Origin of the sequence: Terrabacter aerolatus, from assembly GCF_007991735.1 — a bacterium.
Classification (GTDB): Bacteria; Actinomycetota; Actinomycetes; order Actinomycetales; family Dermatophilaceae; genus Terrabacter; species Terrabacter aerolatus.
Genome location: NZ_BJYX01000002.1, coordinates 1 through 57,671, shown reverse-complemented (window position 1 = coordinate 57,671; position 57,671 = coordinate 1). Strand labels below are relative to the sequence as shown.

50 protein-coding genes and 1 tRNA gene (1 of these 51 running past the window's edge) are annotated in these 57,671 nt (G+C 72.2%); 18 read left to right on the top strand and 33 right to left on the bottom strand.

Translation table 11 applies throughout. The annotated features are described in order from the left end of the window. On the top strand, positions 1-196 hold the end of the coding sequence (locus TAE01_RS02620) for a TetR/AcrR family transcriptional regulator (protein ID WP_147063136.1). It extends 413 nt beyond the left edge of the window; only the last 196 of its 609 coding nucleotides appear in the window; its start codon lies off the left edge, out of view; its stop codon occupies positions 194-196. On the opposite strand, the gene prmC is transcribed toward TAE01_RS02620, so the two are convergent. The 3 genes from prmC to rpmE all read right to left on the bottom strand — a co-directional run bounded on the left by prmC (position 150) and on the right by rpmE (position 2,457). Then, positions 150-1,067, bottom strand: a complete 918-nt coding sequence (prmC, locus tag TAE01_RS02615; protein WP_246111096.1) for a peptide chain release factor N(5)-glutamine methyltransferase — start codon at positions 1,065-1,067, stop codon at positions 150-152. The two genes, TAE01_RS02620 and prmC, sit on opposite strands and share 47 nt — an antisense overlap. Further along, a complete protein-coding gene (prfA, locus tag TAE01_RS02610) occupies positions 1,064-2,152 on the bottom strand; it encodes a peptide chain release factor 1 (RefSeq protein ID WP_147063134.1) in 1,089 nt (362 codons plus the stop codon). Before prfA ends, prmC begins: the two co-directional genes overlap by 4 nt. A gap of 89 nt (positions 2,153-2,241) precedes the next feature. Continuing rightward, a complete protein-coding gene (rpmE, locus tag TAE01_RS02605) occupies positions 2,242-2,457 on the bottom strand; it encodes a 50S ribosomal protein L31 (RefSeq protein ID WP_147063132.1) in 216 nt (71 codons plus the stop codon). 278 nt (positions 2,458-2,735) lie between these two features. On the opposite strand from rpmE, the gene TAE01_RS02600 reads away from it, so the two are divergent. After that, positions 2,736-3,716, top strand: a complete 981-nt coding sequence (locus TAE01_RS02600) for a hypothetical protein (RefSeq protein WP_147063131.1) — start codon at positions 2,736-2,738, stop codon at positions 3,714-3,716. Position 3,717: 1 nt separating this feature from the next. On the opposite strand, the gene TAE01_RS02595 is transcribed toward TAE01_RS02600, so the two are convergent. From TAE01_RS02595 to TAE01_RS02545, 11 genes are all read right to left on the bottom strand, one after another. Beyond that, complete coding sequence (locus tag TAE01_RS02595) at positions 3,718-5,805, bottom strand: sensor histidine kinase (RefSeq protein WP_147063129.1); 2,088 nt, start codon at positions 5,803-5,805, stop codon at positions 3,718-3,720. Then, positions 5,802-7,250 (bottom strand): glycosyltransferase family 2 protein, encoded by a 1,449-nt coding sequence (locus TAE01_RS02590; protein WP_147063127.1) that lies wholly within the window; start codon positions 7,248-7,250, stop codon positions 5,802-5,804. The genes TAE01_RS02595 and TAE01_RS02590 overlap by 4 nt, the downstream gene beginning before the upstream one ends. Next, positions 7,247-8,305, bottom strand: coding sequence for a HEAT repeat domain-containing protein (locus TAE01_RS02585; RefSeq protein WP_147063125.1), 1,059 nt, complete (start codon positions 8,303-8,305; stop codon positions 7,247-7,249). Before TAE01_RS02585 ends, TAE01_RS02590 begins: the two co-directional genes overlap by 4 nt. Before the next feature lie 13 nt (positions 8,306-8,318). Beyond that, positions 8,319-8,720, bottom strand: coding sequence for a response regulator transcription factor (locus TAE01_RS02580; RefSeq protein WP_147063123.1), 402 nt, complete (start codon positions 8,718-8,720; stop codon positions 8,319-8,321). A 120-nt stretch (positions 8,721-8,840) separates the two neighbouring features. Continuing rightward, the gene (rho, locus tag TAE01_RS02575; protein ID WP_222594051.1) at positions 8,841-10,934 is read right to left on the bottom strand and encodes a transcription termination factor Rho; all 2,094 of its coding nucleotides are present in this window, start codon (positions 10,932-10,934) and stop codon (positions 8,841-8,843) included. A 270-nt stretch (positions 10,935-11,204) separates the two neighbouring features. After that, positions 11,205-12,182 carry a homoserine kinase gene (locus TAE01_RS02570; protein WP_147063119.1) on the bottom strand — a complete coding sequence of 326 codons (978 nt, stop codon included), beginning with the start codon at positions 12,180-12,182 and terminating at the stop codon, positions 11,205-11,207. A gap of 4 nt (positions 12,183-12,186) precedes the next feature. Beyond that, positions 12,187-13,281, bottom strand: a complete 1,095-nt coding sequence (gene thrC, locus TAE01_RS02565) for a threonine synthase (RefSeq protein WP_147063117.1) — start codon at positions 13,279-13,281, stop codon at positions 12,187-12,189. After that, positions 13,281-14,597: a homoserine dehydrogenase gene (locus TAE01_RS02560; protein ID WP_147063116.1), complete on the bottom strand. Its 1,317-nt coding sequence runs from the start codon at positions 14,595-14,597 to the stop codon at positions 13,281-13,283. The genes thrC and TAE01_RS02560 overlap by 1 nt, the downstream gene beginning before the upstream one ends. A gap of 84 nt (positions 14,598-14,681) precedes the next feature. Beyond that, the gene (lysA, locus tag TAE01_RS02555) at positions 14,682-16,100 is read right to left on the bottom strand and encodes a diaminopimelate decarboxylase (protein WP_147063114.1); all 1,419 of its coding nucleotides are present in this window, start codon (positions 16,098-16,100) and stop codon (positions 14,682-14,684) included. A 2-nt stretch (positions 16,101-16,102) separates the two neighbouring features. Next, complete coding sequence (locus TAE01_RS02550) at positions 16,103-16,897, bottom strand: DALR anticodon-binding domain-containing protein (RefSeq protein ID WP_147063112.1); 795 nt, start codon at positions 16,895-16,897, stop codon at positions 16,103-16,105. A gap of 137 nt (positions 16,898-17,034) precedes the next feature. Next, a tRNA-Arg gene (locus TAE01_RS02545) sits at positions 17,035-17,106 on the bottom strand. A gap of 108 nt (positions 17,107-17,214) precedes the next feature. Between TAE01_RS02545 and TAE01_RS02540 the strand changes: the two genes are divergently transcribed. Together TAE01_RS02540 and TAE01_RS02535 are read left to right on the top strand one after the other, a co-directional pair. Continuing rightward, positions 17,215-18,072: a class I SAM-dependent methyltransferase gene (locus TAE01_RS02540; protein ID WP_222594044.1), complete on the top strand. Its 858-nt coding sequence runs from the start codon at positions 17,215-17,217 to the stop codon at positions 18,070-18,072. 4 nt (positions 18,073-18,076) lie between these two features. Further along, a complete protein-coding gene (locus tag TAE01_RS02535; RefSeq protein ID WP_147063110.1) occupies positions 18,077-18,694 on the top strand; it encodes an ASCH domain-containing protein in 618 nt (205 codons plus the stop codon). A 33-nt stretch (positions 18,695-18,727) separates the two neighbouring features. Here TAE01_RS02535 and TAE01_RS02530 read toward each other — a convergent pair whose 3' ends face one another. Both TAE01_RS02530 and TAE01_RS02525 read right to left on the bottom strand, forming a co-directional pair. Continuing rightward, positions 18,728-19,765, bottom strand: a complete 1,038-nt coding sequence (locus TAE01_RS02530; RefSeq protein WP_147063108.1) for a hemolysin family protein — start codon at positions 19,763-19,765, stop codon at positions 18,728-18,730. Beyond that, positions 19,762-21,165, bottom strand: a complete 1,404-nt coding sequence (locus TAE01_RS02525) for a hemolysin family protein (RefSeq protein ID WP_147063106.1) — start codon at positions 21,163-21,165, stop codon at positions 19,762-19,764. Before TAE01_RS02525 ends, TAE01_RS02530 begins: the two co-directional genes overlap by 4 nt. A 225-nt stretch (positions 21,166-21,390) precedes the next feature. Here TAE01_RS02525 and TAE01_RS02520 point away from each other — a divergent pair, with 225 nt between their 5' ends. From TAE01_RS02520 to TAE01_RS02500, 5 genes are all read left to right on the top strand, one after another. After that, positions 21,391-22,491: an ABC transporter ATP-binding protein gene (locus TAE01_RS02520; RefSeq protein WP_246111095.1), complete on the top strand. Its 1,101-nt coding sequence runs from the start codon at positions 21,391-21,393 to the stop codon at positions 22,489-22,491. Further along, the gene (locus TAE01_RS02515) at positions 22,488-23,291 is read left to right on the top strand and encodes an ABC transporter permease (protein WP_147063104.1); all 804 of its coding nucleotides are present in this window, start codon (positions 22,488-22,490) and stop codon (positions 23,289-23,291) included. Before TAE01_RS02520 ends, TAE01_RS02515 begins: the two co-directional genes overlap by 4 nt. A 155-nt stretch (positions 23,292-23,446) precedes the next feature. Further along, entirely contained in the window at positions 23,447-27,391 is a 3,945-nt protein-coding gene (locus TAE01_RS02510) for a multifunctional oxoglutarate decarboxylase/oxoglutarate dehydrogenase thiamine pyrophosphate-binding subunit/dihydrolipoyllysine-residue succinyltransferase subunit (RefSeq protein WP_147063102.1), read from the top strand. A 177-nt stretch (positions 27,392-27,568) separates the two neighbouring features. Then, positions 27,569-27,745, top strand: coding sequence for a DUF6104 family protein (locus tag TAE01_RS02505; RefSeq protein ID WP_147063100.1), 177 nt, complete (start codon positions 27,569-27,571; stop codon positions 27,743-27,745). A 4-nt stretch (positions 27,746-27,749) separates the two neighbouring features. Next, the gene (locus TAE01_RS02500) at positions 27,750-28,619 is read left to right on the top strand and encodes a GDSL-type esterase/lipase family protein (RefSeq protein WP_147063098.1); all 870 of its coding nucleotides are present in this window, start codon (positions 27,750-27,752) and stop codon (positions 28,617-28,619) included. Here the strand turns inward: TAE01_RS02500 and TAE01_RS02495 are convergent. Beyond that, positions 28,612-29,073: a hypothetical protein gene (locus tag TAE01_RS02495; protein WP_186815014.1), complete on the bottom strand. Its 462-nt coding sequence runs from the start codon at positions 29,071-29,073 to the stop codon at positions 28,612-28,614. The two genes, TAE01_RS02500 and TAE01_RS02495, sit on opposite strands and share 8 nt — an antisense overlap. A gap of 344 nt (positions 29,074-29,417) precedes the next feature. On the opposite strand from TAE01_RS02495, the gene TAE01_RS02490 reads away from it, so the two are divergent. Next, positions 29,418-29,666 (top strand): WhiB family transcriptional regulator, encoded by a 249-nt coding sequence (locus tag TAE01_RS02490; protein WP_142177174.1) that lies wholly within the window; start codon positions 29,418-29,420, stop codon positions 29,664-29,666. Between the two features lie 134 nt (positions 29,667-29,800). Here the strand turns inward: TAE01_RS02490 and TAE01_RS02485 are convergent, their stop codons facing one another. Beyond that, entirely contained in the window at positions 29,801-31,288 is a 1,488-nt protein-coding gene (locus TAE01_RS02485) for a sensor histidine kinase (RefSeq protein ID WP_147063096.1), read from the bottom strand. Between the two features lie 154 nt (positions 31,289-31,442). After that, positions 31,443-36,554 (bottom strand): NAD-glutamate dehydrogenase, encoded by a 5,112-nt coding sequence (locus TAE01_RS02480; protein WP_147063094.1) that lies wholly within the window; start codon positions 36,552-36,554, stop codon positions 31,443-31,445. A gap of 231 nt (positions 36,555-36,785) precedes the next feature. On the opposite strand from TAE01_RS02480, the gene TAE01_RS02475 reads away from it, so the two are divergent. The 3 genes from TAE01_RS02475 to TAE01_RS02465 all read left to right on the top strand — a co-directional run bounded on the left by TAE01_RS02475 (position 36,786) and on the right by TAE01_RS02465 (position 38,216). Continuing rightward, entirely contained in the window at positions 36,786-37,106 is a 321-nt protein-coding gene (locus TAE01_RS02475; RefSeq protein WP_147063092.1) for a hypothetical protein, read from the top strand. After that, positions 37,103-37,594, top strand: a complete 492-nt coding sequence (locus TAE01_RS02470; protein WP_147063090.1) for a hypothetical protein — start codon at positions 37,103-37,105, stop codon at positions 37,592-37,594. Before TAE01_RS02475 ends, TAE01_RS02470 begins: the two co-directional genes overlap by 4 nt. 124 nt (positions 37,595-37,718) lie before the next feature. After that, complete coding sequence (locus TAE01_RS02465; RefSeq protein ID WP_147063088.1) at positions 37,719-38,216, top strand: DUF2505 domain-containing protein; 498 nt, start codon at positions 37,719-37,721, stop codon at positions 38,214-38,216. 133 nt (positions 38,217-38,349) lie between these two features. Here the strand turns inward: TAE01_RS02465 and pruA are convergent, their stop codons facing one another. The 6 genes from pruA to TAE01_RS02435 form a co-directional block, all read right to left on the bottom strand. Beyond that, positions 38,350-39,978, bottom strand: coding sequence for an L-glutamate gamma-semialdehyde dehydrogenase (gene pruA, locus TAE01_RS02460; protein WP_147063086.1), 1,629 nt, complete (start codon positions 39,976-39,978; stop codon positions 38,350-38,352). A gap of 118 nt (positions 39,979-40,096) precedes the next feature. Then, entirely contained in the window at positions 40,097-40,495 is a 399-nt protein-coding gene (locus tag TAE01_RS02455; protein WP_147063085.1) for a DUF4870 domain-containing protein, read from the bottom strand. Between the two features lie 155 nt (positions 40,496-40,650). Then, complete coding sequence (locus tag TAE01_RS02450) at positions 40,651-41,364, bottom strand: SGNH/GDSL hydrolase family protein (protein ID WP_147063083.1); 714 nt, start codon at positions 41,362-41,364, stop codon at positions 40,651-40,653. 153 nt (positions 41,365-41,517) lie between these two features. Next, positions 41,518-42,030 carry an NUDIX hydrolase gene (locus tag TAE01_RS02445; protein ID WP_147063081.1) on the bottom strand — a complete coding sequence of 171 codons (513 nt, stop codon included), beginning with the start codon at positions 42,028-42,030 and terminating at the stop codon, positions 41,518-41,520. Positions 42,031-42,037: 7 nt separating this feature from the next. Further along, positions 42,038-42,478 carry a DUF6912 family protein gene (locus tag TAE01_RS02440; protein ID WP_147063079.1) on the bottom strand — a complete coding sequence of 147 codons (441 nt, stop codon included), beginning with the start codon at positions 42,476-42,478 and terminating at the stop codon, positions 42,038-42,040. After that, positions 42,478-43,899, bottom strand: a complete 1,422-nt coding sequence (locus tag TAE01_RS02435) for a WS/DGAT/MGAT family O-acyltransferase (RefSeq protein WP_147063077.1) — start codon at positions 43,897-43,899, stop codon at positions 42,478-42,480. The genes TAE01_RS02440 and TAE01_RS02435 overlap by 1 nt, the downstream gene beginning before the upstream one ends. Before the next feature lie 40 nt (positions 43,900-43,939). Here TAE01_RS02435 and TAE01_RS02430 point away from each other — a divergent pair, with 40 nt between their 5' ends. Both TAE01_RS02430 and TAE01_RS02425 read left to right on the top strand, forming a co-directional pair. Then, positions 43,940-44,326, top strand: a complete 387-nt coding sequence (locus TAE01_RS02430; RefSeq protein ID WP_246111094.1) for a hypothetical protein — start codon at positions 43,940-43,942, stop codon at positions 44,324-44,326. Between the two features lie 2 nt (positions 44,327-44,328). Then, positions 44,329-45,699 (top strand): hypothetical protein, encoded by a 1,371-nt coding sequence (locus tag TAE01_RS02425; protein WP_246111093.1) that lies wholly within the window; start codon positions 44,329-44,331, stop codon positions 45,697-45,699. Between the two features lie 16 nt (positions 45,700-45,715). Here the strand turns inward: TAE01_RS02425 and TAE01_RS02420 are convergent, their stop codons facing one another. Together TAE01_RS02420 and TAE01_RS02415 are read right to left on the bottom strand one after the other, a co-directional pair. Then, entirely contained in the window at positions 45,716-47,245 is a 1,530-nt protein-coding gene (locus TAE01_RS02420; protein WP_147063075.1) for a CpaE/TadZ family protein, read from the bottom strand. Next, positions 47,242-47,904, bottom strand: a complete 663-nt coding sequence (locus tag TAE01_RS02415) for a CpaB family protein (protein ID WP_147063073.1) — start codon at positions 47,902-47,904, stop codon at positions 47,242-47,244. The genes TAE01_RS02420 and TAE01_RS02415 overlap by 4 nt, the downstream gene beginning before the upstream one ends. Before the next feature lie 293 nt (positions 47,905-48,197). On the opposite strand from TAE01_RS02415, the gene TAE01_RS02410 reads away from it, so the two are divergent. Then, a complete protein-coding gene (locus TAE01_RS02410; RefSeq protein WP_147063071.1) occupies positions 48,198-48,425 on the top strand; it encodes a helix-turn-helix domain-containing protein in 228 nt (75 codons plus the stop codon). Between the two features lie 55 nt (positions 48,426-48,480). Here the strand turns inward: TAE01_RS02410 and TAE01_RS02405 are convergent, their stop codons facing one another. After that, on the bottom strand, positions 48,481-49,026 hold the full coding sequence (locus tag TAE01_RS02405) for a hypothetical protein (RefSeq protein WP_147063069.1): 546 nt from the start codon (positions 49,024-49,026) through the stop codon (positions 48,481-48,483). A gap of 230 nt (positions 49,027-49,256) precedes the next feature. Here TAE01_RS02405 and TAE01_RS02400 point away from each other — a divergent pair, with 230 nt between their 5' ends. Both TAE01_RS02400 and TAE01_RS02395 read left to right on the top strand, forming a co-directional pair. Continuing rightward, complete coding sequence (locus TAE01_RS02400; RefSeq protein WP_147063067.1) at positions 49,257-50,165, top strand: LysM peptidoglycan-binding domain-containing protein; 909 nt, start codon at positions 49,257-49,259, stop codon at positions 50,163-50,165. Further along, positions 50,165-50,686, top strand: coding sequence for an Rv3235 family protein (locus TAE01_RS02395; protein WP_147063065.1), 522 nt, complete (start codon positions 50,165-50,167; stop codon positions 50,684-50,686). Before TAE01_RS02400 ends, TAE01_RS02395 begins: the two co-directional genes overlap by 1 nt. A gap of 97 nt (positions 50,687-50,783) precedes the next feature. Here the strand turns inward: TAE01_RS02395 and secA are convergent, their stop codons facing one another. From secA to TAE01_RS02370, 5 genes are all read right to left on the bottom strand, one after another. Further along, the gene (gene secA / locus TAE01_RS02390) at positions 50,784-53,606 is read right to left on the bottom strand and encodes a preprotein translocase subunit SecA (protein ID WP_147063063.1); all 2,823 of its coding nucleotides are present in this window, start codon (positions 53,604-53,606) and stop codon (positions 50,784-50,786) included. Positions 53,607-53,786: 180 nt separating this feature from the next. Further along, positions 53,787-55,019, bottom strand: a complete 1,233-nt coding sequence (locus TAE01_RS02385) for a winged helix-turn-helix domain-containing protein (protein WP_147063061.1) — start codon at positions 55,017-55,019, stop codon at positions 53,787-53,789. Then, positions 55,016-55,705: a response regulator gene (locus TAE01_RS02380; RefSeq protein WP_147063058.1), complete on the bottom strand. Its 690-nt coding sequence runs from the start codon at positions 55,703-55,705 to the stop codon at positions 55,016-55,018. Before TAE01_RS02380 ends, TAE01_RS02385 begins: the two co-directional genes overlap by 4 nt. A 248-nt stretch (positions 55,706-55,953) precedes the next feature. Beyond that, positions 55,954-56,607: a ribosome hibernation-promoting factor, HPF/YfiA family gene (gene hpf, locus TAE01_RS02375; RefSeq protein ID WP_147063057.1), complete on the bottom strand. Its 654-nt coding sequence runs from the start codon at positions 56,605-56,607 to the stop codon at positions 55,954-55,956. A gap of 271 nt (positions 56,608-56,878) precedes the next feature. Beyond that, on the bottom strand, positions 56,879-57,671 hold a 793-nt coding region (locus tag TAE01_RS02370), incomplete at its 5' end, for a ComF family protein (protein ID WP_147063054.1).

Below are 57,671 nucleotides of genomic sequence, written 5' to 3'. Positions count from 1 at the left end.
CAGCGACCTCGCCACGCAGGCGGGGGCCCGTGACCCGGGGGGGCTGGCCCGGTCGTTGACCCTGCTGCTCGACGGCGGTCTCGCGAGCGGCTCGCTCGACGCGAGCCCGGAGGCACCCCGTGTGGCGCGGGAGTGTGCCGACGCGCTCGTCAGCGCCGCGCTCGCCGGGCGACCGTCACCCGCGGCCGGCCGCTGAGGTCCGTACGGTCGCCCACCTCGACCCACTCCCCCGTCGCGGTGAGCCGCCGGGGCAGGCTCTCCCCCTGCGAGTCCGCGTGCTCCACGAGGACGAGTCCCCCCGGGCGGAGCAGGGTCGCGGCAACGCGCGCGACCGCGAGCGGTATCGCCAAGCCGTCGTCACTGCCGCCGTAGAGCGCGAGCTCGGGGTCGTGGTCGCGCACCTCCGGGTCGACCGGGACGGCGCCGACGGGGATGTAGGGCGGGTTGACGGTCACGACGTCGACGAGGCCGGACCAGTCCTCGAAGCACCGTCGCGTGGCGTCACCCTGCACGAGGTCGACCTCGACGCCGAGGCGGTCACGGTTGGCGACCGCCCAGGCGTGGGCGTCGGGCGAGATCTCGAGGCCGCGCACCTCCGCGCCCGGCCGCTCGACCTTGACCGACAGCGCGATCGCTCCGGACCCCGAGCACAGGTCGACGACCCGCACCGGGTGCTCGACGTGCACCCGGTCGTCGGCGCGCGCCGCGGCGACGCGGTCCACCTCGGCGAGCGCCAGCTCCACGAGCACCTCGGTCTCGGGACGCGGGACGAAGACCCCCGGGCCCACCGACAGGGTCAGCCGGCGGAAGTGGGCCCGACCGGTGAGGTGCTGGAGCGGGACGCGTCGGGCGCGCTCGTCGACGAGGGCGGCATACGACCCCGGGAGCGTCCGTCCGCCGAGCACCATGAGGCGACGCACCTCGGGGGCCTCCACGCCGAGGACGTGGGAGGCGAGCTCGACGGCATCGACGTCGGCCGAGGCGACGCCCGCCTCGCGCAGGCGGACCGTGGCCGCGCGCACGCCGTCGCGCAGGTCGGTCACGCCGTCGGTCAGGTCGTCGGTCACGCGCCGGCCCCGTCGTCGGCGAGAGCCGCGAGCTTGGCCGCCTCGTCGGCGTCGAGGGCCGACTGCACGACGGGGTCGAGGTCGCCGTCGAGCACGGAGTCGAGGTTGTAGGACTTGTAGCCCGTGCGGTGGTCGGAGATGCGGTTCTCGGGGAAGTTGTACGTGCGGATGCGTTCGGAGCGGTCGACGGTGCGGACCTGGGAGCGGCGCGCGGCGCTGGCCTCCGCGTCCGCCTCGTCCTTGGCCATCTGGTGCAGGCGGGCCCGGAGCACGCGCATCGCGGCCTCCTTGTTCTGCAGCTGCGACTTCTCGTTCTGGCACGACACGACCAGGCCCGAGGGCAGGTGGGTGATGCGCACGGCCGAGTCGGTCGTGTTGACGCTCTGGCCGCCGGGACCGCTGCTGCGGTAGACGTCGATGCGCAGGTCGTTGGGGTCGATGGTGACCTCGACCTCCTCGGCCTCGGGCATGACGAGCACGCCGGCGGCCGAGGTGTGGATGCGCCCCTGGCTCTCCGTCACGGGCACCCGCTGGACCCGGTGGACCCCGCCCTCGTACTTGAGGCGCGCCCACGGGCCCTCGCCCAGGCCCGGAGCGCCCTTGGCGCGCACCGAGACCCGGACGTCCTTGTAGCCGCCCAGGTCGCTCTCGGTGGCATCCTCGATCGCCGTGCGCCAGCCGCGCTGCTCGGCGTAGCGCAGGTACATCCGCAGCAGGTCACCGGCGAAGAGTGCCGACTCGTCACCGCCCTCGCCGGCCTTGACCTCGAGGATGACGTCGCGGTCGTCGTCGGGATCGCGCGGCACGAGCATGCGGCGCAGGTGCTCCTCGGCGGCGGCCAGGCGCACCTCGAGCGAGGGCACCTCCGCCGCGAACGACGCGTCGTCGGCCGCGAGCTCCTGCGCTGCGGCGAGGTCGTCACCTGCGGCGGTCCACTCACGAGCAGCGGCCACGGTGGGCGCCAGGGCGGCATACCGCTTGTTCAGCGTGCGCACGAGGTCCTGGTCACCGTGCACGGCCGGGTCGGCGAGCTGCAGCTCGAGCTCGGCGTACTCGTCGAGGATCGACTGGACGGAATCGAGCACGGCAGGCCCTTCGGCTCAGGGGACGGGGCGGGGTAATACGAACGCCGGCCCCCGACGACCGAAGTCGTGGGAGCCGGCGTGCGGGAGACCTACTTGGCGGCCTTCTTGCCGTAACGGGCCTCGAACCGGGCCACGCGGCCACCGGTGTCGAGGATCTTCTGCTTGCCCGTGTAGAACGGGTGGCACTGCGAGCACACGTCGGCAGAGATCTTGCCGGACGTCTCGGTGCTACGGGTGGTGAACGTGTTGCCACAGGTGCAGGTCACCGTGGTCTCGACGTACTCGGGGTGAAGGTCCTTCTTCAACGTGGTCTCCTAGATGTGGTCGGCCGGGTCGGTGTCATCGCTGCTCACGCTCGGGGAGCTGCTCTCCCGTGAACCGGTCCAGAGGAAGAGTGTGCCAGAAAGGCGCACCTCCTCCCAAACGCGCGGCTGCGCCTCCGCATTCCCTCCCGCAGCGGTACCCGGCGCGCATCCCGAGGTGCGTCCCGGGTGCATCGTCCCGGGTGCATCGTTCCGGGGCCGCGGGGTGTCTCCCTCCTCGACGGGCCGACCTCGCCGGCCGCACGACGAAGGGGTCGACCATGGGAGTCCTGGACCGGGAGGGTCGACGCCACGCCGCGGCCTGCGGTGCGATCGCCGTGCTGCTCGCCGCTGCAGCGTGCTCGGGCGCCGGCTGCTCCTTCGACGGCTGTCCCGACGTGTCTCCTGCCGAGGCCGGACACGTGACGGCCGCCGACCCCTCGGGCACCGTGCGCTGGACCGCCACCGTGGCCGACCTGCTCGCCGAGCCGGTGCGCCTGAGCAACGGGCACGCCGTCGTCGTCGGGTGCCACGCCACCCACGTCGTCGACGTCGCGATGGGGTCCGTCTCGACCCCGACGGGCCTCGCCGACGTGCTCGGCGTCGTGGACGGCTATGCCGTGGGGGCGCCGGCGGTGGGCGAGGCGGGGCTCGCCGCCGAGCGGCTCGACGGTGGCGCGGGCGCCTGGTCGTGGCAGGAGTCGCCGGTGGACTTGGACGCCGACCGGGCCTACCGCGCGTCGCTCGTCGCGACCTCGACCGGAGTCGTCGGCGTGCGCGGTCGGGCCCTCGTCGCCTGGTCGCCGGCCTCCGGCTCGTGGGTCTCCACCGAGGTCCCCCTGCCCGTGGGCGCGTGGCCACGGGAGCCGCTCGTGGGGTCGGACTCGACCCACGTCGTCGTCCCGGGGTCGGACGGGTCCGTGCTCGGGGTCGACCTCGCGAACCGGTCGGTGACCTGGCGTGTCCTGCCGACGCGACCGGACGCGCCCGCCGGGGTGCGCCTGCGCGACGCCGGTCGCGACGTCACGGTCGAGGTCTGGTACCCCCGGACGTCCGACGCAGCCGTCACCGGCGAGGCCGTCTGGGTCACCGAGCGCTGGTCGCTCGACGCCCGGACCGGCCGGCCGCGCTCGCCCCGCGTGACCAGCACCGGACCCCGGTCCGACCGGACGAGCCCGACACCCCACGCCCTGCTCGACCCGGTGACCGGCTGGACCGTGACGCCTCGGCTGCGGGAGCAGCCCCGCGGCGGCTGCTTCTGACTCAGCGGCGCGCGGCGACCGCCGCCGGCTGGGCGACGGGGAGCACCACCTGCATGGTCGTGCCCTCCCCCTCGACCGAGGCGATGACGAGCTCGCCGCCGTGGCCCTCGACGATGGCGCGCACGATGGCGAGGCCCAGTCCCGTGCCGGGGATCGCCGCGGCGGTCGCGTTGCCGGCGCGGAAGAACCGCTCCGACAACCGCGCGAGGTCGGCAGCCGGGATGCCGATCCCCGTGTCGTGCACCGAGATGATCGTCGACCCTCCCGACCGCTCGGCCGACAGCAGGACCTGACCGCCGGCCGGCGTGAACTTCACGGCGTTGGACCCGAGGTTGATCAGGGCCCGCTCCACCTGGCCGCGGTCGACCCTGACGAGGAGGTCGTCGGGGACGTCGGTGCAGACGAGCTCGACCCCGCCGGTGGCGGCGACCGGCTCCATCGTCTCGGTGACGGTGCGCAGGAGGTCACGCACGGCCACGTCCTCGGAGACCGACTGCAGACCGCTGATCTCGATCTTGTTGAGCACGAGGAGGTCCTCGATGAGCCCGCGCAGGCGGGTGGCGTTGCGGCCGATGATGTCGAGGGCCACGTGCTGCCCGTCGCTGACGTCGCCGAAGTCCCCGTCGACGAGCAGCTCGAGGTAGCCGCTGATGGAGGTGAGCGGCGTGCGCAGCTCGTGGCTCACCGTCGCCATGAAGTCGGTCTTCTGGCGGTCGAGCTCGGTCAGACGCCGGACCTGCTCGTCCTGCATCTGGGCCAGCCGCAGCGCGACGATGGACTGGGCCGCCATGGCGGAGCACTGCTGGGCGGCCTGGATCTCGTGGCGGTGCCAGCGCCGCGGGGCGCTGACCATCATCACCGACAGGATGCCCAGGCCCCGGCCACCGGTGCCGACCGGCAGCATGAGCAGCGACCGTGCGCCGGTGGCCCGGTGGAAGGCCCGGGCTCGCTCGTCGTCGTAGGCCCGGTGGGCGAGCAGGTCACCGAGGTCGAAGAAGCCGACGTCGCGGCGCAGCTCGTCGTTGACGGCACCGACCTGCTGCGCCAGCGACCTCGGAAGCGGCGGCAGGTCGGGCAGGTCGTCGGTGTGCCACTGGAGGCGGTCCTCGATGGTCTGGCCGTCGTCCGCGAGGGTGTAGAGCAGCACCCGGTCGGCACCGAGACCTGCGCCGAGCTTGGTCGCGACCCGCTGGAGGGCCTCGTGGACGTCGACGGCCGAGCGGACGGTGCGCCCGACGTCGAGCACGAGCTCCTGCATCTCGAGGACGGCGGCCTGCTGGTCGACGAGCCGCGCGTTCGCGCGCGTGAGGTCGTTGAAGTCGCGCGCCAGCATGCGGACCTCGAGGGCCCCCTCCTCCTGGTTGGCCATCGCGATGACGTCCTCCTCCGCCTGCCGGCGCACGACCTCGCGCAACCGGGCGAGCGGGCGACCGACGGCCCGGTCCATGCCGAAACCCGCGGCGACGAGCACGAGCAGCACCAGGGCCGCGACGACGATGATGACGCCGGACGTGACGGCCGTGGCCTCGCGCGAGTCGACCCTGGCGGCGTCGCGCTGGGTCTGGATGCTCGACCCCAGGGCGTCGTTGGCCGAACGGAAGGCGGCGTAGGCCGCGACTGCGCGGGCGCGGGCGGGCGCGGTCGCCGAGGCGCCCGGAGCCAGCCCCTGGAGCGAGGTGCGGGCGGCCTCGAACCAGGCGTCCACGGCTGAGCGCTCCTGGGCCACGAGCACCGCGTAGCGCGCCCGATCAGCGGCCGAGAGCTCCTCGCTCGTCGTCGCCGCGCTGACCCGCTCGAGCTCGGTGTCGACGGTCGGCTGGAGGCTGAGCGGGTCGAGCGCGGAAGGGACACCGGAGGCCAGCTGCCGCCACGCCCCCTCGGCCCGGGTCATGTCGAGCAGCACGCTGCTGTTGAACTCGCGTGCCGGGCCGAGCGCGAGCGTCAGGGCGCGAACCGCCGCCCCCTGCGAGTGGATCGTGGCCACGGAGACGATCGCCCCGACGGGCACGAGGATGACGAGGATGGTGATGAGCAGGCGGATCTGACTGCCCACCGAACGCCTCGAGACCACGGGGAGGCCGCCGCTCACGCCTGCTCCTCGTCGAAGCCCGTGCGGGTCATGACACCCCAGACGTGCTTCTTCCCGCGCAGGCTGGACCACCACCCCTCGAGGCGCCACCACACGGTGGCCTGGCGGTAGCCGATGTTCTCGAGGACGGAGGCGGCGATGGTCTGCCAGATGGCACGCCACCGGTCGTGCTTGTGGAAGGCCCACTCGTCGACGACCATCGCGGACAGCGTCACGAGCACGGCATACCCGTAGGCCAGGACGAGGAAGAGGATCGCGAAGGGCACGTTGACGACGCCGAGGAGCAGCGCGAGCGGCACGATGAGGATGCCGAAGAGCTCTAGCAGCGGGGCGATGAGCTCGAAGAGCCAGTAGTAGGGCAGGGCGAGCGAGCCGATGCGGCCGTACTTCGGGCGGAAGAGCATGGAGCGGTAGGCCCACAGGGTCTCCCACAGGCCGCGGTGCCAACGACGGCGCTGGTTGCGCAGGACCTTGGCGGTGATCGGGACCTCGGTCCACGAGACGGGCTCCGGGACGAACTCGATGCGGTAGTCGCGCCCCTCGTCGAGCAGCTTCTTGTGGATGCGCATGACGAGCTCGAAGTCCTCGCCGATGCTGTTGGGCTCGAGCCCACCCACCTCGACGACAACGTCGCGTCGGAAGAGCCCGAAGGCGCCGCTGATGAGGATGAGACCACCCAGACGCGACCAGCCGGTGCGGCCGAGGAGGAAGGCGCGGAGGTACTCGACGAGCTGGATGCGCGGCATCCACGTCTGCGGCATCTCGACCCGCACGATACGGCCCGAGACGACCCGGCTGCCGTTGACGGGGCGGATGGCCCCGCCCGTCGCCACCATGCGCGTCGGGTCGTCGGCGAAGGGGCGCGTCACGTGCAGCAGGCCGTCGGGCTCGAGGATGGAATCACCGTCGAGCATGGCCACGAGCGGCTCGTTCGCCGCGTTGACCCCGACGTTGAGCGCCTCGGTCTTGCCAGAGTTCTCCTTGCGGACCACGACGAGGCGGGTGCGGCCGTCGCGCGGCACCCAGATGCCGAGGACCTTGGCCCGGATCGGGATCTCGTGCGGCAGCTCGCGCGGCACCTGGACCAGGTCGAAGGCGGCCTCGAGGCGCGCGAAGGTCTCGTCACTGCTGCCGTCGTCGACGACGACGACCTCGTGCCGCGGGTAGCGCAGCGTGAGGAAGGACTTGACCGCCATGACGATCCCGGCCTCCTCGTTGTAGGCCGGGACGAGCAGTGACACCCCCGGGGCAAGGCCAGCGCCCTGCCAGGACACCGCCGTCGCGCGCCGACGCTGCTGCGCCCGGAACTCGAGGTAGGCCAGCGCGATGAGGAGCAGGAGGGAGGTGTTGATGAGGAGGAAGTAGATGATGACTGGCACGGCGGTGACGTCCATGCTCCACACGACGAGGGACCGCAGTCCCTCCGTGACGCCGTCCCAGCTCATGCAGACGCCCTCTGGAGGCTCACGAGCAGCCGCGCGGTGCGGACGGCGGGATCGTCCTCGTGCCCGGCGAGGGCGGCACTGCCCTCGGCGCCCATGGAGAGCAGGGCGGTCGCGGCCAGCTCTGCCAGACGGGGGTCGGAGTCGTCGAGGATCTCGGCCAGCGCCGGCACCGCTCGCGTGTCACCGAGCTCGCCCAGCGCGACGACGCAGGCCCGGCGCAGCGACAGCGGCTCGGTGTCGGCGGTGTGGCGCACGAGGGTGTCGGCGTCCTCTCCCCGTCCGAGCCGCCCGATGGCGGTCGCGCTCGTCTCCCGCACGGTGAGGTCCGGGTCGTCGCTCAGCAGACGACGCAGCTGGGGCAGCCCCAACGTGAAGCTGCGCTCGGCGCTGAGGTGGGCGGCGACCATGCGGGTGCGCGCGTTGTCGTCGGCCATGCCGTCGCGCAGCACCTCGGAGATGCCCACGCCCATCGACTGCAGGGCCTCGGCCGCGGTGGCGGCGGGCAGGCCACGCTCGGGCGCGCCGATCGCGGCCAGGACGGGACCTGCTGCGGCGGGGTCGCCGATGAGCCCGAGGGCGTAGGCGGCGCTGTTGCGGACCTCCACGGACTCGTCCCCCAGAGCGGTGACGAGGAGCGGGACGGTGTCCTTGGCCCGGGCGAGGCCGAGGAGCTGGGCAGCCCGCGCCCGTCGCACCGAGGACCGGCTCGTCAGGTCCTCGACCGCGGCGTCGACCGCCCCGTGGACCTCGAGGACGTGGACGAGCTGGTCGGCGGGGACGCCCCGGATCTTGCCGAGCATCTCGACGATGTTGCGGTCGAGGACGACGCGGGAGACGCCCGTGGCCCAGGTCAGCTGCTCGGCGGCCGCCCCGTCGTCGTCCTCACCCGACGCCACCGTGATGAGCGCGGAGCGCAGCGGGGACATCAGCATCTCGTCGCGCTGGTTGCGGCTGTGGCGCCTGGCCCGGACGGCGACGACCAGGATGACGAGCAGGACGCACGCGCCGAGGATGACCACCGTGGCGCCGACGAGCAGCGCCGCTCCGATGATCACGAGACCCTGGCGCTCATCGGGCCCTGGCGAGCATGCCGTTGACGCGGTGGAGCAGCTCCCGCGGGCTGAACGGCTTGATGACGTAGTCGTCCGCGCCCACCGCGAAGCCGGTGTCGACGTCGGAGTCGCGCGACTTGGCGCTGAGCAGCAGCACCGGCACGGAGGGGAACTCGCTCTCACGGATCTTGCGCAGGACGTCGATCCCCGACAGGCCGGGCATCATCACGTCGAGGACGGCCAGCTGGGGAGGGTTGGCCTCGAAGGCCTCCCACGCGCTGATGCCGTCCGGGACGGCCTCGACGGCATACCCAGCCTGGGTCAGCTTGAACTCGACGAGGTCGCGGATGTCGGCGTCGTCATCGGCCACGAGGACGCGGACGGGGCTGGCATCGGGTTCGCCGGCAGGCGCAGACATGGCACTCCATGATGAGGAACGGGTGATGAGCCCCATTTTATGGACATTTCACACCAATGCCGCGTGAAACGCCGAAAGGGGACGGCGCCACCTGGCGCCGTCCCCTCCCGCTGTGGTCCGTCAGGACTCGTCGCCGAGCCTGGAACCGCTCGTCGCCTGCACCTGGGTGAGGAACTCGTAGTTCGTCCGGGTCTTCTTGAGCCGGTCGATGAGCAGCTCGATGGCCTGCTGGGCGTCGAGACCCCCGAGCACCCGGCGCAGCTTCCACATGATCTTCAGCTCCTCGCTCGCGAGGAGGATCTCCTCGCGCCGCGTGCCCGAGCTGTTGATGTCGACCGCCGGGAAGATCCGGCGGTTGGCGAGGTCCCGGCTCAGGCGCAGCTCCATGTTGCCGGTGCCCTTGAACTCCTCGAAGATCACCTCGTCCATCTTCGAGCCGGTCTCGACGAGGGCCGTCGCGAGGATCGTCAGCGAGCCGCCGTTCTCGATGTTGCGCGCGGCGCCGAAGAACTTCTTCGGCGGGTAGAGCGCGGCCGAGTCGACACCGCCGGAGAGGATGCGCCCGCTCGCCGGCGCGGCGAGGTTGTAGGCGCGACCCAGCTTGGTGATCGAGTCGAGGAGCACGACGACGTCGTGACCGAGCTCGACGAGTCGCTTGGCGCGCTCGATGGCGAGCTCGGCGACGGTCGTGTGGTCCTCGGCCGGCCGGTCGAAGGTCGAGGAGATGACCTCGCCCTTGACGGCCCGCTGCATGTCGGTGACCTCCTCGGGACGCTCGTCGACGAGGACGACCATGAGGTGGCACTCGGGGTTGTTCGTCGTGATGGCGTTGGCGAGGGTCTGCATGATCATCGTCTTGCCGGCCTTGGCCGGGGCGACGATGAGGCCGCGCTGGCCCTTGCCGATCGGGGCGACGAGGTCGATGATGCGCGTCGTGAGCACGTTCGGCTCGGTCTCGAGCCGCAGCCGCTGCTGCGGGTAGAGCGGGGTGAGCTTGCCGAACTCGACACGCTTCGCGGCCTCCTCGGGCGTCTGCCCGTTGACCGTGTCGAGGCGCACGAGCGCGTTGAACTTCTGGCGGCCGACGTTGCCCGAGGGCTGCTCGCCGTCCCGCAGCGCCTTGACCGCGCCGGTGACGGCGTCACCCTTGCGCAGGCCGTTCGTCTTGACGATGCCGAGCGGCACGTAGACGTCGTTCGGGCCGGCGAGGTAGCCGGACGTGCGGACGAAGGCGTAGTTGTCGAGCACGTCGAGGATGCCGCCGACGGGCACGAGCACGTCGTCGTCACCGACCTGGAGGTCCTGGTCGTTCCAGTCCTGGCCACCCTCGCGGCCGCGGCCACGCTTGCGGTCCCGGCTGCGCTGGCGGTTGCGGCTGCGGCGGCTGCCACCGTCGTCGTCGTAGCCCGGCTGCTGGCCGCGGTTCTGGTCGTTCGCCTCGCCCTGCTGCTGACGGTCGTTCTGACGCTCGTTCTGACGGTCGTTCTGGCGCTCGTTCTGACGGTCCTGCTGGCGCGCCTGCTGACGGTCGTTCCGGTTGCCCTGCTGCCGGTCGGAGTGCTGGTCGCGGTCGCCCTGGCGCTCACCCTGCTGAGCCCGGCTGCCCGGCTGGCGCTCGTCCTGACGCCCACCCTGGTGGCGCTCGTCCTGACGGCCACCCTGCTGCCGCTCGTCCTGACGGCCACCCTGCTGAGCCCGATCGCGCTGGCGCCCGGCCCGGTCCTCGCCCTCGGGAGCCGACGGTTCGCGGCCCTCGGCACGCTGGCCGGTGGCGTTCTCCTGGTCCTCGTCCCGGGCGGCTCGCGCCTCGCGCGAACCCCGGGAGCCCCGCTCGGACCGCGGGGCACGCTCGGCGGTCGGGGCGTCGTTGCGCTCCGGGCCGGCTCCCGTTGTCGGTGCGGCGGCAGGTGCCTCGGTGGTGGCCTCGCTGGTGGCCTCGGTGGTGGTCTCCGGGGTGGCGGCGGAGCCCGCCGGGCGGCTGACCCGACGCGATGCGCGGGCCGGAGCGGCCTGGGCGGGAGCGGCCTCTCCAGAAGCGGTCGACGCCGCGGTCGCTGCCGGGGCGGTCGTGGCGGATGCAGCGCTCGCGGCCGGCGCGGACGAACCACCGGACTGGCGGGCCTTGATCGCCTCGACGAGGTCGCTCTTGCGCATCTTCGCCGTGCCGGTGATGCCCATCGACGACGCGACGCCCTTGAGCTCGTCCAGCTTCATGGCCGACAGGCCGGACAGCGGACGAGTGGTTGTTTCTGACACGAAGGATCCTTCCCCCTCGTTGGCGACCCGGGACATTCCAGCGGGCCGGACTTGGGCCAGGAGAGCTGGCCGTCTGAGATCCACGTCAGCGCAGAACGCGCCCAGAGGCACAGGAGTTCGCCTCAGTGTGGGGGTGGTGCACCGCCTGCGATGTCGCGGATTGTGGTGCGAGGTCAGGATACCACCCGGCCACCTCCGGTCGGGCGAAGACGGGCGCGCCTTCGAAGGTCAGCGAGCCCGCACCGTCGCACCATGCGTCGGGACCGTCGGCACGAGGCGCTCCCAGCGCGAGGCCAGGTGGCCCGCCCGGACGTCGTCGGCGGCGTCCCGCGTCGTCAGCACGAGCACGCTCGGACCGGCTCCCGAGACGACGGCCGCCCGGCCCTGCGAGCGCAGCAGGTCGACGAGCTCCATGGTGTCGGGATACGAGGGCCGGCGCGCCTCCTGGTGCAGCCAGTCGCGGGTCGCGGCGTGCAGGTGCGCGGGGTCGGCCGTGAGGGCATGGACGAGCAGTGCCGCCCGCCCGGCGCCCGCCGCGGCCGAGGCCAGCGGCACGGTGGCCGGCAGCACGGCACGGGCCGTGCGCGTCGCGAGCTGGGTCTCGGGGACGAAGACGACCACCTCGACGTCGGGGTGCAGGTCGAGGCGCGCGGTCACGGTGCGCTCGCCCTCGTCGAGCCCGGTGCCGTCGGGCATCCAGCTGACGGTGAGGCCTCCCAGCACGCTCGCCGAGGCGTTGTCCGGATGCCCCTCGAGCAGGCTCGCCAGATGTGTCGCCAGCCCGAGGTCGACCGGCACGACGTCACCGGGAGCGGGCCAACCGGCATACGCGCCCTGGAGCACATCACACGAGAGTGCCTGTGCCGCAACGACGCCCGCGACGATGGCAGTGGCGGACGAGCCGAGGCCACGACTGTGCGGGACACCGTTGACGGCCTCGAGACGCAGGCCGGTCGGCGGCTCGACGCCGAGCACGCCCCAGGTGTGCTCCAGCGTCGCGTGGACGAGGTGACGCTCGTCGGTCGGGACCTCACCGGCCCCCTCCCCCGTGACCTCGATGACGAGGCCCGGGGTGTCGGAGGTCGTGACGACGTAGTCGTCCCACAGCCCGAGCGCCAGGCCGATCGAGTCGAAGCCCGGGCCGAGGTTGGCGCTGCTCGCGGGCACGCGCACGTGGACGGACCGGCCCGCAGGCACCCGGTTCACGCGGTCAACCCTCGAGACCGAGCGCCTGGGCCGCCGAGAAGGCGTCAACCGAGACGCGGGTCGGCACGACCTCTCCCCCGTCAGCCGTGCGCAGCGCCCACTGCGGGTCCTTGAGTCCGTGGCCGGTGACGGTGCACACGATGCGCGCCCCGGAGGGAACGAGGCCCGCCGCGTGGCTGGCCAGCAGGCCGGCGACGGACGCGGCCGAACCGGGCTCGACGAAGACCCCCTCCTGCGCCGACAGGAAGCGGTGCGCCTCGAGGATCTGGTCGTCGGTGACCGCGTCGATGCGGCCGCCGGACTCGTCGCGGGCGGCGACGGCCTGCTCCCACGACGCCGGGTTGCCGATGCGGATGGCGGTGGCGATGGTCTCGGGGTGGTCCACGGGGTGGCCGAGGACGATCGGCGCGGCGCCGGCCGCCTGGAAGCCCCACATCTGCGGCAGGTGCGTGGCCGGTCCGGGCTGGTCGCTGACGGACGGGTCGGCGGAGTACTCGCGGTATCCGCGCCAGTAGGCGGTGATGTTGCCGGCGTTGCCGACCGGCAGGCAGTGGATGTCGGGGGCGTCGCCGAGAGCGTCGACGACCTCGAAGCTCGCGGTCTTCTGCCCCTCGATGCGGGCCGGGTTGACCGAGTTGACGAGCTCGACGGGATAGGCCTCGGCGAGCTTGCGCGCGAGGGTGAGGCAGTCGTCGAAGTTGCCGTCGACCTGCAGCAGCGTGGCGCCGTGGGCGATGGCCTGGCTCAGCTTGCTCATGGCGATCTTTCCGTCGGGCACGAGGACACCGCACGCCATGCCGGCCTTGGTGGCGTAGGCCGCCGCCGACGCGCTCGTGTTGCCCGTGCTCGCGCAGATGACGGCCTTGGCGCCCTTGCGCGCCGCGACGCTCATCGCGGTCGTCATGCCGCGGTCCTTGAACGAGCCCGTGGGGTTGAGCCCTTCGTACTTGAGGTGCACCTCGGCGCCGACGAGGGCGGAGAGCTTCTCGGCGTGGATCAGGGGCGTGCCACCCTCGTGCAGGGTCACGACGGGCGCCCCCTCGAGCATGGGGAGGCGGTCGGCGTACTCGCGGATGACTCCGCGCCACTGGTGGGCCATCACGAACCTTCCACGCGCATGACGGAGTTGACGCCACGGACGACGTCGAGCGTGCGCAGGCGCTCGACCGTGGAGGACAGGGCCGCATCGCTCGCGGAGTGCGTGACGATGATGAGGTTGGCCCGGGCGGCCCGGCCGTCGCCGGCGGGGACGAGCTGCTGGCGCACCGTCTCGATCGACACGTCGTGGTCGGCGAACGCCGCGGCGACCTGCGCCAGGACGCCCGAGCGGTCCTCGACGTCGAGGCTGATGTGGTACCTCGTCTGGGCGTCGCCCATGGTCAGCACGGGCAGGTCGGCGTAGGTGGACTCCCCCGGGCCGAGGCCTCCGCCCACGCGGTGACGGGCCACGGCGACGAGGTCGCCGAGGACCGCGGAGGCCGTGGGGTCGCCACCGGCCCCCTTGCCGTAGAACATCAGCTCCCCGGCGGCGTCGGCCTCGACGAAGACCGCGTTGAAGGCCTCGCGGACCCCGGCCAGCGGGTGCGACCGCGGGATCATCGCCGGGTGCACGCGGACGCTGACCCCCTTGTCGCTGCGCTCACAGATCGCGAGGAGCTTGACGATGGAGTCCATCTCCCGTGCCGCCGCGACGTCGGCCGCCGACACCTCGGTGATGCCCTCGCGGTAGACGTCGGTGCCCGAGACCCGGGTGTGGAAGGCGAGCGAGGCGAGGATGGCCGCCTTGGCGGCGGCGTCGAAGCCCTCGACGTCGGCGGTCGGGTCGGCCTCGGCATAGCCGAGCGCCTGGGCCTGCTCGACCGCGTCGTCGAAGCCCGCCCCGGTCGTGTCCATCTTGTCGAGGACGTAGTTGGTGGTGCCGTTGACGATGCCGAGCACGCGGCGCACCTCGTCGCCGGCGAGCGACTCGCGCAGCGGCCGCAGCAGCGGGATCGCGCCGGCGACCGCGGCCTCGTAGTAGAGGTCGACGCCGTGCCGGGCCGCGGCTGCGTAGAGCGTCGGCCCGTCCTCGGCGAGCAGCGCCTTGTTGGCGGTGACGACCGACGCGCCGTGCTCCATCGCACGCAGGATGAGCGACCGGGCGGGCTCGATGCCGCCGATGACCTCGACGACGACGTCGGCGCGGGTGACGAGCTCGTCCGCGTCCGTCGTGAAGAGCGCCGGGTCGACGCCGAGGGCGGCACGGTCGCGCCCGGCGCGACGGACCGCGATGCCGACGATCTGGAGCGGCGCACCGACCCGCGCGGCCATGTCGTCGGCGTGCTCGACGAGCAGGCGCGCCACGGCTCCGCCGACGACACCCGCCCCGAGCAGGGCGACGCGCAACGGCTGGGGGTCACTCACGGCGCTGTCCACGGCGGCAATCCTGCCGCCTGTCCGGGTGGTGGACGGTCATTGTTTCGCGATCCGGACATCCGTGACGCAGGATCTGCAGGCCCATCAGACGTCGAGGGCGAGCAGGTCGTCGATGGTCTCGCGGCGGACGATCACACGGGCCACGCCGTCGCGGACGGCGACGACCGGCGGCCGGGGCGTGTGGTTGTACTGGCTCGACAGGGACCGACAGTAGGCGCCGGTGCCCGGCACGGCGATGAGGTCGCCGGCCCCGACGTCGCCGGGGAGGAACTCGTCCTTGACGACGATGTCGCCGCTCTCGCAGTGGCGGCCGACGACGCGGGCCAGCACGGGAGCGGCCTCCGAGGCCCGGTTGGCCACCGTGCACGAGTAGTCGGCGTCGTAGAGGGCGGTGCGGACGTTGTCGCTCATGCCGCCGTCGACCGAGACGTAGACCCTCCGGGCCCCGCCGTCGAGGTCGACGGGCTTGACGGTGCCGACCTCGTAGAGGGTGAAGGTGCTCGGGCCGGCGATGGCTCGGCCGGGCTCGACGGAGATCCGGGGCACGGCCACCTGCTCGGCTCGGCACTCGCGGCCGATGATCTCGGCCATGCCCGCGGCGAGGTTCTTCGGCGGGAGCGGGTCGTGCTCGGTCGTGTAGGCGATGCCGAACCCGCCGCCGAGGTCGAGCTCGGGCAGCTCGACGCCGAGCTCACGGGCGATCTTCGTGTGCAGGCCGACGATGCGCCGGGCCGACACCTCGAAGCCGGCCGTGTCGAAGATCTGGGAGCCGATGTGGCTGTGGAGGCCGAGCAGGCGCAGTGACTCGGGCTTGTCGAGGATGCGCCGGGCCGCCTCGAACGCGTGGCCTCCAGCCAGGGACAGGCCGAACTTCTGGTCCTCGTGCGCGGTGGCGATGAACTCGTGGGTGTGGGCCTCGACGCCGACCGTGACGCGGATGAGGACGGGAGCGACCACGCCCAGGTCGGTGGCGACGCCGGCCACGCGCTCGATCTCGTCGAGGGAGTCGACGACGATGCGGCTCACGCCGTACTCGAGGGCGTCGCGGATCTCGGCGACGCTCTTGTTGTTGCCGTGCAGCCCGATCCGGTCACCCGGGACACCCGCGCGCCTCGCCACCGCCAGCTCACCACCGGTGCACACGTCGAGGTGGAGCCCTTCGTCGTGGACCCAGCGCGCGACCTCGGTGCAGAGGAACGCCTTGCCGGCGTAGAAGACGTCGGCGCCACCCGACAGGTCGTCGAAGACCTCGGCATACGTGTTCTTGAAATCCCTTGCGCGCGAACGGAAGTCGTCCTCGTCGATGACGTATGCCGGGGTGCCGAACTCGCGGGCCAGCTCGGTCACGCTCACCCCACCGACCGTGAGCACGCCGTCGCTCCCCCGACCAACGGACGTCGCCCAGAGGGTCGGGACGAGGGCGTTGACGTCGACGGGTGTCTGGAGCCACGCGGGGCCCCGGTAGCCCTCCGCGTGCAGCGCTCCTGCTTCGTGTGCGCGCATGCCTACATCCTCTCCGGGGCCGCCGCGCCCAGGCGCGCGAGTCCATTGCGCAAGACGACCCGGGCGGCGTCGGCGAGGAGCAGCCGGGCGACGTGGACGGGCTCGGGGGGGCTGCCCACGACGAGGGGTCTGACCGGATGGTCCCAGGCGTCGGCCGACGCGGCCAGGTCGGTGACGGCGCGACGTTGCTGGGTCTCGTCGCCGGCGTGCCTCTCGAGTCGCTCGGGCAGGTCCGCCAGGGCCACGAGCAGGTGTCGCTCGGCGACGTGGGTCAGCTCACCGAGACGGGCCGATGTGCGTCGTTCGACGCCGGCCACCTCGGCGTTGCGGATGATCCGGCACAGGCGCGCGTGGGCGATCTGGGCGGGACGCAGGGGGTCGTCGGGGCCGCGGCTGCCGGGAGTCTCGACGATCTCGCGTCGGGGACCACCCTCGTCCAGGGCGTAGCGGTCCTGCTCCTCGAGGACCCGGGTGACGATGGCGGACCGGACCGAGTCCTCCAGCGTGAGGGCGATGAGCCCGCTCGGCGCGACCTCGACCGCGGCGACGGGCTTCTGGAGCGTCAGTCCCCTGGCGAGCACGCGAGCGAGGTCGCGAGGATCCAGGTCGAGCCGGGGCGCCCAGCGCTGGGCGACGGGTGTCACCCAGTCGGCGACGACCCCGGCCGCGCGACGGTCGGCGGGACGGAAGACCGGCCCCGCGGGCGGACCGGCCTCGGCCTCGTCGGGCAGCTCGCCGGTGCGGGCCGCCAGGGCGGCAACCTCCTGCAGGAGGGCGCGCAGCTGCTCCGGCGTCATGGGGCCCGAGTCTACGAGGGGCCGGCCGACAGGCTGGACGAGAGGTCCGGCGGCGTCGCGGCTCCCGACGTGGGGCGCGGACGACACGAGGCCCTGAGAGGGCGCGTCGCGCGTTCTCAGGGCCTCGTTCGTGTGCGTGCCCCCGGCAGGATTCGAACCTGCGCTCCCGCCTCCGGAGGGCGGTGCTCTATCCCCTGAGCTACGGGGGCGGCACGCACTTTCGTGCGCCCGGTGAGATTAGCAGCAGACGGCGCTCGACGCGGAATGCACCCCCCGGGCCGTGGAGGCGGACGGCCGACGGCTGCCACGATGGCGAGGTGACGACCCCCGAGGACATCGACTGGTCCGCACCGGCAGTGGCGGCCCACTACGACGAGCTCCCGCTCTGGTCGGCGCCGTTCGGGCTCATGCTGCTCGACCGGGTGCCGCTGCGGCGCGGGCAGAGGGTCGTCGACGTCGGCGCCGGCACGGGGTTCCTCACCGTCGAGCTCGCACAGCGCTGTGGGCCCGAGTCGCGGGTGACGGCCGTCGACCCGTGGGCGGCGGCGATGGACCGCCTGGCCGACAAGGTGGCCCACCTGGGCCTGCCCAACGTCGAGCTGGTCGTCGGCTCCGCGGAGCACCTGCCGATGCCGGACGCGTCGGTCGACCTCGTCGTCTCCAACCTCGGCGTCAACAACCTCGAGGACCCGGCCGCCGTGCTGCGGGAGTGCGCCCGCGTCCTGCGCCCCGGTGGGCGTCTCGTGACGACGACGAACCTCGTCGGCCACATGGGACAGGTGTATGCCGCCTACCGCCTCGCCCTGACCGAGCTCGGTCAGGCCCGGCACCTCCCCGCACTGGAGGCGCAGGAGCAGCACCGGGCGACGGTCGGCTCGGTCACCGCCCGGTTGACCGATGCCGGCCTGGAGGTCGTCGACGTCGCCACCGACACCTTCCGGATGCGTTTCGCCGACGGGCGTGCGCTGCTCGCCCACTGGTTCGTCAGGCTCGCCTTCGTCCCGGGCTGGCGCTCCGTCGTCCCCGCGGACGACGCCGACCGCGTCCTCGAGCGCGTCGCGGACCGTCTCGACGCGCTCGCAGACGAGCAGGGGGCGCTCGAGCTCACGGTTCCGATGGCCTGTGTGACGGCCGTGCGCCCCCAGCCGCCGGACAGCCGGCCCGTGCCACGATGAGGTCGTGCTCATCTCCAAGCCCGTCGCCGAGGCCATCCGCGCCGGCACCGTCACGCAGGCCTTCCGCCGGTGGGACGCCCCACGCGTCAAGGTCGGCGGTCTCCAGCTGACCTCCGCCGGCCTCGTCCGCTTCGACCGCGTCAGCCGGGTCCGGGACCCCGAGAAGCTCACGGAGCGCGACGCGCGCCGGGCCGGCCTCAAGGACCTCGCCACCCTCCAGCGGTTCCTCGCGCCGACGGTGCGCAGACCGTCCCCGCGCGGCGGACGGGGCGGCGACACGGTCTACCGGATCACCCTCAGCTGGGCCGGTGAGGACCCGCGGATCGCCCTGCGCGAGAGCCTTCCCGACGACGAGACCCTCGCCGGTATCGCCACCCGGCTCGAGCAGCTCGATGCGCGACCGACCGGCCCGTGGACGCGCGAGATCCTCGAGTGGATCCGGGACAACCCTCAGGTGGTCAGCAAGGAGCTGGCTGCCCTGCGCGGCGTGGAGCTGCTCCCGATGAAGGTCGACATCCGCAAGCTCAAGGCCCTCGGGCTGACGATCAGCCACGACGTGGGCTACGAGCTCTCACCGCGCGGGACGGCATACCTCGAGTGGCTGGGGCGACAGCCCGGCTGAGCGCGACGTGCTGCTCCATCGCGCGACGGCGGCTCAGCGCTGCGTCGTGTCCGTGACCTCGCCGACGAGCTCCTCGAGGACGTCCTCGAGGAAGACGACGCCCGTCACCGTGGCGTCTCCGTCGATGACGCGGGCCAGGTGGGCGCCGGTCAGCTGCATCGTGGCGAGCACGTCCTCGATGTCGTCGTCCTCGCGGACCGTGGCGAGGCGCCGCACCCGCTTGGGCGGGATCGGCTGCTCGTGCCGCTCGTCGTCGGCGTAGAGGATGTCCTTGAGGTGGAGGTAGCCGGCGATCTCACCGGCGGCGTCGCGGACGGGGTAGCGCGAGAACCCCTGCTTGGCGACGAGACGCTCGATGTCGGCGGGGGTGGCGCCGAGTCCGACCGTCGTCAGCGACCGCACGTCGACGGCGACCTCGCGGGCGCGCTTGTCGGAGAACTCGAGCGTCTTGGCGACGAGACCGTGGCGCTCCTCCTCGATGAGCCCCTCACGCCTCGACTCGCCGACGATGTGGGCCACCTCCTCGACCGTGAAGGCCGAGGTGATCTCGTCCTTGGGCTCGACGCGGAAGAGGCGCACGAGCGACTTCGCGACGGTCTCCATGGCATGGATGATCGGGCGCAGGGCGCTGGCGATGAAGAAGAGCGGCGGCACGAGCACGAGCGCGGCGCGGTCCGGGCCTGCGATGGCGAGGTTCTTGGGGATCATCTCCCCGACGACGACGTGCAGGTACGACACGATGAGCAGCGCGAGCGCGAGGGCCACGCCGCTCGCCCACGCGTCGGACAGTCCCCACCCGGCGAAGACCGGCTCGAGCAGGTGGTGCAGGGCCGCTTCGGCGAGCGCGCCGAGCCCCACCGAGCAGACGGTGATCCCGAGCTGCGCCGTCGCGAGCATGGATCCCAGACGCTCCAGGGCGAGCAGGCACGACTGCGCCCGCTTGCTCCCGGCGTCGGCGAGCGGTTCGAGGGTCGAGCGCCGCACCGCCATGGCAGCGAACTCCGCACCGACGAAGAAGGCATTGCCGAGCAGGAGGAACACCGAGACGACGTAGACCCAGGGGCCGCTCACGAGGGCTCCCCCGACCGCTCGGCCGACGGCACACGCCCACCCGGTCCGGCGGACGCCGAGGCCGGCACGCCGTCTCGGTCGTCGGCGGACCCGGGCGGCAAGGACTCCGGGTCGGGCACGAAGCGCAGGCGGTCCACCCGGCGGCCCTCCATGCCGACGACGTTGATGCGCCAGCCGGGCACGCGCACGACATCGCCGACGACGGGGACCCGGCCGAGGCTCGTCATGACGAAGCCGCCCATCGTCTCGTACGTCGTCCCGTCCGGCACGTCCGCGTCGAAGGCGTCACGCACCTCGTCCGGGCGCCAGAGACCGGGCACCGTCCACGACCCGTCGATGAGCTCCCGTCCGCCCTGACGACTGCGATCGTGCTCGTCGGAGACCTCGCCGACGATCTCCTCGACGACGTCCTCGAGGGTGACGATGCCCGACGTGCCGCCGTACTCGTCGACGACGACGGCCATCTGGAAACCGCCCTCGCGCAGCTCGCGCAGCAGCGGGTCGAGCCGGATCGTCTCGGGCACGACGAGGCGGTCGGACATCAGCGCCGAGACCGGCACGTCCTTGCGCCGCTCGTGCGGGACCGCCATCGCCTTCTTGACGTGGACGACGCCGTCGATGTCGTCCCAGTCCTCCCCGAGGACCGGGAAGCGCGAGTGACCGGTGCGCCGCGACAGCCGCAGCACGTCGTCGGCCGACTCGTCGCGGTGGATGCCGGTGCAGCGCACCCGGGGCGTCATGACGTCGTCGGCCGTGCGCTCCCCGAAGCCGAGCGACCGGGTCAGCATGCGCGCGGTCGTGACGTCGAGCGTCCCGGCCTCGGCCGACCGCTGGACGAGGCTCGCGAGCTCCTGCGGGGTGCGTGCGCCCGACAGCTCCTCCTGCGGCTCGATGCCGAGCGCACGGAGGAACCCGTTGGCCGAGCCGTTGAGCACGACGATGAGCGGCTTGGCGATGACGGCGAAGACGCGGACCGGCAGGGCCACGACCTTCGCGGTGGCGAGCGGCGCCGAGATGCCGAGGAACTGAGGGAGCAGCTCCCCGAAGACCATGGAGAAGATCGTCGCGATGAGCAGGGCCAGCCCGCTCGAGAGCGCGTCGACGGCTCCGGCCCCGAGCCCGAGACTCGTGAGCGGACCTGCCACGAGCACACCGATCGAGGGCTGCGCGAGGTAGCCGACGACGAGGGTCGTCAGGGTGATGCCGACCTGGGCGGCCGACAGCTGGGTCGAGAGCTGCTTGAGCGACTGGAGCACGACCCGCGCCCGCGCGTCGCCCTCGTCGATCGCGCGCTGGACCGTGGGCCGGTCGATGGCGACGAGCGAGAACTCGGCGGCGACGAACAGCGCCGTGCCCGCGGTGAGCAGCACCGCACCGAGGACGAGCAGCCATTCGGTCACCGGAGGACCGCCCGTCGGGCCGGGACGGCAGAGCCGACCGTGGCGGTCGGGACCTGGTCGCGAGGGAAGGTCATGGTGGCCCAACTATAAGGAGAACCTCGAGTCCACGGCGGTCCGGGCCACCTTCGCCACCTGCGTGTGGACGGGGTATGCCGTGTGGTTGAGTTGAGCGCATCACGGCGGGGGCCTGCGGCCCGCGCGCGGGACGAGGGAGGGATCACGGTGGTGCACGGACGACCGGAGTTCACCGGGCGCATCGAGGTGCGCGGGCTGACGAAGCGGTTCGGCTCCTTCACCGCCGTCGACGGGCTCGACTTCGACGTCGAGCCGGGGCGCATCACCGGCTTCCTCGGCCCCAACGGCAGCGGCAAGACCACGACCCTGCGCATGCTGCTCGGGCTCGTGCGCGCCACGCACGGCACCGCGACCATCGACGGGCACCGCTACGCCGAGATCGCCAACCCCCTCACCGTCGTCGGGTCCGCGCTCGAGGCGACGAACTTCCACCCGGGGCGCACCGGGCGCAACCACCTGCGCGTGCAGGCGGCCGTGGCCGGGGTCCCCGACTCCAGGGTCGACGAGCTGCTCGAGCTCGTCGGCATACCGGCAGCCGCACGCAAGCGGGCCGGAGGCTACTCGATGGGCATGCGGCAGCGCCTCGGCCTCGCCGCCGCGCTGCTCGGCGACCCCCGGGTCATCATCCTCGACGAGCCCGCCAACGGCCTGGACCCCGAGGGCATCCGCTGGCTGCGCGGCTTCCTGCGCCACCTCGCCGACGAGGGCCGCACCCTGCTCATCTCGAGCCACATGCTCTCCGAGGTCGAGCAGACCGTCGACGACGTCGTCATCATCGCCAACGGCCGGCGGGTCGCCCAGGGCACCGTCGCCGACCTGCGCGGCGAGCCCACGGCGTACGTCCGCACGTCCGACCCCGAACGCCTGACGCAGGCGCTCCGGGACCGCGGGCTGAGCGTCGCCCCGAAGGGGCGCGGGCTACAGGTCACGACCGAGGACCTCGCGGTCGTCGGCGACGCGGCCCACGCCAGCGACGTCGCCATCCACGAGCTGCGCAGCGAGCAGACGCACCTCGAGGAGCTCTTCTTCAACCTCACGGACAGGGACGAGCACCGCAACCGCAACCTCGACGCCCGCCCGTCGGGGGGCCTCCCCGTCGACCTGCCGCCCCCGAGCGGACCACCGATCGACCCCGCGCTGCTCGCGGAGCCCGTCGAGTCCGGCGAGCCCGGCGAACGCGTCGAGCGCCGCGCGTCGACCACGCCCGCGATGCCGGCCGGCCGGCCCGACGACGACGGAAGGCCCCGATGACCGCCGCGGTGCGCGCCGAGCTGCGCAAGCTCTTCACGACGCGCCTCTGGTGGGGCATGGCCATCGCCGTGCTCGTCAGCGGCGCGGCCTTCGCGGTCCTCTTCGCCTTCGTCTTCACGAGCGACGCGGTGCGCGGGCCACAGGCTGCCGCCGCACCTCGCACCGACGCCGCCCTGGCCAAGGCCGTCTTCACCGGCGGCCTCCAGGTCGGCTACCTGCTCACCCTGGCGATCGGGGTCATGACGATCGGCTCGGAGTACCGCCACCAGACGATCACCGCGACCTTCCTCGCCCTCCCCCGGCGCGGGCGGGTCATGGCGGCCAAGGTCGTCTCGCTCCTCGTCGTCGGCGCCCTCTACGGCGTGCTCTCGCTCGCCGGGGCCGTCGGAGCGGGCACGGTCGTGCTGACCTCCAAGGGCGTCGCGCCGTTCGCCGACACCTCGATCTGGCGCACCCTCGCCCTGTCGCTCCTCGTCCTGGGGCTCTGGGCCCTCATCGGCCTCGGCGCCGGCATCCTCATCCCGAACCAGGTCGCCGCGCTGCTCATCTCGGTCGCCGTGGCCTGGATCGTCGAGCCGCTGCTCGGCCTCGTGCTCGCGCTGACCGACTGGGGCAAGAGCATCTCCCCCTACCTGCCCAGCCGCGCCACGAGCGCCATGCTCGAGTCCACGAGCAGCGGCTTCGACGGGCAGCCGGTCCACCAGCTGTCGTGGTGGGCCGGCGCCCTCGTGCTCATGGCGTATGCCGCGGTCATGGCCGGTCTGGGCACGTGGCGGACGCTGCGCGCCGACATCACCTGAGCCGTGACGGACCGGCGGCGGCCGACGTGACGAACGCCTCTCCGGACACCCGGATCGACATCCGGGCCCACGGCGGGTATCCGTGTCTTCGGGGCTAGGCTTGACCCCTGTATAGGCAAAGACGCACCCCAGCCAACGAAAGAGGCGCATTCGTCGTGTCCGATCAGTCCACGTCCGGTGACCCGATTGCAGCATTCGGGCCGAACGAATGGCTCGTCGACGAGCTCTACCAGCAGTTCCTGACCGACAAGACCTCGGTCGACAAGGCCTGGTGGGGGTTCTTCGAGGACTACCGGCCGGGCGACGGCGACACGGGCGCGGCTGCGCGCCGGGCAACGGGTGCGACGGGTGCCACGGGTGCCGCGACCACGACGAAGGCACCGGCGACGAGCGCCCCGTCCAACGGCTCGAACGGGGCCTCGAACGGGGCCTCGAACGGGGCCTCGAACGGGGCCTCGAACGGTGGCGCCGCCGCCACTCCCGCGGCGAAGGTGCACGTCGCCCCCGCGGTCGCGGCTGCGGCTGCTCCCCAGACCGCGCCTGCGGCAACGACTGCTGCCGCCGCTCCTGCGGCCACACCCCCGGCGGCGAAGGTCGAGCCCAGGACCGAGCCGAAGGGCGAGCCGGCCGCCGAGGCGCCGAAGCCGCGCGACATGCCGGCCGTCAAGGGCACGGGACCGGTCAACGAGGACGTCGTGACCCCGCTGCGCGGCGCGCCCTCGCGCGTCGTGGCCAACATGGAGGTCTCCCTCACCGTCCCGACCGCGACGAGCGTGCGCGCCGTCCCGGCCAAGCTGCTCATCGACAACCGCGTCGTCATCAACAACCACCTGGCCCGTTCGCGTGGCGGCAAGGTCAGCTTCACCCACCTCATCGGCTACGCCATGGTCAAGGCCCTGGCGCTCATGCCCGAGATGAACAACGGCTTCACCGAGGTCGGCGGCAAGCCCGCCCTGGTGCGGCCCGCCCACGTCAACTTCGGTCTGGCCATCGACCTGCAGAAGGACGACGGCACCCGCACCCTCGTCGTCCCCTCGATCAAGTCGGCGGAGGAGATGGACTTCGTCCACTTCTGGACCGCCTACGAGGACATCGTCCGCAAGGCCCGCGCCAACAAGCTGACGGTCGAGGACTTCCAGGGCACGACGATCTCGCTGACCAACCCCGGCGGCATCGGCACCGTCCACTCGGTGCCCCGCCTCATGAAGGGGCAGGGCGCCATCATCGGCGTCGGCGCCCTCGACTACCCCGCCGAGTGGCAGGGCGCGAGCAACGAGACCCTCAACAAGAACGCCGTGAGCAAGATCCTCACGCTCACCTCGACGTACGACCACCGGATCATCCAGGGCGCCCAGAGCGGCGACTACCTGCGGATCATCCACCAGCTGCTCCTCGGCGACAACCGCTTCTACGACGAGATCTTCGAGTCGCTGCGCATCCCCTACGAGCCGGTCCGCTGGATCCAGGACATCGACTCCTCGCACGACGACGACATCAACAAGGTCGCCCGGGTGCAGGAGCTCATCCACGCGTACCGCGTGCGCGGCCACCTCATGGCCGACACCGACCCGCTGGAGTACAAGCAGCGCCGTCACCACGACCTCGACGTCACGACGCACGGCCTGACGCTGTGGGACCTCGACCGGACGTTCGCCACCGGCGGCTTCGGGGGCTACCCGTTCCTCAAGCTGCGCAAGATCCTCGGCATCCTGCGTGACTCGTACTGCCGCACCGTCGGCATCGAGTACATGCACATCCAGGACCCCGAGCAGCGCAAGTGGATCCAGAACAAGGTCGAGCGGCCCTACGAGAAGGCCAACCGCGACGAGCAGATGCGGATCATGCGCCGGCTCAACGCCGCCGAGGCCTTCGAGACGTTCCTCCAGACGAAGTTCGTCGGGCAGAAGCGCTTCTCGCTCGAGGGCGGCGAGTCGGTCATCGCCCTGCTCGACCGCATCCTGTGCCGCGCCGCGGGCGAGAACCTCGACGAGGTCTGCATCGGCATGCCGCACCGCGGCCGGCTCAACGTGCTCGCCAACATCGCAGGCAAGTCCTACGGCCAGATCTTCCGCGAGTTCGAGGGCACCCAGGACCCGAAGTCGGTCCAGGGCTCCGGCGACGTCAAGTACCACCTCGGCACCGAGGGCGAGTTCGTCTCCGAGGACGGCAGCAAGACGAAGGTCTACCTCGCCGCCAACCCGAGCCACCTCGAGGCCGTCAACCCGGTGCTCGAGGGCATCGTCCGGGCCAAGCAGGACCGCCTCAACCTCGCCGGCGAGTCCTTCACCGTGCTGCCCGTGCTCCTGCACGGCGACGCGGCCTTCGCCGGCCAGGGCGTCGTCGCCGAGACGCTCAACCTCTCGCAGCTGCGCGGCTACCGCACGGGCGGCACGATCCACGTCGTCATCAACAACCAGGTCGGGTTCACGACCTCGCCGAGCAGCTCGCGCTCGTCGGTGTACTCGACGGACGTCGCCCGGATGATCCAGGCGCCGATCTTCCACGTCAACGGCGACGACCCCGAGGCCTGCGTGCGCGTGGCCGAGCTGGCCTACGAGTTCCGCCAGGAGTTCAACAAGGACGTCGTCATCGACATGGTGTGCTACCGCCGCCGTGGTCACAACGAGGGTGACGACCCGTCGATGACGCAGCCACTCATGTACAACCTCATCGAGGCCAAGCGATCGGTCCGCAAGCTCTACACCGAGTCGCTCATCGGCCGCGGCGACATCAGCGTCGAGGACGCCGAGGCCGCGCTGCGGGACTACCAGCAGCAGCTGGAGCGGGTCTTCGTCGAGACGCGGGAGGCCAAGAAGGCCCAGACCGCCCCGGCGGCGACCGTCGGCGACCGTGACTCGGACGCCCCGGACAACGCCGGTCTCGAGCGTCCGACCGCGCAGGTCCAGGACGACGAGGCGCCGGTGCGCTCGGCCACCGAGACCGGTGTCCCGGCCAGCGAGATCGTCCACATCGGCGAGACGTTCGCGAACCCGCCCGAGGGCTTCACGATCCACCCGAAGCTCAAGCAGCTCATGGACAAGCGGGCCCAGATGGTCCACGAGGGCGGCATCGACTGGCCCATGGCCGAGCTGCTCGCCTTCGGCACCCTCCTCAAGGAGGGCACCCCGATCCGCCTCGCAGGTCAGGACAGCCGCCGGGGCACGTTCGTCCAGCGGCACGCGGTGCTCATCGACAAGAACAACGCGGAGGAGTGGACCCCGCTGCTCTACCTCGGGGAGGGCCAGGCCCGCTTCTGGGTCTACGACTCGCTCCTGTCCGAGTACGCCGCGATGGGCTTCGAGTACGGCTACTCCGTCGAGCGTCCCGACGCCCTCGTGCTCTGGGAGGCCCAGTTCGGCGACTTCGGCAACGGGGCACAGACGATCGTCGACGAGTTCATCTCCAGCTCCGAGCAGAAGTGGGGCCAGCGCAGCTCGGTCGTGCTGCTCCTCCCCCACGGCTACGAGGGCCAGGGTCCCGACCACAGCTCGGCGCGCATCGAGCGCTACCTCCAGCTGTGCGCCGAGAACAACATGACGGTCGCCTACCCCTCCACCGCGGCGAGCTACTTCCACCTGCTGCGTCGTCAGGCCTACGCCCGCCCGCGCACGCCGCTCGTCGTCTTCACCCCGAAGTCGATGCTGCGCAGCAAGGCGGCCGCGAGCTCGGTCGAGGACTTCACCGCTGGCGGCTTCCGCCCGGTCCTGCCCGACCACGACGGCGTCACCAAGGACGTCACACGCGTGCTCTTCGCGAGCGGCAAGATCGTGCACGAGCTCGACGCCGAGCGGGAGAAGCGCGGCGACACCTCGACGGCCGTCGTCCGCGTCGAGCAGCTCTACCCGATCCCCGAGCAGGAGATCGTCGACGCCGCAGCGAAGTACCCCGGCGCCGAGCTCGTGTGGGTGCAGGACGAGCCCCGCAACCAGGGCGCGTGGCCGCTCATGGCCCAGTGGCTGCACGAGGACCTCTGCGACCTCGGCGAGACCCGGCCGTGGCGCGTCGTGGCACGCAAGGCCGCGGCGTCGCCCGCCACCGGCTCGTCGAAGAAGCACGCCGCCGAGCAGGCCGAGCTCATGGAACGCGCCTTCGGGCGCTGACCGCGGGCGGCGTCACCGGCGCCCCCCATCGCAGCGAGGGACCCCACCACGACGGTGGGGTCCCTCGCTGCGTTCGGCCGTGACGGCATACCTGCTCGTCGTCCCCGGCCCGAGATCGGGGGCACCTCCCCGGCCCGCCTCCACGAGCCCCACCCCGCCACGCGATAACCTCCCATCGTGTACTTCACCGACAGGGGCATCGAGGAGCTGGCGGCCCGGCGCGGCGAGGAGGACGTCACCTTCGAGTGGCTCGCCGAGCAGCTGCGCACGTTCGTCGACCTCAACCCCGAGTTCGAGGTGCCGGTCGAGCGACTCGCGACGTGGCTCGCCCGACTGGACGACGACGAGGACTGAGCACGTGAGCGACCGCAGCGACCGAGGCGACCGAGGCCACACCGCCGAGACGAACCCCGACGGCCCGAGGGAGCCCTACGGCGTGGGGCCCGCCTACCCCTCGTCCCACACCCGCTTCACCAACGACACCCCGGGGCGGTATGCCGTGACGCCCGCTCCCGCGCCGAGCGCTCCCGTCGCCCCCGCCGAGGGGTCGGGCCCCGCGGACTCGGCGTCCTCCCCGGCAGGGCCCGCCGAGGACCCCTACTACGCCCCGAGTGCCGAGTTCACCGTCGCCGAGGGCATCCGCGACGTCGGCATGGTCTTCCTCGGCGCCTCCCTGACGGCCGGCTACGGCGACCCCAAGGGCCTGGGCTGGGTCGGTCGCGTCGTCGCCCGCACGCAGCATCCCGACCTCGACCTCACCGCCTACAACCTCGGCGTGCGCGGCAACACCTCGGGCGACATCGTGTCGCGCTGGGCGTCCGAGTGCCACCCCCGCTGGAAGGGCCGCACGGAGCGTCGGCTCGTGCTCAACGTCGGCACCAACGACGTCCTCACCGGCATGACGATGGCCCGTTCCCGGCTCAACCTCGCCAACGTCCTCGACGAGGCGACCAACGCCGGGATCGGCGTCTTCGTCGTCGGCCTGACGCCGACCCTCGACGTCGAGATGAACCGCAAGATCGAGGCCCTCGCCGAGGCGCAGGCCGACGTGTGCTCACGCCGTGGCATCACCTACGTCGACTGCTTCCGCCCGCTCGCCACCCACGACCAGTGGATGGCAGATCTCGCCGCGAGCCCCGACCGCGCCCATCCGGGACAGGCCGGGTACGGCCTCATTGCCTGGCTCGTGCTCCACAACGGGTGGAACGACTGGCTCTCGCTCAGCTGATCCGGCCGCCGGGGCCACGGCCCTGGGCGTCGTCAGGGTCTCCGGTCCGCTCGGCAGCGTCGTCCGTCGCGTCGCGGCGGCCGGGGGCCGACACCGCGGCCGCGATGCTCGCGACCGCGACGACCGCCACGGCGAGCGCGACCGGCGTGCGACCGGACTCCTGCAGCGACCACGCCACCGGCAGCAGGAGCGCGTTCCAGAGCACCGTCGGCGTCCGGGGCCAGTCGGCGGCGCGCGCCCAGCCGCGGGCCAGGGCGAGCAGGCCCACCCCGAAGACGAGGATCAGGGCGCCGGAGGTGGCTGCGCGGGTCAGGTCCTCTGTGGCGCCCGTCACCATCTCGTAGACGTAGAAGCCGGTGAAGCCGAGCACCGCCACGGCCTCGACCAGCGTGAGCAACCCTGCCGCGCGGTGGGATCCGCGAACCACGCGGGTCGAGGACGTCGATTCGGTCACGCCACCAGCCTAGCGATGCCGTCGTCGTGACCCGTCGCGGCCGGGCTGACGGGCGGCTCGCAGCCTCGAGGTATGGAACTGGGAGCCGACTGCCGATAGACTCAGTCCTTGGTGTGATCGGCGCCCAAGGCGTTGAACACGGACATGGTCTCTGGTCACACTGGATCATGGCCCGCAACGCGTACGGAACATCTTCGTGCGCGTTTCCGTTGGTCAGGGGGTCATCCCCCAGGACACGACGACACCATGACTTGGCTCCGACAACGACGCTGGCGCCCCGCACATGCACCGCGACCGACACCCGGACGCCGGTGCGAACCGACATACATGAAGGAGCACGCCACATGGATTGGCGCGACCGCGCTGCCTGCCTCGAGGCCGATCCGGAGCTGTTCTTCCCCATCGGGAACACCGGCCCGGCCATCCTGCAGATCGAGGAGGCGAAGGCCGTGTGCCGGACCTGCCCGGTCATGGACACCTGCCTCAAGTGGGCCATCGAGACCGGCCAGGACGCCGGCGTCTGGGGCGGCCTCTCCGAGGACGAGCGACGCGCCCTGAAGCGTCGCAACGCCCGCGCCCGCCGCGCCGGCTGACCTCTCGACCACCCCTCCGCACGACAACCGTCCGCGAGCCCGGTGACCGTCACGGTCGCCGGGCTTTTGGGTGCCCGCGCACGCTGCGCGCCGCGGTCCCACGTGATGGCTCCGGGCCCGTGGGTGGCCGCCCCTCAGCTGACGGGACGCAGCGTCGCGGTGAAGCGGGCCCGGGTGCCGTGCGGCACGAGCGGCTCCCACGTGATGCGGCCCCCGAGGTCGCCGACGAGAGACTGGACGATCTGCGTGCCCAGGCCCGACCCGGGTCGCCGTGCCGGGTCGATGCCCTTGCCCTCGTCCTCGATCGAGACGGTGAGCCTCGTCTGACCCCGGTCGTCGGTGACGCGCTCGATGGCGATGCGGACCTCGCCGCCGGCGTCCCCGAGACCGTGCTCGATGGCGTTCTGGACGAGCTCGCTCATGATCATCGCGAGCGACGTCGCGTCCTCGGCCCGCAGCCGCCCGAACGAGCCGCGGGTGACCGTGTGGACCGGTGCGCCGTTGGCCGACACCTCGACGACGGCGTTGAGGCCCCGCTGGGCGATGGTGTCGAAGTCGACCGTCTCGTCGAATCCCTGGCTCAGCTGCTCGTGGACCATGGCGATGGTCCCGACCCGGCGCTCGGCCTCCGCCAGCGCGAGCTTGGCCTCGCCGTCGGGCAGGCGACGTGACTGCAGGCGCAGCAGCGCGGCGACCGACTGGAGGTTGTTCTTGACGCGGTGGTGGATCTCCCTGATCGTCGCGTCCTTGGTCATCAGCTCGCGCTCCCGGCGCCGCAGCTCACCGACGTCACGCATGAGCACGATGGCTCCGAAACGCTGGCCCGCCTCGGTGAGCGGGATGGCCCGCATCGACACCGTCGTCCCACCGGCCACGACCTCGGTGCGCCAGGGCTGGCGCCCGGTCACGACGAGCGGCAGCCCCTCGTCGACCGGGGAGGACTCCCGGACGTTGTCGGTGACAATCTGCGCGAGGCTCGCACCGACGACCTCGCCGAGGTGCCCGAGACGGTGGAGCGCCGAGACGGCATTCGGGCTCGCGTAGGTGACGACCCCGTCGACGTCGAGCCGGATGACACCGTCACCGACGCGGGGCGCACCGCGTCGCAGCCCGGTCGGGGCGCCGCTGTGCGGGAACTCTCCCCCGGTCACCATCCGGCAGAGCGCGTCGGCCGTGGCCAGGTAGGTCAGCTCGAGCCGGCTGGGCGTCCGCGTCGTCCAGAGGTTCGTGTGGCGCGTCATGACGGCGACGACGTGGCCCCCGCGGACGACCGGGATGTACTCCTCGCGGACCGACTGGTCCGGGCCCTGCTCGTGGGTCACGACGACCTGCCGCACCCGCAGGATGCGCTGCTCGGACGCGGCCTCGTCGAGTAGGTCCCGCGTGCGTCCCGGGTCGGCGACCCGGCCGACCTGGTCGTCGACGAAGACGAGCTGTCCGGTGGTGGGTCGCACGTGGGCCACGGCCTCCCACCGCTCGCCCGTCGACCTGACCCAGAGCACGAGGTCGGCGAACGAGAGGTCGGCCACGAGCTGCCAGTCGCCGACGAGCAGCTGCAGCCACTCGACGTCGTGGTCGGGCAGGTTCGTCCGGCCGCGCAGGAGCTCGCTCAGGGTCGCCACGCCACGAGCCTAGTGAGACTCACGCCGACCACGGGTGGGCACCCCCGCCATCCGAAGGGCTGCCCGGCTCCCTCACGACGAGATCGCCGGGTCGAGGTGGTGCGTCGTGGCGTTGCGCGACGGCGCACCTCGACCCGGCAAGCCAATCATCGGGTCAGGTGCGTGAGCCCGCGGTCTTCGTGGCTGCCTTCTTCGTGGCTGCCTTCTTCGTGGCTGCCTTCTTCGTCGCAGCAGCCTGAGTCGTCGCTGTCTTCTTGGCCGCTGTCTTCCTGGCCGCTGTCTTCCTGGCCGGGGTCTTCTTCGCCGGCGCCGACGTCGGCGCCGCCGTGGTCGTCGGTGCGGGCTGGTCCGGCGAGGCCGTCGGCGCGGGAGCCGGAGCCCCCGACGAGGCGGGCTTCGTCACGGTGCGCAGGGTGCGCAGGGCGACCGAGAGAGCGGCGATGCCGGCATGGCTCATCCGCTCGATCCCGCCGAGCGCCGCCCGAGCCCGACCCAGCGCGTCGGCGTTGAGGTCGGACCACTCGGCGAGGCGAGCCGCTGCGTCGTGGTCGGCGCTGCTGACCTCGAGCACCGAGCGCGTCAGGATCTCGAGCACGGCGTAGAGGTCGTCACGCAGGGCGCCTCGGGCCATGGCGTCCCAGCGGTCGTCGCGGGGCAGCATCGTGACCCTCGTGAGCATGGCGTCGATCGAGAAGGTCTCGGAGGTCAGGAAGTAGACCCCGACGACGTCGTCGAGCTTCTCGCCGGTGTCCTCGGCGATCTCGATGCAGTCGAGCAGCGAGTAGAGGTCGAGCAGGGACGCGGCGCCGAGGGCGAGCTCCTCCGGCACCCCCTTGCCCTCGAGCTCTCGCGCCCGACGGGTGAGGCGGGTGCGCTCGCTGCCCTGGAGCAGCTCCCCGATGCGACCGGAGAACGCCTGGATGCCGGGGCGGAAGCGGGCGACCTCCGCCGCGATGTCGAGCGAGGCGGGACGCGAGGTGAGGAACCAGCGCACCGACCGGTCGATGAGCCGGCGGAACTCGAGGTAGAGCGCGGTCTGCGCCGCGGTGCTCACGACGTTGTCGGTCTCCTCCACGCGGCGCACGAACCCTGCGAGGTCGAACACCTCCCGGCACACGACGTAGGCGCGCGCCACCTGCTCCGGCGACGCCCCGGTCTCCTCGCCGGCCCGGTAGGCGAACGTGATGCCGCCACGGTTGACCATCGAGTTGGCGACCGCGTTCGTGATGATCTCGCGCCGCAGCGGGTGGGCCGCGATCTGCTCGGCGTACTTGCCCCGCAACGGCTTCGGGAAGTACTCCGCCAGCGTCGTCTCGAACCAGGGGTCGTCGGGCAGCGACGTGGTGATGAGCTGGTTCTTGAGGTAGAGCTTGGCGTAGGCGACGAGCACCGAGAACTCCGGCGACGTCAGGCCGAGACCGTCCTTCTGGCGACGGGCGATGACGGCGTCGCTCGGCAGGAACTCGAGCGAACGGTCGAGGTCGCCCTCGGCCTCGAGGAACTGGATGAGCCGCTCGTGCACCCCGAGCATCCCGTGCTGCTGCGCGCGGGCGTTGCCGAGCAGGACGTTCTGCTCGTAGTTGTCGCGCAGCACCTGCTCGGCGACCTCGTCGGTCATCGACGCGAGCAGGGTGTTGCGGCGCTTCGTCGTCAGCTCGCCCGAGCGGGTCAGCTCGGTGAGCAGGATCTTGATGTTGACCTCGTGGTCGGAGGTGTCGACCCCGGCGCTGTTGTCGATGGCGTCGGTGTTGACCCGCACGCCCGCGAGCGCGGCCTCGATGCGGCCGAGCTGGCTCGCCCCGAGGTTGCCACCCTCACCGACGACCTTGCAGCGCAGGTCGCCGCCGTTGACGCGGATGGCGTCGTTGGCCCGGTCACCGATCTCGCCGTTGGTCTCGGTGGCCGCCTTGACGTAGGTGCCGATGCCGCCGTTCCACAGCAGGTCGACCGGCGCGAGCAGGATCGCCTTCATCAGCTCGGCCGGCGTCAGGCTCTTGGTGTTGGCCCGCAGGCCCAGCGCCGCGACCATCTGCGGGCTGACGGGCACCGACTTCGCCGACCGGGGGAAGATGCCGCCGCCCCTGCTGATGAGCGACGCGTCGTAGTCGGCCCACGACGACCCCGGCAGGTCGAACATCCGTCGGCGCTCGGCGTACGAGGTCGCGGCGTCGGGGGTGGGGTCGACGAAGATGTGCCGGTGGTCGAAGGCGGCCACGAGACGGATGTGCTCGGACAGGAGCATGCCGTTGCCGAAGACGTCGCCGCTCATGTCGCCGACGCCGACGACGGTGAACTCCTGCGTCTGCGTGTCGACGCCGAGCTCGCGGAAGTGGCGCTTGACCGACTCCCAGGCACCGCGGGCCGTGATGCCCATGCCCTTGTGGTCGTAGCCCGCCGAGCCGCCCGAGGCGAAGGCGTCGTCGAGCCAGAAGCCGTAGTCGGCCGAGAGCCCGTTGGCGATGTCGGAGAACTTCGCGGTGCCCTTGTCGGCGGCGACGACGAGGTAGGTGTCGTCCTCGTCGTGGCGCACGACCCGGCGCGGCGGCACGGCCTGGCCCGACACGAGGTTGTCGGTGACGTCGAGCAGGCCCGAGATGAAGAGCTTGTACGAGGCGATGCCCTCGTCCAGCCACGCTGCCCGGTCGACGGCGGGGTCGGGCAGCTGCTTGGCGTAGAAGCCGCCCTTGCTGCCGGTCGGCACGATGACGGCGTTCTTGACCATCTGGGCCTTGACGAGGCCGAGGACCTCGGTGCGGAAGTCCTCGCGCCGGTCGGACCAGCGCAGACCGCCGCGGGCGACCTTGCCGAACCGCAGGTGGACACCCTCGACGCGGGGGCTGTAGACCCAGATCTCGAACATCGGGCGGGGCGCGGGCAGGTCGGGGACCTTCTTGGGGTTCAGCTTGAGGGACACGTACGGCTTGTCGTGCCCCGCCTCGTCGGGCTGGTAGAAGTTCGTGCGCAGGCTGGCGAGGATGACCCCGAGCAGCGCCCGGACGATGCGGTCGTGGTCGAGGCTCGCGACGTCGTCGAGGGCCTCCCGGATGCCGCTCACGATGTGCTTCTGGCGCGCCGCACGCTTGTCGTGGCCCGAGTCGGTGTCGGGGAACGCGTCGGGGTCGAAGCGCGCCTCGAAGAGCTCGACGAGGCTGCGCGCGATGCCGGTGTTGGCCGCGAGAGCCGACTCGACGTAGTCCTGCGAGAACGTCGAGCCCGTCTGGCGGAGGTACTTCGCGACGGTGCGCAGGATGACGACCTGGCGCCAGGTCAGACCCGCTGCCAGCACGAGGGCGTTGAAGCCGTCGGACTCGGCGCGGCCGTCCCAGACGGCCCGGAAGGCCTCCTCGAAACGCCCGCGGACGTCCTCGGCCACGGCGGCGTCGCCGGAGCCCCAGGTCTGCACGTCGGCGCACAGGCCGAAGTCGAAGATGTGCAGGGTGCGGCCGTCGGGCCCGGGCACCTCGTAGGGACGCTCGTCGGTGACCTCGACGCCGAGGTGCGTGAAGAGCGGCAGCACCTGGGTGAGGGAGAGGTCGGCCCGGCGGTAGAGCTTGAAGCGCCGCTCCCGCGGGTCGTCGGAGACCGGGTCGTCGTAGAGGTGGAGCCCCGTCGTGCGGTCACCGTCACCGAGCGCGTCGATGCGGTCGAGGTCGTCGACCGCCGTGGCGACGTCGAAGTCCTCCTTGTACGCCTCGGGCAGGGCCTTGGCGTAGGCCGCCATGGTGCGCGCCGCCCCCTCGAGCCCACGCGCCTCACCGAGCGCCTCGGAGAGGTCCTCGTCCCACGTGCGGGTCGCGTCGATGACGCGCTGCTCGAGGGCCACCTCGTCGACCTCGGGGATGTCGGTACCGGCCGGCATACGCACGACGAAGTGCAGGCGGGCGAGCGTGGACTCGCTGACCCGGGTCGTGTTGTCGATGTTCTCGCCGCCGAACGCGTCGAGGAGGATGGCCTCGATGCGCAGGCGCACCGTCGTGTTGTAGCGGTCGCGCGGCAGGTAGACGAGGCACGAGACGAAACGCCCGAACTCGTCGCGGCGCAGGAAGAGCTTGGTCTTGCGGCGCTCCTGCAGGTGCAGGACGCTCGTCGCGATCTCGGCCAGCTGTGTCGGGCTCGTCTGGAAGAGCTCGTCGCGCGGGTAGGTCTCGAGGATCTGCAGGATGTCCTTGCCCGAGTGGCTGTCGGCGGACAGGCCGGTCAGGCGCAGCACCTCCTGGGCGCGCACGTCGAGCAGCGGGATGTCGTGGATCGTGTCGTTGTAGGCGGCCGAGGCGTAAAGGCCGAGGAAGCGCTGTTCGCCGACGCACTCGCCGCGCGCGTCGAAGCGCTTGACCGAGATGTAGTCGAGGTAGACGTCGCGGTGGACCGTGGCCCGCGAGTTCGCCTTGGTGATGATGAGGATGCTCGAGTCGCGCGCAGCCCGGCTGGCCGCCGGGGTGAGCACGAGCCCCTTTCCGGCGGAAGGCCGGTCGTAGCGCAGCAGGCCGAGGCCGGTGCCGGGCACCTGGCGCGAGACGTCCTTGCCGTTCTCGTGCGCCAGGGAGTACTCGCGGTAGCCGAGGAAGGTGAAGTTGTTGTGCGCGAGCCACTCGAGGAAGCGTCCGGCCTCGCGGGCGTGGTGGGGGTCGGTGCCGGGCGGGGTCGCCGACCGCAGCTCGCTCGCGATGGTCAGGGCGTGGGCCCGCATCTTGGGCCAGTCCTCGACCGAGTCGCGGACGTTCTCGAGGACGTGGTGCAGACGCGCCTCGACGTCGGGCAGCCCGTCGTCCGGGAGGCGGTCGATCTCGAGGTGCATCCACGACTCGCGGACGAGGCCCACCGAGCTCGACCGCACGGTGGTCGAGCCGTCGGTGATGACCGACTTGAGCTCGCCCGTGATGTCACGGGAGACCGTCATCTGCGGGTGGACGATGAGGTGCACGCCGCGGTCGAAGCCGCCGAGCGCCGCGACGACCGAGTCGACGAGGAAGGGCATGTCGTCGACGACGACCTGCACGACGGAGTGACCCGTGGACCAGCCCTCGTCGTCGGCCTTGGGGTTGAAGGCCCGCACGTTGAAGGTGCCCACCTGACGCTGCTGCGCGAAGGCGCGGTGCTCGGTGGCGATCGTCGCGAGCTCACGAGCCGGACGGGCCAGCAGGTCCTCGGTGGCCACGAGGCGGTAGTAGGCGCGGAGGAACTCCTCCAGCTCGCCGGGCGCCGCACCTCCGGATCGGCCCCGCCCACGGCGGGGGACGGGCGCCACGGCCGCCGCGGCGGCCTTCATGACGTCGATTCGAGACTGTTCGAGTGACGCTGACATGCGGTAGTCGGATTCCTCACCGTGCGGCCTGTGCGGCGACACGTCGTTGTGCCGCGCATCTCACGATGTGAGCCTATCGCCGTCCGTCGGCACGCCCGAACCGGCCCGCCGCCGGGCACCGACACGTCGGGGAGGCCGCCGCGACGCCGGTGGAGAACTCGGGGCGAGGTGACGGGGAGTCCCTAGAGTGGTGGCATGACCGACGGGAGCCCGGGGGCGGGTGCTGCGGACCCAGCGGTCCTCCGGACGCTCACGACCGCCCGCTCGGCGACCCGGACCATGTCGGACGAGCTGCTGACGCACCTGCCCGACCTCGGCGACCTCCCGACCCAGCGTGTCCTCGACACGTGGGTCGAGCAGGCGGCCGACACCCTGCGTGCCCTGTCGGAGGCGCTCGAGGAACGGCTGCTCGAGCTCGGTTCCGGGCGGCCGGGCCGGCACAGCCCACCGTCGCAGGGTGACGGGTCCCCCTCCGCCGCAGCCGGTTCCACGGCGCGGCACGGTGGTGTCCGATGACGTTCTCCCCGGGCGACGTCGGCTCCACCTCGGCCCTCGGAGGAGCGCTGCGCACGCAGGCACGGCGGCTGGCAGACCTCGTCGTCGACCTCGACGCGACCGCACGACGCGCCGGACGTACCGGCTCCCCCGACGCCACGGGGACCGAACGCGACCTCGTGGCCCGGGCCGCGACGGAGCTCGACCGCGTCGGTGGACTGCTCCAGTCGTGGACGACGACCGCGGTCGAGTCGGCGGCGCGCGTGCGCACCCTCGAGCCGGCGCTGACCCGCTGTGACCTCGTCATCGACGGCCAGCTCGTCGTCGAACGCTCCGGCCCGAGCCGGGTGGAGCCGGCCGAGCGGCTCGCCGAGCGCGAGCGGCTCCAGGAGCTGCTCAACCGGGTGACGGCGGTGCGTTCACGGGAGCAGGCCCGGCTGCGCCGCGAGCTAGAGGCGTCGACGGCCACGCTCGCAGCGCTCTCGGACCGGGCCCGCTCGGGCGCCTGAGCACCCCGCCGGGAGCGTGCGGCCCTCGTCGTGCGCTTCGACGGCCGACTCGACCTGCTCGACCTGCTCGACCTGCTCGACACACGTCCTCGCCCGCGGGCTCGCGTGCAATAGCGTTGCGACCATGAAGATCTCCGAGACGATCACGTATGCCGCGCCGCCAGAGGCCGTCTACGCCATGGTCACCGACCGGGCGTTCCAGGAGCGCAAGTGCGTCGAGGCCGGCGCGCAGCGGCACGAGGCCGCGGTCAGCCCCGCCGGCGACGGCGCCCGCGTCGTCACCAAGCGCGACCTGCCTGCCGACGACCTGCCCGACTTCGCCAAGTCGATCGTCGGCCCGACCCTCTCGGTGACGGAGACGTACGAGTGGGGTGGCGCCGCCGGTGACGGCACCCGCACCGGCACGCTCACCGTCGAGGTGGCCGGGGCCCCGGTCGCGATGCGGTCGACGATCCGGCTCGCGCCCACCGGGGGCGGCACGCAGATCACCATCGACGGCGACCTCAAGGCCTCGATCCCGCTCTTCGGCGGGAAGGTCGAGAAGGCCGCGGCCCCGGCCGTCATCGACGCGATCCGCAGCGAGCAGCGCACCGGCAACGCCTGGCTCGCCGAGCACGCCTGACCCCTCGGCCCGGCTCGACGCTCGACCACACCACCCCACTGCCCGCCGAGCCGTCTTCACGACCTGACGCCCCTCACGCCGCAGGGCCCGCCTCCACTCGGAGACGGGCCCTGCGGCATACCTGGTCGGGCGATCAGCCCATGTGCGGGTAGGCGTGGTTCGTCGGCGGGACGAACGTCTCCTTGATCGAGCGGACGCTGGTCCAGCGGAGCAGGTTCTGCGCAGCGCCGGCCTTGTCGTTGGTGCCCGAGGCGCGGCCCCCGCCGAAGGGCTGCTGGCCCACGACGGCGCCGGTCGGCTTGTCGTTGACGTAGAAGTTGCCGGCGGCGAAGCGCAGGCGCTTCGTGGCGTCGGCGATGGCGCGCCGGTCCTGGGCGATGATCGAACCGGTCAGGCCGTAGGGGGCGAACCGCTCCATCTGGTCGAGCACGGTGTCGTACTGCGCGTCGGGGAAGACGTGCACCGACAGGATCGGGCCGAAGTACTCGGTGCGGAAGGACTCGTCGGCGGCGTCCTTGATCTCGAGGACCGTCGGGCGCACGAAGTAGCCCACGGAGTCGTCATAGGTGCCTCCGGCGACGACGTCGATGCCCGTGGTCGCGTGGGCCCGGTCGATGGCGTCCTGGTGCTTGGCGAAGGCGCGGTCGTCGATGACGGCGCCCATGAAGTTGGACAGGTCGGTGACGTCGCCCTGGCTCAGGCCGTTCGTGATGTCGACGAGGTCGCCCTTGATCTGCTTCCACACCGAGGCGGGGACGTAGGCCCGCGAGGCGGCGGAGCACTTCTGGCCCTGGAACTCGAAGGCGCCGCGGATCATCGCCGTGCGCAGCACGGCCGGGTCGGCGCTCGGGTGGGCGAGGATGAAGTCCTTGCCGCCGGTCTCGCCGACGAGGCGCGGGTAAGTGCGGTAGCGGTCGAGGTTGGTACCGACCTCGTGCCACAGGTGCTTGAACGTCGGCGTCGAGCCGGTGAAGTGGATGCCGGCCAGGTCGGGGTCGCGCAGGGCGGCCTTGCTGACGTTGATGCCGTCGCCGGTCACCATGTTGATGACGCCGGGCGGCATGCCGGCCTCCTCGAGCAGCTCCATCGTCAGCTGCGCCGCGAGCTGCTGCGTCGGGCTCGGCTTCCAGACGACCGTGTTGCCCATGAGCGCGGGGGCCGTGGGCAGGTTGCCGGCGATGGCCGTGAAGTTGAACGGCGTGACGGCGTAGACGAAGCCCTCGAGAGAGCGGTAGTCCGAGCGGTTCCAGATGCCCTTGGCGTTGAGCGGCGGCTGCTGCTCGAGGATCTGGCGGGCGAAGTGGACGTTGATGCGCCAGAAGTCGATGAGCTCGCACGCGGCGTCGATCTCCGCCTGGTAGGCCGTCTTGCTCTGGCCGAGCATCGTCGCGGCGTTGAGCCGCGCGCGCCACGGGCCGGAGAGCAGCTCGGCGGCCTTGAGCAGGATGGCGGCGCGGTCGTCGAAGGACAGCTCGCGCCACATCGGGGCGGCGGCCTTGGCGGCGTCGACGGCCGCCTGGCCCTCCTTGACGGTCGCATTGCGCAGCGTGCCGAGCACCTTGCGGTGGGCGTGCGGCTGGCGGACGGCGATCTTGCGACCCGTGCCGACGACGCGCTCGCCGTTGATCGTGTGGGGCAGCTCGGTCTGGGTCGACCCCAGCTCGGCGAGGGCGACCTCGAGCGCGGCTCGCTCGGGCGAGCCCGGCGCGTAGTCGAGCACCGGCTCGTTGGCCGGTGCGGGCACGTGGGTCACGGCGTCCATCAAGTCTCCTGCGGTTGGCACGGGGTCTCGCCCGACCGGGCGAGCGGGATGGCCCGCCTCGTGGGCGGAGCCACCCCATCGTTCCATGCCTGCAGGAGCCCTCGGGAGCCCTGACCCGTCAGTGCAGGACCGGGATGCCCCACGGGTAGAGGAAGGACTCACCGCGTCCAGCGGCCATCGCGGCGCGCACGTGGTACCACAGCGCGGCCACGACGGCGACGAACCACACGATGAGGGCGATCGGGATGAGGATGACCGTGAAGAACATGATCCAGCCGGCGATGATCGCGACCCAGACGGCCAGGTTGAAGTTGAACGAACCGGCGGCTGCCTGGCGGACGAAGGCGCTCCTGTCCTTGTAGATGGCCCAGATGACGAGCGGGCCGACAAAGCTGAGCCAGCCCACGGAGACGATCGCGGCGACGATCGCGGCGAGGTGCCCGAGGACGGCCCACGTGCGCTCGTCGCTCGTCGGCGTCAGGGACTGGCCAGACGGGTCGGGAATCGGTGATGTCATGACCCCATCGTCGCGCGGACCGGTCCGGTCGCGCTGCTGGGGAGTTCCCTGAGCCGACCCTGACCTGCCCCTGACCATCGACGCGAGCTGAGCCGGGCCGGGTCGGCCGGGTCGGCCGGGTCGGGCCGGGTCGGGTCGGGTCGTATGCCGGGTGGTCAGGCGGGGGCGCCCACGGCGTCGTCGACCTGGAGCGAGCACACGTCGCTGGTCCGGTCGGAGATGCCGAGGGTCGACAGGAGCGTCAGCGTCAGCTCGTGGTGCCCGCGAGCGCCGGGGTGGAACGCGTCGTCGAGCCAGCCCGCCGGCGCGACGTCGTCACCGGCGTCGCCGGCCGCGCTCGCCCACGCTCCGGAGTGGTCGACGACGAGGACGCCGAGGTCGCGGGCCACCTCGCGCACCGCGTCGGCGTAGAGGGCGAGGAGGTGGGGACTGCGGCCGCCCTCCTCGAGCACGGGCGGCGGGGTCTGGAGCACGACGGTGGCGCCCACGTCCCGGGAGCGCTGGACGATCTGGTCGAGCCGGTAGCGGAACCCTCGCACGCCGTCCTCACCGGCGAGGATGTCGTTGGTGCCGAACATCACGAAGACGACGTCGGGAGCGAACCGCCCTGCGCGCCAGTGGAACTCGGGAAGCAGGTCCTCGGTCGTGGCTCCCGACACACCGGAGTTGATGACCGCGTCACCACGCCGGCCGAGCTCACCGCGGACGCGCTCGGCGAAGTGCTCGACGTAGCCGCGGTGACCGTGCGTGTGCGTGACGCCCTGCGTGATGCTGTCCCCGAGGAACACCCAGGTCACGGGAGGCCCGGCGAGGATCTCGCGGAGTCGGTCGGCATCGCGGCGCGCGTACTCGTCAGCGGTGAAGTCCATCCGGGCAAGGTAACAAGGGATGCATCGGCTGCGAGTCCCCCGGACCAGCCCGTGGACGCTCAGGCCTCCACGGACGGGGACGAGGTGGACGACGTTCCCTCGTCAGCCGTGTCTCCACGCCGCGTCCCCAGCCAGGTCAGCCAGGTCCCCCGGTCACGTCCCCAGCCACGCCCGCACGGCCCCGGCCCACACGGCGACGCTGTCGGGCACGATGCTGTCGGGCTCGTCGTCGAGCCGGCGCACGAGCTCCTCGACCGTGACCCACTCCCCCCAGGACACCTCCTCCGGCTGCCACCGGATCGGGCCGTCCCACGTCACGACGAAGCGGAAGGCGCGGTACCGCGTGTGGGCGTCGGCATAGTCGGCCACCCCGAGGGGCTCGAGCGAGACTCCGGCGACCCCGAGCTCCTCCTCGAGCTCACGCACCGCGCCCACGCCGGGGTCCTCCCCCGCCAGGACCACACCGCCGGCCGCGAAGTCGAGCAGGCCAGGGTAGACGTCCTTCGTCGTCGTCCGACGGTGCAGGTAGACCCGCCCCAGCCGGTCGCGCACGACGACCGACGACGCGGCGTGCCGCAGGTTGCGCGCCCGCATGACGGAGCGCGGCGCCGACCCGACCACCTCTCCGGCCTCGCCGTAGAGGGCGACCACCTCGTCGTCGGCCATGGGCGGCTCAGCCGAAGAACGAGCGCACGTCGTCGAGCTCGGTGACGTCGTACCAGAGCAGCTCGTCGGGCTCCTCGTCGACGCTCCCCGTCACCTCGTCGTCGACGTGGAACGACGCGACGCGCGAGAGCGGCACGGCCGCCGTGAGCACGACCTTCGACACGGGAGCGCCCTCGCGCGGGGACACCCACGAGGCGTCTGCGTCCGCCGCCGCGACGACCCGCCGGTCCGAACGCGTCGACCGGAGCCCGGCCGCGGCCTCGACGGCATCGCTGAAGGCGGCGTACTCGAGGTCCTCCACGTCGAGTCCCGGCGCGGCCTGCTCGAGACCCGACGTCACGGCATACGCCGTCCGCGGGGTGCCGGGCCCGGCCGCGAGGGCGCCCGTCGAGGCGAGCTCCTCGAGACCCGTCCGGCCCAGCGGCACGTAGACGCGCACGACCGGCATCAGGACTCCCTCCCGCTCGTCAGCTCGGCGAGCGACTCGACGATGGACTGGCCGAGCACGTCGACGTCGGGCATCGCGTCCCGGTCGGCGTTGAGGCCGAAGTAGACGCCGCCGTTGTAGGACGTGATGCCGATGGAGAGCGCCTGCCCCTTGGCGAGCGGCGTCACCGGGTAGGTCGAGAGCATCTCCGCGTCGCCGGCGTAGAGCGGGGTCTGCGGGCCGGGCACGTTGGTGATCATGACGTTGTAGAGCCGGCGCGACATCGCCGAGCCGAGGCGGGCGCCCAGGGCGTGCAGCGTCGGCGGCGCGAAGCCAGCGAGGTTGGCGAGCGAGGTGGCCCCGACGGCCTGCCCACCCTCCATCTGCTGCCGCATGGCGAACGCGATCTGGTGCAGGCGCATCGACGCCCCGGGTTCGCCCACGGGCAGGTTGACGACGCACGCCATGACCTGGTTGGCGTACATCCCGGCCGGGTCGTCGCCGTAGATGCTGACCGGCACCATGGCGCGCACCGAGGTGTGGGGGCTCACGGCCTCACCCCGCCCCAGCAGCCACGCACGGAAGCCACCCGCGATGGTCGCGAGCACGACGTCGTTGATGGTGACGTCCTCGGCGTACGCCCCGCGGGCGAGACGCTTGCGCACGAGGCGGTAGTCCTCGAGGTCGGTCGCGATCATGACCCAGCGGCGGGCCGACCCGATCTCGGCGTTGAGGGGCGAGTCCGGAGCCGGGCGTGCCGCCGTGCGCGCGACCGTCGAGAGCACCTGTCCGGCCGACTCCACGGCCCGCATGCCGACGTTGAGGGCGTCGTTGAGGCCGCCGCGCACCAGGTCGACGACCTGGGTCGGGCGTCGCACGGCGTCGATGACCGCTCCCGTCACCAGCTCGACCGACGACGGCGGACGGCTGGGCTCCCAGGGCGCGACGAGGTCGTCCTCGTCCTCGCCCTTGACGGCGTCGACGATGACGTGGGCGATGTCGAGGGCGTTGACGCCGTCGATGAGTGCGTGGTGGGTCTTGGTGACGATGGCGAAGCGGCCGTCGTGCAGGCCCTCGACGAGGTAGACCTCCCACAGCGGACGGGTGCGGTCGAGCTTGCGCGGCTGGACGCGCGCGACGAAGTCCTGCAGCTGCCGGTCGCTGCCGGGGCGGGGCAGGCCGGCCCGGCGCACGTGGTAGCCCAGGTCGAAGGCCTCGTCGTCGACCCACACGGGGTTGGCGATGCGACCCGGCACGTCGAGGACCTTCTGCCGGAAGCGCGGGATCGCGCCGATCCGCCCCTCGATGATCCGCACGAGCTGGTCGTAGTCGAAGCCCTCCCGCGGCGGCTGGAAGACCATGACCGACCCGACGTGCATCGACGTGGTGGACTCCTCGAGGTAGAGGAACGACGCGTCGAGCGAGGTCAGGCGGTCAGACATGGTCACACTCTGCCAGACCGCCTTGCCTAGGATCGTGGCCATGCGTGCGTTTCGAGCCCTTCCGTATGCCGTGTGCGTCCTCGCCCTCGTGGTGACGGGGGGCTGCTCCTCCTCGAGCCCCGACCCGGGGTCCAGTGGCGCCGGCGGCGTGGTCTCCACCGGCAGCGTCAAGCGGCTCGCCGTGACGATCACCGGGACGACCGTGACGCCGGCCCCGGCGCAGGTCGACCTCCCGCTCGGCTCGACCCTGGAGCTCGTCGTGACGAGCGACCACGACGACGAGCTGCACGCGCACGGCTTCGACGTCGAGGAGGCCCTCAAGTCCGGCGTGCCGACGACGCTCCGGCTCACGGGCAAGGAGCCCGGCTCCTACGAGGTCGAGACGCACGAGCCGGCCCTGACCCTGCTCACGGTCGCCGTCCGCTGACCGTGGCGCTCACCGCTCCCCAGCTGGCGCCCGGCCTGATCCCGGGCCTTGCGCCGGGACTGGTTCCGGCTCACGGGGTCGGCAGCCGCGGCGACCTCCCGCTGCCGTTCACCGCCCTCGTCATCGCGGCCGTCGCCGCACTCGTGATCTCGTTCGTCGCCATCGGCACCCTGTGGCGCGAGCCGCGGCTGCGGGACACCGACGGGGTGCTGCTGCCACGGCCCGTGGCGGCGCTGCTCGACTCGCGTTCGCTCCGCGCCGTGGCGCGCGCCCTCGCGGCCGTGCTCACGGTGTGGACCCTCGTCGCGCTCGTCCTCGGACCGGACTCGGCCCGCAACCCCGTGCCCCACGTCGTCTACGTGTGGCTATGGGTCGGTTTGGCGTTCTCCTCGATGCTGCTCGGGCCCGTCTGGCGGGTCATCAACCCGGTGCGCGCGCTGCACGCCGGACTGCTCCGCCTCGCCCGCGTCTCGCCCGACCTCGCCGCCCTGCCCTACCGCTGGGGACTCTGGCCCGCCGCGCTCGGCCTCGGAACGTTCACGTGGGTCGAGCTCGTCGCCGAGAACAACACCTCGCTCGGCTTCCTCCAGCTCCTCGTCGGCGGCTTCTTCGCGGTGTCCCTGCTCGGCTCAGCCGTCTTCGGCCGCACGTGGTTCGACCACGCCGACCCCTTCGAGGCGTGGTCCCGGCTGCTCGGCCTGCTCTCGCCCCTCGGCCGGCGGCACGACGGACGCTGGGTGCTGCGCACCCCGCTGCACGGCGTCAACGGCCTGCGCGGCCAGCGCGGGCTCGTGCCCACGGTCGCCGTGATGCTCGGCGGGACGGCATACGACGGCTTCTCGGCCAACCTGTCGTGGTCGACGTTCGTGCAGACGTCACCGGTCTCGTCGTCCCTGCTCAAGACGGCGACCCTGCTGACCTTCTTCGGACTCGTGGCCGTGACGATCTGGCTGGCCTCGGTGGTGTCGGTACGGCTCTCGGGCGAGCCGTTCGCCCGCTCCTTCACCTTCGTCAGCGACATCGCGCCCTCGCTCATCCCGATCGCGGGTGGCTACGTCGTCGCGCACTACTGGTCGCTGTGGGTCTACCAGGGGCAGTACGCGTGGCGGCTGCTCACCGACCCCCTCGGCACCGGTGCCGACCTGCTCGGCACCGCCGGCCTCGTCCCGAACGACGCCCTGATCCAGCCCACCCTCGTCGCGACGATCCAGGCGGTGAGCATCGTCGTCGGCCACCTGCTCGGCGTCCTCGCCGCCCACGAGCGCGCCATCACGGTCCTCGACCGCCGCGCCGCGGTGGTCGGTCAGGTGCCCCTCATGGTCGTCATGATCCTCTACACGCTCGGCGGCCTGACGATCCTCTTCGCGCCCTGAACCCTGCGAGCGCCCCTCAGGCCCCGACGGGGGCCGAGCGGCCACCGCGTGGGGGCCGACGACGGCCCGGGCGACGGTCCTCGCGCCGGTCCCGGCGAGCCGCGGGCGTGACGGTCCACGGCAGCACCGCCGTGGCGAGGTCGGCCACGGCGGCGCGCACCGGCGACTCGGGTGCGTGCTCGACGACCGAGCGCCCCGCGAGCAGGGCCGCGTCGAGGGTCGCAGGGTCGTCGGGCACGAAGCGCACCGACGACAATCCGGCGAAACGCAGCAGCGAGTCGGCGATGCGTGACTCCGGCCGGGAGCCGACGGCTGCGCTGCGGACCCGGTTGACGACCGGCACCGGCTCGCCCGACGGCACGGTGCCGAGCTCCTGGAGACCGCGGACGAACCGCTGGAGCGCCACGGGGTCCGCGCCGCCCACGGCGACGACCACGTCGGAGGCCGCGAGCGAGGTCAGGGTCGCCTCGTTGCGGCGCGGGGCCACGGTGTCGTAGCTCAGCTCCTCGTCGTCCTCGAGGCAGAAGCCGCAGTCGACGACGACCACCTGCACGAGCGACCGGCTCAGCTCGAGCACGCGCTCGAGCGCTGCCGCACGCACCTCCGGCCAGCGCTCCGCCTTGGGCAGCCCCGTGAGCACGCGCAGGCCGGACGCCACGGAGGGGGCGATGCGCGAGAGGGCGGGCAGGTCGAGCAGGCCCTGGTCGGCGGCTCGGCAGGCGGCCGCGATGCCCGGCGCCTCGTCGAGCAGCCCCAGGGTCTGCGCCACGCAGCCGCCGTAGGTGTCGGCGTCGACGAGCAGCACCTCGACGCCGCGCCCGGCCACCTCGGCGGCGAGCGTCGTCGCCACGGTCGTGCGTCCGGGTGCACCGGTCGGCCCCCACACGGCGACGACCGGGGCCCGTTCGGGACCGCGGCGCGACCCGTCGGGTGCCGGCTCGGACCCGACGTCGCCCGAGCTCCTGCCGACACCGGCGGCCGTGCCGTCGTCGGTAGCACGGCCCGACCGCCCCACCTCGGAACCGGCCGGCAGCCAGCCGTCGGGGTCTCCGGACCGGCCCGAGTCCTCGAGGACCGGGTCGGCCGGGGTAGAGCCATCTGCCCCGTCCGCGAGCCCCGACCGGTCGGTGAGGCCGGACGGGTCGGTCCCGACCGGGAGCCCGGACCCGCGCAGCGACGCCTCGAGCTCGTCGACGGACGCCCGGCCCTCCTCGAGCGCCTCCGCCCACCGGTCGGCATCCGCGTCCACAGGGAGCGTGATGGTCACCGTGAGCTGGCGAAGTCTCCGCTCACCCGCCTCGTCGTCGCCCGGATGGACACCGATCACCCGTATCCCGTTGGCGCGCAGCCGGTTCACGACCGCCAGGTCGATCCCACGCAGGTCGGAGGAGATGACGGCGGTGTCGCCGAGCCCGACCTCGGCGACCGACAGGAGCTCGGGCACGTCGGCGCAGCGACGGCTCACCGTGACACCGCGCACGCCCTCGAGCACCGTGGCCACCGCCGACTCCCACCGGTGGCTCAGGGCGGTCAGGACCTCGGTCATGCTCCGCCGCCGGTCGCCGCCCCCACGGACGGCACCAGCGTCAGCTTCGCCTCGCCGTCCACCGCTTCGACGAGCGGCTGCACCTTGTCCGACGGCACGTAGATCTGCACCGACGTCATGGAGCCGGAGCCCAGGCCGCCACTGCTCGTCAGCACCGCCGCCACCGCGGCGGACTCGAGCACCTTCTTCGTGGGCGTCGAGGCGGCGGCGCTCGACGTCGAGGCCTTGGGGGTGACGAAGACGTCGACCCGGCTGCCGCGGGTCAGACCGGTCGTCGACATGGCATCGGCCCGCACGGTCACGCGCTGCACGTCGACGGCGTCGGCGCCCCCGACGGCAGAGAGGGGCACGAGCTCACCAGCCCGCACGTCGCGGAGCATGAACGCCCCGGTCGGGGGCGGCGCATCGGCGGGTAGGTAGGCGTTCATCCCGTCGGCGAGACGCACGTCGGCGCGCTCGAACGAGGTCTGCCCCACCTCGTCACCTGCGACGAGGTTGCCGGCCGCCACCCAGACCGGCACCCGGTCGTCGGCGCTGGCGACCGCCTTGGCCCCGAGCGTCGCCGCGACGACGACGAGGAGCACGCCCACGACGAGGCGGCTGTCGCGCCACGACGGGCGTTGCAGGCGTGTGGCGCTGGGGCTGGCCAGCTCGGTCATGGGACCCCCTGTGGTCCGTCGGTGAATGGCTCCACGTCGGCCGTCACGACGACGGGACGACGACGGGACGACGCGGCATCATCTTGCAACAACCCGCGCCGGAGCGCCCGTCGAGGCGCACAGGTGGGGACAACCGTGAAGGGTTGCGACGGGAATCCCTAGGATGGGGGCGTCCTCGGGACGGCCGCGTCGCTCACGACGGGGCCCGAGCCGCGGGACGCGCCCGGACCCCCGACAGGGGTACGGGTGAGGTCGAGACGGTCGACGCGGCCGTGCCAGAAGAGGGAGTCAACGTGGCCCAGCGGTTCCTGCAGCTCACCGAGGTGTCCGAGATCCTCAACATCTCCTCCGCGCAGGCCTACGCCCTCGTGCGCTCCGGCGAGCTCCCGGCCATCAAGGTCGGTGGCCGGGGTCAGTGGCGGGTCGAGGCAACCGAGCTCGAGAGCTACATCCAGCGGATGTACGCCGAGACGAAGTCGTTCGTCCAGGCCCACCCGTTCGGTGGGGCCGCCGAGGAGTGACCTCGCCCGGCCGCGCGCTCGGCGGTCCCGACGGCGGACGCGGACTCCGTCGGCTCTAGAGGCGGCGCACCGACCCGAGTGACCAGAACGGCACGAGCAGCCGTCCGGTGAGGTTCGCCGTGCGGCGCGTCTCGTCGGCGGCGTGCTCGGCCAGCTCGAGGTGGTCGGCCCCCACGACGTCGATGGTTCCTGTCGCCACCTGCCCGTCCATGTCGGCCACCTCGACGACCGCCCGGTCGCGGCTCACCGCGCGCAGCGCCGACCCCACTCCGAACCGTCGCGCCACGACCGACGGTGTCCGCGCCCCGGGAGCGATGCCGGAGACCGACCGCACCGCCGCGAGGGCAACGAGCACGGGACGCTCGGGAGCGGTCTCGACGAGCGCCCAGTCCGGCCCCACGTCGGCGAGGCGGCCCGCGACGACGCGTCCGGACAGGCGCAACGCGACGCGCGGGGACCCGACGTTGGCGAGAAGTCTGGTGTGCACGTCGAGCAGGGCGCGTTCGCGCCGGGTGCGGTCGGCGACCTCGGACGCGAGCTCGCGCGCGTCGTCCAGCGCGAGCTGGGCCTCGAGGTCGTCGAAGAGCCGGTCCCAGCGCATGTGCTCCACCCTCTCCGGACCCCGTCGTCCCTGCCACCCGAAGTACTCCTTGACCAAGACCATACTTGACCCATCGCACGCAAACTGCATTAAATGAAGGCATGTACAGGGGAACGCATGTGATGAGCAGACACGGCGGTGGGCCACAGGGCGCACCGCGACGAGGCAGGGTCGTCGCCAGAGAGCTCGCTGGGGGGTTCCTCGGCCTCGCACTTGCGGCAGCAGCGCTGGTGCTCTTCGCGACGGTCGTGCGCCACGGGCCGCCTCCGGCGGCACGCGTCCGGCCCGACGAGGTCCTCCTCGTCGTCCTCGGCTGGGTGGGACTGGGGCTCGCGGCCTGGCTGGCCCTCGGCTCCCTGCTCGGAGTGGCCGCCCTGCTGCCCGGCGCCACCGGACGCGCAGCGGCAGTCCTCGCCCAGCGCATCACGCCGGTCGCGGTGCGCAAGGCGCTCGCCCTGGTCCTCGGGGCGTCCGTCGGCTCACTGGCCCTGCCACCGGCCCTCGTGTCCGTCGCCGGTTCCGGACCCGTCACCCGCGGCGCCGGCCCCGCGGGTCTCGCCACCGACGACCCAGCTCCACGCGACGCCGGACCACGTGACCCCGCCCCCCGCGCAGCGGTCCGCGGGGAAAGCCCGGCGCGCGACCTCGTGCCGGGCTTCACCCCGAGCGACGTGACACCGGGGTTCGTCCCGTCGCTCACGCCGGAGCGTGCAGAGACGACCCCCGCCCCGGCCCCAGCGACATCCCGGCCTGCCGGTCCCGGCTACGTCCCCTCGCCGCCCCCGACGGTCCACGACGCCGACCGACCTCGCCTGCTCGCGCCGGCCCCACGACCGACGGCAGCAGCCCACGAACTCGTGACCGTCCACCGTGGCGACTCGCTCTGGTCCGTCGCGGCGCGCCACCTGGGTCCGGGGGCCAGCGACTCCGAGGTCGCGCGCGAGTGGCCGCGGTGGTACGCCGCGAACCGCGACGTCGTCGGCGATGACCCCGACCTGCTCGTCCCGGGGCAGCAGCTGCGGCCACCGTCGCCGGCCTCCCCCGGCCGGTCGCGCCTCGACCACCACCCCTCCGCACCCGCCGCCGGCCCCGACACGGGCCTCGACACGGGCGCCCCTGCACCGCAAGGAGACCAGTGATGGCACGCACGACCACGACCGGCTCGTCCCACGGCTTCACCGTGCGGCGCATCCCGCAGACGGCGCCTCGCATCATCAGTGCCGACGAGGCCTGGCACGGCGAGCAGCCCTACGCCCAGGACGCCCTCGCCCTCGACTTCTTCGGGGCCCGCGACGACGAGGAGTTCGGCCGTCAGCCCACCCACTCGTCCCAGCTCCCCGAGCCAGCACCGCTCGTGGGACGCCTCGCCCAGGCGATCATCGAGGTCGTCTCGGGGCAGCGCCCTGCCCCGCAGCTCATCCGGCACACGGCGCCGACGATCTACTCCGTCCTCGCCCGCCAGGCCATGGTCGCCGGACGGCGCCGGGTCCCGGGCCAGCGGCGCCCGGCGGTCGTGCGTCGGGTCCGGGTGTGCGAGCCAGCCGACGGCATCGTCGAGGCCTGTGCCGTCGTCGTGTCGCACGGGAGGGTCCGGGCGCTCGCGCTGCGCCTCGAGGGCCTCGACGGGCGCTGGCTCGTCACCGCGCTCACCATCGGCTGACCGCGCAGGTCACGGTCGGCGAGCGCCGGCACCCGACCTCCCGGGCGTGCGCGAACGGCCCGGACCCCTCGGGGTCCGGGCCGTCTCACGTGGCGGGTCAGCGGCGCTTGCGCTTGACCTTCTTGCCGCGGCGGTCGGCCTTGCGCTCCGCCGTCTGCTGGCCGCCGGTCTCGACGGCACGGCCGTCCTCGCCGGGAGCGGTGTAGTGCAGGGCGGCCGGGCGCTGCGTCTCGGGATCGAGGTCGACACCCGAGACCCGGACGCCCGACCCGAACGGGCGACGCCCGGCGGCCACGGACTCGTCCTCCTGGGCCGCGCCGGTGGCGTCGTCGGGCACGTGGCCCCGGTCGGCGAGACCGCCCATGAGCTCACCCACCGACATGGGAGCGGCGCCCACGGCGGCCGGAGCGGGCTCGGGGACCTGGACCTCGACGGAGAAGAGGTGGCTGACCGACTCCTCCTTGATGGCCTCCATCATCGCCTCGAAGAGCTGGAAGCCCTCGCGCTGGTACTCGATGAGCGGGTCGCGCTGGGCCATGGCGCGCAGGCCGATGCCCTCCTGGAGGTAGTCCATCTCGTAGAGGTGCTCGCGCCACTTGCGGTCCAGGACCGACAGGACGACGCGGCGCTCGACCTCGCGCATCGTCTCCGCGCCGAGCATCTCCTCACGCTGGTCGTACGCGTGGTGGGCGTCGGACATGAGCTGCTCGCGCAGCAGGTCGGCCGTGATCGCCTGCCGGCCGCCGGCCATGTCCTCGAGCTCCTCGATGCTGAGCGAGACCGGGTAGACCTGGCGCATCGCGTCCCAGAGCTTCTCGAGGTCCCAGTCGGCCGCGAAGCCGTCGGAGGTCGCCGCGTCGACGTAGGAGTTGACGACGTCGTTGACGAACATGCGCAGCTGCTCGTGGAGGTCCTCCCCCATGAGCACGGCGCGACGCTCGTCGTAGATGACCTGGCGCTGACGGTTCATGACGTCGTCGTACTTGAGGACGTTCTTGCGGATCTCGTAGTTCTGGGCCTCGACCGACCCCTGCGCCTTCTGGATCGAGTTCGTGACCATCTTGGACTCGATCGGCACGTCGTCCTCCATGCCGGCGGTCTGCATGAACCGGTCGACGAGACCCGCGTTGAACAGGCGCATGAGGTCGTCGTTGAGCGAGAGGTAGAAGCGGGACTCGCCGGGATCGCCCTGACGGCCGGAACGGCCGCGGAGCTGGTTGTCGATGCGGCGCGACTCGTGCCGCTCGGTGCCGAGGACGTAGAGGCCCCCGAGCTCGGTGACCTCCTCGTGCTCTGCCTCGACGTCGCGCTCGGCCTTGGCGAGGGCCTCGTCCCAGGCGGCTTCGTACTCCTCCGGCGTCTCGTGGGGGTCGAGACCGCGGCGCTTCAGCTCGGCGACGGCACGGAACTCCGAGTTGCCGCCGAGCATGATGTCGGTGCCTCGACCGGCCATGTTCGTCGCGACGGTGACGGCGCCCTTGCGGCCGGCGTCGGCGACGATGGCGGCCTCGCGCTCGTGCTGCTTCGCGTTGAGGACCTCGTGCTTGATCCCGCGCTTCCTCAGCTGCTGGGAGAGGTACTCGCTCTTCTCGACCGACACGGTGCCCACGAGGACCGGCTGGCCGACGGCGTGCTTCTCGGCGATGTCGTCGACGACGGCGTCGTACTTGGCGACCTCGGTGCGGTAGACGAGGTCGGCCTGGTCCTTGCGGATCATCGGGCGGTTCGTCGGGATCGGGATGACGCCGAGCTTGTAGATCGAGTTGAGCTCGGCGGCCTCGGTCTGGGCTGTGCCCGTCATGCCCGAGAGCTTGTCGTACATGCGGAAGTAGTTCTGCAGGGTGATCGTGGCGAGCGTCTGGTTCTCGTTCTTGATCTCGACGCCCTCCTTCGCCTCGATGGCCTGGTGCATGCCCTCGTTGTAGCGGCGGCCGGGGAGCATGCGGCCGGTGTGCTCGTCGACGATGAGGATCTCGCCGTCCATGACGACGTAGTCCTTGTCCTTCTTGAACAGCTCCTTGGCCTTGATGGAGTTGTTGAGGTAGCCGATGAGCGGCGTGTTGACCGTGTCGTAGAGGTTGTCGATGCCGAGGAGGTCCTCGACACGCGCGATGCCCGACTCGAGCACGCCGACGGTGCGCTTCTTCTCGTCGACCTCGTAGTCACCGCGGCCGTCCTCGCCGCGGTTGAGGCGGGCGGCGATGCGGGCGAACTCGACGTACCACTTCGTCGCGAGGTCGGCGGGTCCCGAGATGATGAGCGGGGTGCGGGCCTCGTCGATGAGGATCGAGTCGACCTCGTCGACGATGCAGAAGTTGTGGCCGCGCTGCACGAGCTCGGACGGGTCCCACGCCATGTTGTCGCGCAGGTAGTCGAAGCCGAACTCGTTGTTGGTGCCGTAGGTGATGTCCTTGGCGTACTCGGCGCGACGCTGCTCGGGCGTCATCGCGCTGAGGATGCAGCCGGTCTCCATGCCGAGCGCGCGGTGGACGCGACCCATGAGCTCGGACTGGTACTCGGCGAGGAAGTCGTTGACGGTGATGACGTGGACGCCCTTGCCGGACAGCGCGTTGAGGTAGCTCGGCAGGGTCGCGACGAGGGTCTTGCCCTCACCGGTCTTCATCTCGGCGACGTTGCCCAGGTGCAGGGCCGCGCCACCCATGAGCTGCACGTCGAAGTGACGCTTGCCGAGGGTCCGCTTGCTCGCCTCGCGCACGGCGGCGAAGGCCTCCGGCAGCAACATGTCGAGGGTCTCGCCGTTGTCGAGGCGCTCGCGGAAACCCTTGGTCTCGTCGCGCAGCTCCTCGTCGGTGAGCTTCTCGAAGTCGGCCTCGAGGGCGTTGACCTGCTTGGCGAGGCCCTGGAGCTTCTTCAGGGTCCGGCCTTCGCCGGCGCGAAGCAGCTTCTCGATGACGGCCATCTGGTGATCTCACTCCCGACTGAACGTGTGGACGCGCCCGGTGGGCGGGCTCCATCGCCCGTGATGGGTCACGGGACCCGCCTAGGCTAGCCGCCTTCCGGACACAACGACCAACGCGTCGGCGCTCGGCCCGGTTCCGTCACCCCACCGAGGGCGTATGCCGTGTGCCCGGGGACGCGCTCAGCCGCCGACCGCGCGCCCCGGTGGCGCCGCGTCGATGGGCAGGTCGACACGACCGAGCCCGAGCCAGCTCGCCATGGACTCGAGGTTGGCGAGCAGGGCGGCGCGCGCCTCGGGTGGCGCGCCGGGCTCCCACGTGACGCGATGGCAGCGGAGCACGCCGGCGGACCGGTCGGCCTTGAGGTCGCACCGGGCCACGAGGGCGTCACCGTGGAGGAAGGGCAGCACGTAGTAGCCGTGGACCCGTTTCTCGACAGGGGTGTAGATCTCGATCCGGTAGTGGAAGTCCCAGAGGGCGTGGATCCGCTCCCGCTGCCAGACGAGGGAGTCGAAGGGGCTGAGGAGCGCCTCGGCGTGGACCCGACGCGGCAGGCGGGCCTCGGCGTGCAGCCAGGCCGGCTTCCAGCCCGGCACCGTCACGGGGATGAGCTCGCCGTCGGCGACGAGTCGGGCGATCGCCGGTCGCACGTCCTCGCGCCTGATCCTGAAGTAGTCGGCCAGGCAGAGCTCGGTGCCGACGCCGTGGGCCCGCGCCGCGATGCGGACGAGCTCGAGGTGACGGTCCGGGTCGGCCTCGGGCCCGGCGCGCCCGGTCCAGGCGGCTCGCAGAGCCGGCGGCGCGGTGGCGGTGAGGGCGGCATACCTCCGCTCGAACTGGGTCGTGCGCCCGGCCGAGCTGATCTGCCCGGCCCAGAAGAGGTACTCGAGCGCCTGCTTGACGTCGGACCAGTTCCAGCCCCAGTGGTCGGTGCGGCGCGGCTGGTCGTGGGCCAGGGCGACCTCGACCTCCCTGGCCGTCATCGGGCCCCTCCGCTCGACCTCGGCCCGCACGAGGTCGACGTAGTCGGGTCGCTCCTGGAGGATGCGTCGCATGCCGCCCCAGGCCTTCTCGGCGGCGGCGCGCATGCGGAAGTCGAGCAGGGGCCACGTCGCCGGCGGCACGAGGCTCGCCTCGTGAGCCCAGTACTCCACCAGCCGACGGGGTGCACGGTCCCGCGCCCGGTCGAGCAGGGCCGTGTCGTAGGGGCCGAGCCGGGAGAAGAACGGGAGGTACTGGCTGCGGGCCAGCACGTTGACGCTGTCGATCTGGATGACCCCGACGCGGTCCACGACGCGTTGGACGTGGCGCATCGTGGCCTCGAACGGCTCGGGCCTCGGGTCGAGGAAGCCCTGGGCGGCGATGGCGACCCGCCTGGCCTGGGCGCGGGTCAGCACGCGGGGGGCGGCGCTCATTCGCCCGGGTCGATGAGCCGCTGGCGCACGGCGTACATCGCCGCCTCCATGCGCGAGTGCATCTGCAGCTTGTCGAGGATGTTGCGGATGTGGTTGCGCACGGTGTTCTCCGAGATGAACAGCTCGACCGCGATCTCGCGGTTGAGCCGTCCCCGCGCCACGAGCCGCAGGATGCCGAGCTCGCGCTCGGTCAGGCGCGGCAGCTCCAGCCCGGAGATCGGTGCCGGCACGCTCTCGCGCTGGCTGATCTGCTTGAACTCCTCGAGCAGCTTGGACGCCATGAGCGGGGAGAGCAGCGACTGCCCGTGGAACACGGCCCGGATGCCGGCCGCGACCTCCTCCGGCGGCACGTCCTTGAGGAGGTAGCCGTTGGCTCCGGCACGGACCGCCTCGAAGAGGTTGGCCTCCTCGTCGGAGCTCGTCAGCATGATGATGCGTGCGGACGGGACCCGCTGCTTGATGACGCGGCAGGCGTCGATGCCGCCACGCTTGGGCATGCCGACGTCCATGACGATGACGTCGGGCAGGATCTCCTCGGCCTGGTCGACGGCCTCGACCCCGTCCGCGGCCTCGCCGACGATCTCGATGCCGTCCTCGACGGCCAGGACCATCTGCAGCCCGCGGCGGTAGAGGGCGTGGTCGTCGACGATGAGGACGCGGATGACATCCGGGGACGGCGGGTTCACGCCCCCATCTTGGCGCACCCCCGAGGCAGCACGCCCGACGGGCGACCGCGCGGCGCGGCGGGCTTCGAGCGGCTGGGAGCGGCTGGGAGCGGCTGGGAGCGGTCCCGCGGTGTCGTGACCGCGCGGGGGCGGGTGGCGACCGGCGTCACGACACCTACCGGCATACCGTCGCGACACCGTCGGGACACCGTCGGGGCGCCCCCTCGGGAGGGAGCGCCCCGACGACGTCACCGCTCGGGGAGCAGGGGTCAGCCCGTGGCGGCGACGCCGGCGTCCGCGTCGGTCTCGAGGTGCAGCACCCCGTAGCTCCAGCCGCGCCGCCGGTAGACCACGCTCGGGCGGTCGGTGTCCGCGTCGTGGAAGAGGAAGAAGTCGTGCCCGACGAGCTCCATCTCGTTCACGGCGTCCTCGAGGGACATGGGCGCCGCCGTGTGGATCTTCTCGCGGACCTCGATGGGCGAGTTGCCGAGCGCACCGAAGCGCTCGAGGTCGTCGACGCGGCCGTCGCCGGCGTCGGTGGGCTCGGGGCCCTGCGGGGCCGAGCCGTTGCTCGTGGAGTCGATGCGGGCGGTCGCCTGCGCCACCGACTCGGGGATCCGTCGCCCGCGGCTGACGCGCCGCTTGTCGTGCACCCGCCTCAGGCGGTCCATGAGCTTGTCCACGGCCGCGTCGAGGGCGGCGTACTTGTCATCGAGACACGCCTCCGCCCGGATCACGGGGCCCTTCGCGTGGCAGGTGATCTCGACCTTCTCGGACCCACGAGCGACCCGCTCGTGGGTGACGACGACGTCGATGCGATGCACCTTGGGCGCGAGTGCCGACACCTTGGCCAGTCGCTCGTCGAGCTGCTCACGGAATCGGTCGGGGATCTGGACGTGGCGTCCAGTGACGACGATCTCCACGGTTCCTCCTTGATCGCGCACGTCTTCTTCGTGCGGTGCAGTGAGAGTGGTTCCGGGCCTCGGTCACCGTGGACGGGCCCGCCGGTCAACGGGGCACCACCCCTTCCTGTGGAGCTCGTCCCTGGGGGCGCACGACCAGGAGGTCGTTCCCCGTGGGACGGGGTCATGACTCGACCCTACTTGGGCCGCGCGTCCACTGGAAGGCATGCAGGCCGTGACACTCCGAGCACCCGCGATCCGGTCGCGCACCTGCCTCCGCCCGTCGGCCACGTCACCCACGCGTGCGCTGCGTGGCGGCCATCGTGGCGCACACGACGGGACCTGAGCCCGCGGCCCGCAGGGCCCTCGCCGCCTCGGCGAACGTCGCACCGGTCGTCACGACGTCGTCGACGAGCAGCACGCGTCGGCCGCGGATCACGTTGTCCCACAGAGGGATCACCGACAGCGCCTGGTCGAGGTTGCCGCGCCGCTCGACCGTGCCCAGCCCGGACTGGTCCTGCACGCGGCGCACGTGGCGCAGGGCGGGCGCGACCCGGAGGATCGGCCCCGCGCGGCCCGACAGCCGGGCGACGGCTCCACGACACAGCGTCTCGAGCGGCGTGTCGCCCCGCTCGCGCACGGCGCGGCGCGACGACGGAGCCGGGACGACGAGCACCACACCGTCGACCCAGCCGGACCCCGAGAGCGCACCGTCCACCGAGGCGGCGAGCAGGGGCGTCAGCACGGCCTCGAGGTCGCGCCGGCCGACGTCCTTCCATGCCGACACGGCAGCGCGCAGGGGGTCGGCGTAGACCCCCCAGGAGTGCACGGGCGGCATGCCGTCGGGCAGCGGGTGCGGCACCACCCAGGGACCGCCACCCCGGTCGGCCGGCCGGACGGCCCGGCCCTGCCGGACCGCCCCGCCCGCCACCTCGAAGGCCAGCGTCGCCAGCGCCCCGTCGCAGCGCAGGCACCAGTGGGTGCCCGCGCGGAGGCAGCCGCCGCACTCGCGCGGCAGGACGAGGTCGACGAGGTCGCTCTCCCTCAGCCGGGCCACGGCCCGGGCGAGCACTCCCCTGCCCTCA

Excerpts from the sequence above, each read along its gene's own strand:
- TAE01_RS02395 (WP_147063065.1), top strand. The coding sequence starts at position 50,165 with ATGGCACGCACGACCACGACCGGCTCGTCCCACGGCTTCACCGTGCGG.
- TAE01_RS02430 (WP_246111094.1), top strand. The coding sequence starts at position 43,940 with ATGCGTGCGTTTCGAGCCCTTCCGTATGCCGTGTGCGTCCTCGCCCTC.
- TAE01_RS02465 (WP_147063088.1), top strand. The coding sequence starts at position 37,719 with ATGAAGATCTCCGAGACGATCACGTATGCCGCGCCGCCAGAGGCCGTC.
- TAE01_RS02480 (WP_147063094.1), bottom strand. The coding sequence starts at position 36,554 with ATGAAGGCCGCCGCGGCGGCCGTGGCGCCCGTCCCCCGCCGTGGGCGG.
- TAE01_RS02405 (WP_147063069.1), bottom strand. The coding sequence starts at position 49,026 with ATGCGCTGGGACCGGCTCTTCGACGACCTCGAGGCCCAGCTCGCGCTG.
- TAE01_RS02455 (WP_147063085.1), bottom strand. The coding sequence starts at position 40,495 with ATGACATCACCGATTCCCGACCCGTCTGGCCAGTCCCTGACGCCGACG.
- TAE01_RS02600 (WP_147063131.1), top strand. The coding sequence starts at position 2,736 with ATGGGAGTCCTGGACCGGGAGGGTCGACGCCACGCCGCGGCCTGCGGT.
- secA (WP_147063063.1), bottom strand. The coding sequence starts at position 53,606 with ATGGCCGTCATCGAGAAGCTGCTTCGCGCCGGCGAAGGCCGGACCCTG.
- TAE01_RS02415 (WP_147063073.1), bottom strand. The coding sequence starts at position 47,904 with ATGACCGAGCTGGCCAGCCCCAGCGCCACACGCCTGCAACGCCCGTCG.
- TAE01_RS02440 (WP_147063079.1), bottom strand. The coding sequence starts at position 42,478 with ATGCCGGTCGTGCGCGTCTACGTGCCGCTGGGCCGGACGGGTCTCGAG.
- TAE01_RS02490 (WP_142177174.1), top strand. The coding sequence starts at position 29,418 with ATGGATTGGCGCGACCGCGCTGCCTGCCTCGAGGCCGATCCGGAGCTG.
- TAE01_RS02450 (WP_147063083.1), bottom strand. The coding sequence starts at position 41,364 with ATGGACTTCACCGCTGACGAGTACGCGCGCCGCGATGCCGACCGACTC.
- TAE01_RS02475 (WP_147063092.1), top strand. The coding sequence starts at position 36,786 with ATGACCGACGGGAGCCCGGGGGCGGGTGCTGCGGACCCAGCGGTCCTC.
- TAE01_RS02435 (WP_147063077.1), bottom strand. The coding sequence starts at position 43,899 with ATGTCTGACCGCCTGACCTCGCTCGACGCGTCGTTCCTCTACCTCGAG.
- TAE01_RS02550 (WP_147063112.1), bottom strand. The coding sequence starts at position 16,897 with ATGACGCCGGAGCAGCTGCGCGCCCTCCTGCAGGAGGTTGCCGCCCTG.
- pruA (WP_147063086.1), bottom strand. The coding sequence starts at position 39,978 with ATGGACGCCGTGACCCACGTGCCCGCACCGGCCAACGAGCCGGTGCTC.
- lysA (WP_147063114.1), bottom strand. The coding sequence starts at position 16,100 with ATGCGCGCACACGAAGCAGGAGCGCTGCACGCGGAGGGCTACCGGGGC.
- TAE01_RS02385 (WP_147063061.1), bottom strand. The coding sequence starts at position 55,019 with ATGAGCGCCGCCCCCCGCGTGCTGACCCGCGCCCAGGCCAGGCGGGTC.
- TAE01_RS02515 (WP_147063104.1), top strand. The coding sequence starts at position 22,488 with ATGACCGCCGCGGTGCGCGCCGAGCTGCGCAAGCTCTTCACGACGCGC.
- TAE01_RS02420 (WP_147063075.1), bottom strand. The coding sequence starts at position 47,245 with ATGACCGAGGTCCTGACCGCCCTGAGCCACCGGTGGGAGTCGGCGGTG.
- TAE01_RS02590 (WP_147063127.1), bottom strand. The coding sequence starts at position 7,250 with ATGAGCTGGGACGGCGTCACGGAGGGACTGCGGTCCCTCGTCGTGTGG.
- TAE01_RS02580 (WP_147063123.1), bottom strand. The coding sequence starts at position 8,720 with ATGTCTGCGCCTGCCGGCGAACCCGATGCCAGCCCCGTCCGCGTCCTC.
- thrC (WP_147063117.1), bottom strand. The coding sequence starts at position 13,281 with ATGGCCCACCAGTGGCGCGGAGTCATCCGCGAGTACGCCGACCGCCTC.
- TAE01_RS02470 (WP_147063090.1), top strand. The coding sequence starts at position 37,103 with ATGACGTTCTCCCCGGGCGACGTCGGCTCCACCTCGGCCCTCGGAGGA.
- TAE01_RS02445 (WP_147063081.1), bottom strand. The coding sequence starts at position 42,030 with ATGGCCGACGACGAGGTGGTCGCCCTCTACGGCGAGGCCGGAGAGGTG.
- rho (WP_222594051.1), bottom strand. The coding sequence starts at position 10,934 with ATGAAGCTGGACGAGCTCAAGGGCGTCGCGTCGTCGATGGGCATCACC.